The 57,671-nt window shown below is 42.3% G+C and carries 39 protein-coding genes, 3 tRNA genes, 2 rRNA genes and 2 pseudogenes (2 of these 46 cut by a window edge); 26 read left to right on the top strand and 20 right to left on the bottom strand.

Annotation, left to right across the window (positions count from 1 at the left end; translation table 11 throughout):
* The 5 genes from rsgA to F5613_RS11275 form a co-directional block, all read left to right on the top strand.
* Positions 1 to 53: the final stretch of a GTPase RsgA gene (rsgA, locus tag F5613_RS11295; RefSeq protein ID WP_179399825.1), read on the top strand. 1,054 nt of this gene lie to the left of the window's left edge; the window shows 53 of its 1,107 coding nt (coding positions 1,055-1,107); the start codon falls outside the window, past its left edge; it ends in the stop codon at positions 51 to 53.
* 3 nt (positions 54 to 56) lie between these two features.
* The gene (locus tag F5613_RS11290) at positions 57 to 1,919 is read left to right on the top strand and encodes a GTPase domain-containing protein (RefSeq protein WP_179399824.1); all 1,863 of its coding nucleotides are present in this window, start codon (positions 57 to 59) and stop codon (positions 1,917 to 1,919) included.
* Positions 1,920 to 1,996: 77 nt separating this feature from the next.
* Positions 1,997 to 3,214: an IS256 family transposase gene (locus F5613_RS11285; protein WP_179399823.1), complete on the top strand. Its 1,218-nt coding sequence runs from the start codon at positions 1,997 to 1,999 to the stop codon at positions 3,212 to 3,214.
* A gap of 436 nt (positions 3,215 to 3,650) precedes the next feature.
* A complete protein-coding gene (locus F5613_RS11280; RefSeq protein ID WP_179399822.1) occupies positions 3,651 to 4,640 on the top strand; it encodes a nucleoside hydrolase in 990 nt (329 codons plus the stop codon).
* Positions 4,641 to 4,685: 45 nt separating this feature from the next.
* On the top strand, positions 4,686 to 5,963 hold the full coding sequence (locus F5613_RS11275) for an acetylxylan esterase (protein ID WP_179399821.1): 1,278 nt from the start codon (positions 4,686 to 4,688) through the stop codon (positions 5,961 to 5,963).
* 75 nt (positions 5,964 to 6,038) lie between these two features.
* On the opposite strand, the gene F5613_RS11270 is transcribed toward F5613_RS11275, so the two are convergent.
* The 4 genes from F5613_RS11270 to F5613_RS11255 all read right to left on the bottom strand — a co-directional run bounded on the left by F5613_RS11270 (position 6,039) and on the right by F5613_RS11255 (position 11,703).
* Positions 6,039 to 6,569 (bottom strand): hypothetical protein, encoded by a 531-nt coding sequence (locus tag F5613_RS11270; protein WP_179399820.1) that lies wholly within the window; start codon positions 6,567 to 6,569, stop codon positions 6,039 to 6,041.
* 62 nt (positions 6,570 to 6,631) lie between these two features.
* On the bottom strand, positions 6,632 to 7,816 hold the full coding sequence (locus F5613_RS11265) for a 6-bladed beta-propeller (RefSeq protein ID WP_179399819.1): 1,185 nt from the start codon (positions 7,814 to 7,816) through the stop codon (positions 6,632 to 6,634).
* A 90-nt stretch (positions 7,817 to 7,906) separates the two neighbouring features.
* On the bottom strand, positions 7,907 to 10,297 hold the full coding sequence (locus F5613_RS11260; protein ID WP_179399818.1) for a TonB dependent receptor: 2,391 nt from the start codon (positions 10,295 to 10,297) through the stop codon (positions 7,907 to 7,909).
* 245 nt (positions 10,298 to 10,542) lie between these two features.
* Entirely contained in the window at positions 10,543 to 11,703 is a 1,161-nt protein-coding gene (locus F5613_RS11255; RefSeq protein ID WP_179398492.1) for an ISAs1 family transposase, read from the bottom strand.
* 952 nt (positions 11,704 to 12,655) lie between these two features.
* Between F5613_RS11255 and F5613_RS11250 the strand changes: the two genes are divergently transcribed.
* Positions 12,656 to 13,615, top strand: coding sequence for an SMP-30/gluconolactonase/LRE family protein (locus F5613_RS11250; RefSeq protein WP_179400024.1), 960 nt, complete (start codon positions 12,656 to 12,658; stop codon positions 13,613 to 13,615).
* A 103-nt stretch (positions 13,616 to 13,718) separates the two neighbouring features.
* On the top strand, positions 13,719 to 15,893 hold the full coding sequence (rnr, locus tag F5613_RS11245; protein WP_179399817.1) for a ribonuclease R: 2,175 nt from the start codon (positions 13,719 to 13,721) through the stop codon (positions 15,891 to 15,893).
* A gap of 100 nt (positions 15,894 to 15,993) precedes the next feature.
* On the opposite strand, the gene F5613_RS11240 is transcribed toward rnr, so the two are convergent.
* From F5613_RS11240 to F5613_RS11220, 5 genes are read right to left on the bottom strand one after another with little or no spacing between them, the layout of a single operon-like run.
* Positions 15,994 to 17,283 carry an MFS transporter gene (locus F5613_RS11240; RefSeq protein ID WP_139376559.1) on the bottom strand — a complete coding sequence of 430 codons (1,290 nt, stop codon included), beginning with the start codon at positions 17,281 to 17,283 and terminating at the stop codon, positions 15,994 to 15,996.
* A gap of 21 nt (positions 17,284 to 17,304) precedes the next feature.
* Complete coding sequence (locus tag F5613_RS11235) at positions 17,305 to 17,517, bottom strand: immunity 17 family protein (RefSeq protein WP_079682392.1); 213 nt, start codon at positions 17,515 to 17,517, stop codon at positions 17,305 to 17,307.
* Positions 17,518 to 17,521: 4 nt separating this feature from the next.
* Positions 17,522 to 17,941, bottom strand: coding sequence for a tRNA (adenosine(37)-N6)-threonylcarbamoyltransferase complex ATPase subunit type 1 TsaE (gene tsaE / locus F5613_RS11230; RefSeq protein ID WP_079682393.1), 420 nt, complete (start codon positions 17,939 to 17,941; stop codon positions 17,522 to 17,524).
* Positions 17,942 to 17,955: 14 nt separating this feature from the next.
* Complete coding sequence (gene porX, locus F5613_RS11225) at positions 17,956 to 19,509, bottom strand: T9SS response regulator signal transducer PorX (protein WP_179399816.1); 1,554 nt, start codon at positions 19,507 to 19,509, stop codon at positions 17,956 to 17,958.
* A 46-nt stretch (positions 19,510 to 19,555) separates the two neighbouring features.
* A complete protein-coding gene (locus F5613_RS11220; RefSeq protein ID WP_179399815.1) occupies positions 19,556 to 21,055 on the bottom strand; it encodes a potassium/proton antiporter in 1,500 nt (499 codons plus the stop codon).
* Positions 21,056 to 21,369: 314 nt separating this feature from the next.
* On the opposite strand from F5613_RS11220, the gene F5613_RS11215 reads away from it, so the two are divergent.
* Positions 21,370 to 22,446, top strand: coding sequence for an AI-2E family transporter (locus tag F5613_RS11215; protein ID WP_179399814.1), 1,077 nt, complete (start codon positions 21,370 to 21,372; stop codon positions 22,444 to 22,446).
* 41 nt (positions 22,447 to 22,487) lie between these two features.
* Here the strand turns inward: F5613_RS11215 and F5613_RS11210 are convergent.
* The 4 genes from F5613_RS11210 to F5613_RS11195 all read right to left on the bottom strand — a co-directional run bounded on the left by F5613_RS11210 (position 22,488) and on the right by F5613_RS11195 (position 27,225).
* Positions 22,488 to 22,569: transfer RNA gene (locus tag F5613_RS11210), tRNA-Leu, on the bottom strand.
* A gap of 75 nt (positions 22,570 to 22,644) precedes the next feature.
* On the bottom strand, positions 22,645 to 23,661 hold the full coding sequence (locus F5613_RS11205; RefSeq protein ID WP_179399813.1) for a S41 family peptidase: 1,017 nt from the start codon (positions 23,659 to 23,661) through the stop codon (positions 22,645 to 22,647).
* Positions 23,662 to 23,665: 4 nt separating this feature from the next.
* Entirely contained in the window at positions 23,666 to 24,517 is an 852-nt protein-coding gene (locus F5613_RS11200) for a DUF3316 domain-containing protein (protein ID WP_179399812.1), read from the bottom strand.
* A 5-nt stretch (positions 24,518 to 24,522) separates the two neighbouring features.
* Positions 24,523 to 27,225 carry a DNA gyrase/topoisomerase IV subunit A gene (locus tag F5613_RS11195; protein ID WP_179399811.1) on the bottom strand — a complete coding sequence of 901 codons (2,703 nt, stop codon included), beginning with the start codon at positions 27,223 to 27,225 and terminating at the stop codon, positions 24,523 to 24,525.
* Positions 27,226 to 27,332: 107 nt separating this feature from the next.
* Between F5613_RS11195 and F5613_RS11190 the strand changes: the two genes are divergently transcribed.
* The 3 genes from F5613_RS11190 to F5613_RS11180 all read left to right on the top strand — a co-directional run bounded on the left by F5613_RS11190 (position 27,333) and on the right by F5613_RS11180 (position 32,150).
* Positions 27,333 to 28,877: a glycine--tRNA ligase gene (locus F5613_RS11190; protein ID WP_179399810.1), complete on the top strand. Its 1,545-nt coding sequence runs from the start codon at positions 27,333 to 27,335 to the stop codon at positions 28,875 to 28,877.
* Entirely contained in the window at positions 28,874 to 29,377 is a 504-nt protein-coding gene (locus tag F5613_RS11185; protein ID WP_179399809.1) for an FKBP-type peptidyl-prolyl cis-trans isomerase, read from the top strand. The genes F5613_RS11190 and F5613_RS11185 overlap by 4 nt, the downstream gene beginning before the upstream one ends.
* A gap of 118 nt (positions 29,378 to 29,495) precedes the next feature.
* Positions 29,496 to 32,150, top strand: coding sequence for a transglutaminase domain-containing protein (locus F5613_RS11180; protein WP_179399808.1), 2,655 nt, complete (start codon positions 29,496 to 29,498; stop codon positions 32,148 to 32,150).
* Positions 32,151 to 32,169: 19 nt separating this feature from the next.
* Here F5613_RS11180 and F5613_RS11175 read toward each other — a convergent pair whose 3' ends face one another.
* A complete protein-coding gene (locus tag F5613_RS11175) occupies positions 32,170 to 32,472 on the bottom strand; it encodes a hypothetical protein (protein ID WP_179399807.1) in 303 nt (100 codons plus the stop codon).
* Between the two features lie 154 nt (positions 32,473 to 32,626).
* On the opposite strand from F5613_RS11175, the pseudogene ltrA (F5613_RS11170) reads away from it, so the two are divergent.
* The 8 genes and pseudogenes from ltrA (F5613_RS11170) to F5613_RS11135 all read left to right on the top strand — a co-directional run bounded on the left by ltrA (F5613_RS11170) (position 32,627) and on the right by F5613_RS11135 (position 41,374).
* Positions 32,627 to 34,033 (top strand): annotated as a pseudogene (gene ltrA, locus F5613_RS11170) (group II intron reverse transcriptase/maturase).
* Between the two features lie 206 nt (positions 34,034 to 34,239).
* Complete coding sequence (locus F5613_RS11165; RefSeq protein ID WP_179399806.1) at positions 34,240 to 35,559, top strand: TolC family protein; 1,320 nt, start codon at positions 34,240 to 34,242, stop codon at positions 35,557 to 35,559.
* A gap of 139 nt (positions 35,560 to 35,698) precedes the next feature.
* Positions 35,699 to 36,891, top strand: a pseudogene (locus F5613_RS11160) (efflux RND transporter periplasmic adaptor subunit).
* A gap of 30 nt (positions 36,892 to 36,921) precedes the next feature.
* The gene (locus F5613_RS11155; RefSeq protein ID WP_068186722.1) at positions 36,922 to 37,665 is read left to right on the top strand and encodes an ABC transporter ATP-binding protein; all 744 of its coding nucleotides are present in this window, start codon (positions 36,922 to 36,924) and stop codon (positions 37,663 to 37,665) included.
* 12 nt (positions 37,666 to 37,677) lie between these two features.
* Entirely contained in the window at positions 37,678 to 38,898 is a 1,221-nt protein-coding gene (locus F5613_RS11150; protein ID WP_179399805.1) for an ABC transporter permease, read from the top strand.
* 57 nt (positions 38,899 to 38,955) lie between these two features.
* Positions 38,956 to 40,017, top strand: a complete 1,062-nt coding sequence (locus F5613_RS11145; RefSeq protein ID WP_179400023.1) for a sensor histidine kinase — start codon at positions 38,956 to 38,958, stop codon at positions 40,015 to 40,017.
* Positions 40,014 to 40,775, top strand: a complete 762-nt coding sequence (locus F5613_RS11140) for a LytR/AlgR family response regulator transcription factor (protein WP_179399804.1) — start codon at positions 40,014 to 40,016, stop codon at positions 40,773 to 40,775. Before F5613_RS11145 ends, F5613_RS11140 begins: the two co-directional genes overlap by 4 nt.
* 65 nt (positions 40,776 to 40,840) lie before the next feature.
* Entirely contained in the window at positions 40,841 to 41,374 is a 534-nt protein-coding gene (locus F5613_RS11135; protein ID WP_179399803.1) for a 3'-5' exonuclease, read from the top strand.
* 1 nt (position 41,375) lies between these two features.
* Here F5613_RS11135 and F5613_RS11130 read toward each other — a convergent pair whose 3' ends face one another.
* Positions 41,376 to 42,545: a dicarboxylate/amino acid:cation symporter gene (locus tag F5613_RS11130; RefSeq protein ID WP_179399802.1), complete on the bottom strand. Its 1,170-nt coding sequence runs from the start codon at positions 42,543 to 42,545 to the stop codon at positions 41,376 to 41,378.
* Complete coding sequence (locus tag F5613_RS11125; RefSeq protein ID WP_179399801.1) at positions 42,532 to 44,007, bottom strand: Na+/H+ antiporter NhaC family protein; 1,476 nt, start codon at positions 44,005 to 44,007, stop codon at positions 42,532 to 42,534. The genes F5613_RS11130 and F5613_RS11125 overlap by 14 nt, the downstream gene beginning before the upstream one ends.
* A 151-nt stretch (positions 44,008 to 44,158) precedes the next feature.
* Here F5613_RS11125 and F5613_RS11120 point away from each other — a divergent pair, with 151 nt between their 5' ends.
* Entirely contained in the window at positions 44,159 to 45,655 is a 1,497-nt protein-coding gene (locus F5613_RS11120; protein ID WP_079682408.1) for an IMP dehydrogenase, read from the top strand.
* Between the two features lie 62 nt (positions 45,656 to 45,717).
* Here F5613_RS11120 and F5613_RS11115 read toward each other — a convergent pair whose 3' ends face one another.
* Positions 45,718 to 46,866 (bottom strand): DUF6051 family protein, encoded by a 1,149-nt coding sequence (locus F5613_RS11115; RefSeq protein WP_179399800.1) that lies wholly within the window; start codon positions 46,864 to 46,866, stop codon positions 45,718 to 45,720.
* Between the two features lie 208 nt (positions 46,867 to 47,074).
* Between F5613_RS11115 and F5613_RS11110 the strand changes: the two genes are divergently transcribed.
* Entirely contained in the window at positions 47,075 to 47,923 is an 849-nt protein-coding gene (locus tag F5613_RS11110; RefSeq protein ID WP_179399799.1) for a LytR/AlgR family response regulator transcription factor, read from the top strand.
* A 104-nt stretch (positions 47,924 to 48,027) separates the two neighbouring features.
* Here F5613_RS11110 and F5613_RS11105 read toward each other — a convergent pair whose 3' ends face one another.
* The 3 genes from F5613_RS11105 to F5613_RS11095 all read right to left on the bottom strand — a co-directional run bounded on the left by F5613_RS11105 (position 48,028) and on the right by F5613_RS11095 (position 52,114).
* A complete protein-coding gene (locus tag F5613_RS11105) occupies positions 48,028 to 50,085 on the bottom strand; it encodes an alpha-L-fucosidase (protein WP_179399798.1) in 2,058 nt (685 codons plus the stop codon).
* 221 nt (positions 50,086 to 50,306) lie between these two features.
* Positions 50,307 to 51,563, bottom strand: a complete 1,257-nt coding sequence (gene ltrA, locus F5613_RS11100) for a group II intron reverse transcriptase/maturase (RefSeq protein ID WP_179399435.1) — start codon at positions 51,561 to 51,563, stop codon at positions 50,307 to 50,309.
* A gap of 221 nt (positions 51,564 to 51,784) precedes the next feature.
* The gene (locus F5613_RS11095; protein ID WP_179399797.1) at positions 51,785 to 52,114 is read right to left on the bottom strand and encodes a hypothetical protein; all 330 of its coding nucleotides are present in this window, start codon (positions 52,112 to 52,114) and stop codon (positions 51,785 to 51,787) included.
* A 658-nt stretch (positions 52,115 to 52,772) separates the two neighbouring features.
* Here F5613_RS11095 and pncB point away from each other — a divergent pair.
* The 5 genes from pncB to F5613_RS11070 form a co-directional block, all read left to right on the top strand.
* Positions 52,773 to 53,945 carry a nicotinate phosphoribosyltransferase gene (gene pncB / locus F5613_RS11090; protein ID WP_179399796.1) on the top strand — a complete coding sequence of 391 codons (1,173 nt, stop codon included), beginning with the start codon at positions 52,773 to 52,775 and terminating at the stop codon, positions 53,943 to 53,945.
* Between the two features lie 588 nt (positions 53,946 to 54,533).
* A 16S ribosomal RNA gene (locus F5613_RS11085) occupies positions 54,534 to 56,060 on the top strand.
* Positions 56,061 to 56,275: 215 nt separating this feature from the next.
* A tRNA-Ile gene (locus F5613_RS11080) sits at positions 56,276 to 56,349 on the top strand.
* 15 nt (positions 56,350 to 56,364) lie between these two features.
* Positions 56,365 to 56,438: transfer RNA gene (locus tag F5613_RS11075), tRNA-Ala, on the top strand.
* Positions 56,439 to 56,577: 139 nt separating this feature from the next.
* Positions 56,578 to 57,671, top strand: a 23S ribosomal RNA gene (locus F5613_RS11070) (it continues 1,789 nt past the right edge of the window).
* The 16S and 23S rRNA genes sit together here with 2 tRNA genes alongside, the layout of an rRNA operon.

The raw sequence follows: 57,671 nt of genomic DNA, 5'->3' as shown, positions 1-57,671 counted from the left end.
CAATTTTTACTGAAGAGAATTTAAATCAATTAATTGAAAGTTATAAAAAATAGGCTATGTCAAACGAACAGATCCTGAATCGATTACATTTATTGTTAAACAATTCTTTCTTAAAGAATGAAAGCCAATTGCAAAACATATCTTCTTATAACTCGTGTAATTTTCAAACAAAATTAATTAAGGCTTTTGATTTAAAGTTATCGGAATCCGAAATCCCTGTAGAGAAGTTTAAAACAATAAGTGACATAATTACTTTTATTATTTTAGTTCAAAACAGAGTGTCAAATACAACGAATAAAGATAAACAAAATAATAATCTTAAAGTTGATAATGGATTATTTTCAGATTCATTAATCCAAACAGAAAAGCAGTTAAATGAAAAGATTCTGAAGTGGCTGCAATTATTATTTGGCAATTCTTTCATAAATAAAAATAGCCAATTGCGAAACATATCTTCTTATAACTCGTGTAATTTTCAAACAAAATTAATTAAGGCTTTTGATTTAAAGTTATCGGAATCTGAAATTCCTATAGAAAAATTCAAAACAATAAACGACATAATTACTTTTATTACTTTAGTTCATAACGGAGAATTCAATACAACGAATAACGATAATGATGCGAATAAAGTCAATTCAACAAGGGTGAATAGATCTTGTCCTGAGGAAAATACCCAGGTCAATGAGCAATTAAATATTATTGTGACGGGTAAATCAGGAGTGGGTAAAAGTTCATTTTTAAATTATCTTATTGGGGAAGATCTTTTTATGACTGGAGTTGGTGAGCCGGTTACGCAACAGTATTTTGAAAATAAAGAATATATTTCTCCTAATAATGGTGTAAAATATAACTTGATTGATACGAAAGGAATTGAACCAACAACTACTGAAGAGCATAGAGAAAAACTTTTAGAAAATATTAATGCAAATGATTCCTCGGATAATGTCTTTCAATGGATTCATGTTGTTTATTATTGTTTTTCTGCTTCGAATAAAAGAATAGAGCCATTTGAAATTAATTTTATTAAGGAATTAAAAAAAACGGTTTCTGTAGTAATACTTCTCACAAAAAAAGACTTAGTGTCTGAAACGGATTTGAATGCTATTAAAACTCAGGTTAAAAATGAGTTAGGTACCTCTATTCAAGTAATACCAGTATGTAGTGTTGAAAAGATTACTAGAAGAGGAAGTTCAATTCCATCAGGAAAGGATGACGTTCTGAAAGCTAGTTTTCTTGGCCTTTGGAGTAAGTTGTCTCGAGTTCTTCCGAGTAGAATTTGGGATTTTTTTATTGAAAAAGAAGTAATATTAGAGTTAGATTCATATTCTGAAGAATCTTCGGACGAATATTACGAAGATGAAACAAATGGCACCCTCTCATTTGCAAAATTAGCAGATCTTCCGAGTTTATCAGATCTTCAATTGATAGTTTTGAACGAGCGTGATTTATGTAAATTAAAGATAATTCTTAACGGAATTGCTGATTTGGTTACATATTTTAAAAATAATATTCAATATCGATCGAATGAGTATTGGGATAGTTGCCAAAAGCTTCAAAATCAAATATTTGAATTCTATAATAAAGTTAATAAAGAAAAACCCCAAAAATTATATAGTCATAAATCAGAGGATTCTATTCAAAAAATAATACTTGACTTTGAAGAAAGTATCGATATGGTATACAAACACATTAATTATGTAACGGATGAAATAGACAAAATTTCTGATTCGACAATAGATTGGATTTTCAGTTCAGATAATAGAAATGAAACGCGAGATGCATATAGAGAACTAACTTATTGTTTGAGTGATTTTTGTCGTGAAATAATAAATAATTTATCCGACTTTGAAAAAGTATATGAAGCAGAATTATATCAATTTGGACAGTGTTGTATTAGAAATGATGACTATGAATTATAGTTAATAAATTGTGTGAATTGAGCCTTTAAGTGGAGACCGTAATTTGAACTCTGTCCAAAAACAATTTACTTTGCATTATGGATAGAAACAGTCAAGAGTACCAGTTAATGCGAGACAAGGCATTAGCACAACTTCGCAGTGGTGAATCACTCACAGGAAAGGATGGCGCCTTTGGCCCCTTATTAAAAGAGTTTTTAGAAGCCGCTTTAGACGGAGAGATGTCCTCTCATCTGGATGAGTCAGAGCGTCAGATTGGCAATAAGCGTAATGGCCGAGGCAGTAAGCGCGTTAAAACGATGGCCGGGGAGATTGAGATAGTGACTCCCCAGGATCGCCACAGCAGTTTTAATCCGGAGATTCTCAAGAAACGGGAGACGATTTTGGCAGATAATATGTCCTCCAAAATTATCAGTTTGTATGGCATGGGGATGAGTCTGAGAGATATTTCCACTCATATAGAGGAAATGTACGATGTGGAGATTTCACACAATACCCTTAGCGAAATAATAGACCGGATCGTTCCCAAGGTAAAAGAATGGCAAAGTCGCCCTTTGGAGAATATGTACACCATTCTATGGTTGGATGCGATGCACTATAAAGTAAAAGATGGAGGCCGAACCGAAAGCAGAGCAGTGTATAATGTATTGGCCATCAACAAAGATGGCCGTAAGGAGCTTATAGGTATGTATGTTTCCGAAAGCGAGGGAGCTAACTTCTGGTTGAGTGTTCTGACCGATCTTAAAGCACGGGGGATGAAAGATGTTTTGATTGCTTGTATTGATAATCTAACGGGGTTCGCAGAGGCCATCAGCACAATTTTCCCTCATGTGATTATACAGAGTTGTATTGTTCACCAAATCCGGAACTCATTGAAATATGTTGCCTCAAAAGATCAGAAAGAGTTTATGTCTGATTTAAAGACAATCTATCAAGCCCCTACGCTTGATCTGGCGGAATTGAATTTTGATAAACTACAAGATAAATGGGGTAAGAAATATCCTGTAGTCATGGATTCATGGAAAAGGAATTGGGACAAGCTTACATCCTATTTTGCTTATGATGAACAGATTCGAAAACTAATTTACACCACTAATGCCGTAGAAGGCTTCCATCGTCAAGTTAGAAAAGTGACCAAGACAAAGGGCGTTTTCCCTAATGACATGGCCTTGATGAAGTTGATCTACCTGGCCGTTATAAATATCTCAAAAAAATGGACACAGCCTCTTCATAATTGGGCATTGACAGCCGGTCAATTGCGGATTAAGTTCGGTGATAGAATGCCATTGGATATATAATCCATTTTTCTTCCCGGTTTTTCAAACGCAAAGAAAAGGCTGTTCCCGGTAGTGAGCAAGGGTATATAAACGGCTCGTTCCTCACCGCCCTTGCACACTACCAATAACAGCCTTAAAAAGCATTTGTAAATCCAAAAAGAAAAATTATATTTGTAGTGATTTTCCTAGAATATGAACCAGACAGAGTTTAAATTACACTCCCTTTAAGTGTGATCAATAAGTAATCTATACCAAAATGGATTTACAAGGAAGCCATTCGGAAATCATTTCCGGAGGCTTTCTTTTTTTATTCCTAGGCCATTTTACATATAGTCGGTAGTTCTTTTCACTTCGCCGTTTATATATGTAACTTGTTATTTAGAAATAAATACTTGTTCAATAAATAAATCTTCTGTTACTTTGTGTAATCTAGAATATTATAAGGAATCACTGATATATGAAAAAAAGTATCTTTCTTATCCTATTATTGTGTTGCGTTGTGTGCCATGGAGAAAATAGACCGGTCAATTTGATTTTTGATACAGATATGGCTCCCGATTATGATGATGTGGGAGCTCTGGCTATGCTTCATGCGATGGCCGACCTGGGTGAGGTGAACATATTGGCAACCGTTTCATCTAATAAGTGTGAAACGGCAGTTCCTTGTATTGATGTTATAAATACTTATTTCGGACGTCCAGGTATTCCTCTGGGAGCTGTTAAAGGAGAGGCGCCTGACAGAACTACCTGGCATAAAGGTCTTAGGTGGACGGATGAGTTGCCTTCCAGATATCCTCACCGGATAAAATCTACTTCGGCTTCGGACAATGCGGTAAACGTATACAGGAAGGTCTTAAGTGGCATGCCCGATGGCAGTGTGACGATTGTAACAGTCGGATTCTTTACCAATCTTAAAAATCTGCTTCTCTCCGGGCCCGATCAGATAAGTCCGCTTACAGGAAGAGAACTTATAAAAGCTAAAGTAAAGCAATTGGTGTCCATGGCGGGTAAATTTCCCGAGGGGAAAGAGTTCAATGTAGAAGTAGATGCCAAGTCGTCTCAACAAGTATTCAGCGAATGGCCAACTCCCGTTCTCCTTAGCGGGTTTGAAATAGGCGAACAAATTCTTACAGGAAAACAATTGGCTGCATCAAGGCAGATCGGAAGCCCGGTAATTGATGCATTCGCCATGTGCCTGCCTCAAGACGACCCAAATGGACGAAACAGCTGGGATCAAACCGCTGTTTTAGTGGCAGTGAGAGGTGCAGGCGACTATTTTGATATTGAACGGGGTACAATGACAGTAATGGATGATGGAAGCAATCGATGGGAAAAGTGCGCCGAAGGTATGCATGCCAGATTGTTATTTAAAATGCCTAAAGAGCAGTTAACCGGAATCATCGAAGATATGATGATGCATAAACCGCTGTCCCAATTGAAACAATGAAGTTCTTTAAGATAATCTTATATTAAAACATAAATGAATAATTCTATGAAAAAGCTTTTAATTCCATTTCTCGTGTTGTTTTTATTGATGCCTTTCGGCATTGCACTGGCTCAGCCTGCACAGAAACTGATTAGTGTGGTTATATCTCCCGATCATTCCAACTGGGAATATAAAATTAAACAGGAGGCGAAATTTTCCGTGCAGGTTTTTAAAAGTCAGGTTCTTTTGGATAATGTGACGGTCGACTATGAACTGGGCCCGGAGGCATTTCCCTCTGTTAAGAAACAGAATGTGGTTCTGAAAGACGGTAAGACTGAACTGAAAGCCTCCTTGAAGGAGCCGGGCTTTCTTCGTTGCCGTGTGGTTGCAAAAGTAGATGGTAAAGAATACGAAGGATTGGCAACTGTAGCCTATGAAGCAGAAAAGATCCGCCCTACCACCCCCGATCCGAAAGACTTCGATCTTTTCTGGAGCAACTCGATTGATGAAGCACGTAAAACGCCGCTTGATCCTACCATGGTGTTGGTCCCCGAAAAGTGTACCTCTTCGCTTAATGTGTATCATGTAAGTTTTCAGAATGACATGAGAGGTTCACGTGTATACGGTATGCTTTCCGTTCCGGTGAAGCCCGGTAAATATCCGGCTGTTTTATTGGTACCGGGTGCAGGCATTCGTCCCTATGGAGGTTCCAATATGGGTGAAGATATAATCTCTCTTGAAATAGGTATCCACGGAATCCCGGTTAATTTACCTCAGGAGCTCTACAACAGTCTTGCTTCAGGTGCCTTGCGCAATTATAACGGGATTAACAAGAACGACCGCGACAATCACTATTACAAACGGGTGTATCTTGGATGCGTAAGAGCTGTAGACTTCATTTATTCGTTGCCTGAGTTTGATGGAGCAACGGTAGGAGTAACAGGTGGTAGTCAGGGAGGAGCCTTGTCCATCATTACAGCCGGACTGGATTCCCGAATCAAATTCCTGGCTGCATTCTATCCGGCACTAAGCGATTTTGCAGGATACCTGAACAACCGGGCAGGTGGTTGGCCACATTATTATAAGAATACCAAACCTCAGCCAAACGAAGTAGAAACACTTTCTTATTTTGATGTTGTGAATTTTGCCAGTAGAGTAAAAGCACTTGGATGGTACAGCTGGGGTTATAACGATGTGGTTTGCCCTCCCACATCTATGCATGCAGCTTATAATGTTATCAAAGCCCCCAAAGATCTTCATCTGTACCTTGAAACAGGCCATTGGACTTTCCCCGAACAGAATTCAGCCCGCATATCCTGGATCAGAAATCAGTGTAAAAAATAAATAGTAACAGATAGACATTAAAGGCCGGTTCAAATTTGATTGAGCCGGCCTTATCTGTTTTTCTTGTAGTTCGGATTATTGTTGAAGAGATTCCGCTTCTCCATACATTTCAAGCTTCTTAAGCCTTTTAACTAATTTGACAGTCTCTCTGTGGAAAAATAAATTATAACATCGTTTTACTAGTTCTGCATCATCTGTTAAATAAATTTCGACCCAATTTATCTCTTTGGGATTCCCTGGTCCATAATAATCTTTTACAGTTTTTTTATAAACGTATCCGATTAAATATACATACTCTTTTTTATCACCAGTCATTGAAACCCAAAGGCATGTTGAAGATTTATGGTCATTTACAAAAAGGCTTGGAGAGCAACCTTCCTGTATTTTATTGCGACCCTCTATTTGTTCAATCCAAGGGAACTTTTCAAATTCTAATATAAAATCCTCGAGTCTTATCTCTCCTTTTTCATCCAGTTTTTCATAATCATATCCTGCAAGCTGAACTTCCCATGTAAATTTGTCAACAATATTATTGGTCTTTGAGTTTTCAATGTTACAAGAGGTAATCATTAAAACTATTGTCAAAAAAGTTAATGTATATTTCATCGCTATATTTTTATAATGTATATCTATAAATCTTTTCTTCTATGAATCATTTGTTATACTGATCATTGTTCCCAGAAATTAGTCTGTTTCTTATGCTTAATCAGCATTATCACAGGGTTTGAATCCTCATTCAATGTTGCAGCAATTTTATTCAGTTTCCCTTTCAGCTCCCCATTATTATAGGATTCTATGAGCTGGTTCGCATCTAAAGCTTGCCAAGATTCGATTTCGTGATTTACAGGTCTTAACCAGTTCATGTATATCTCTTTTTTGATTGTATAGTCGCCATTATAAACTGTATAATTGAAAAATGCTTTTTCCTGCCTGTCGTACATGAAAAAAGTTCTAGAAAACCCTTTTCCTGTACTAAAATCAAATACATTTTTAATTGTTTCCATAAAATAATAACGGTCTGAAAAAAACCTTAATATAAGAAATACCTCCGGATTCATAGTTTGGATAGAAGGAGTTCTTACTAAAAGCGGATATAAACTATAATCTGGAGATAATGTATATACGGTATCGGATGAAGTTTCTGATAATATCCAATTGCCTTTGAAGGTTATAATTCTACGATAAGGCCCCGGGGTCTTTATATAAATATGTTCTTCATCTCTTGTTTGCTGTAATAGTAGTATTTTCTTTTTAAAGGGAATTTTGATTTCTTTGGTAATACTGCCATCCTTTTTTGAAATAAGAACAAATGGAATTTTTTCATTGTATTGGTCATAACAAATCAGATTACTCTTGTCATAATTAAATATGTCGTTATAAAATAAAATCCCGTTACCTTTTTTGTGTTGAAAACTCCGTTTAAAGTTTCCATATAAGTCATATACATGAATTTTTTGGAGAGAGATGTCGTTAATAAACATTTCTTCGTTCTCCTCATCTAAAGTAATATTAAAACAACTAATGTATTCTTCACCTCCTTGGCCTCTACGGTTTATTTTTCTTAATGCATTTCCGGTTCTGTCATAAACAAAAATATCCCCATCGTCTTGGTTGGTTACCAATATTGTCTTTTTGCCTATATCATGCACAACACCTCGATTAAGAAAGTCATCTTTTGTTTCCAAGGCAACATATTCCACATCCATAAAATCCTGAAGAATCAATTCCTTTTTGGACGAAGGAGCTTTCGTAATGTCAACAACGATTATATCATCGCTAATAGATTGTTTTTGCCCGCATCCAGCCAAGCCTGCGAGCAAAGCGATTACCAATACTAATGTTGCCTTTTTCATGTTTTTGGAGTTGTAATTAATAGATGATATTCAGAGAGTTAATAGATTTTCTTGGCACTCTTATGAGTGCTAAAGGCTAAGCCAATAAATCTATTTATCTTTGTATTCATAATATTTCTGAATACTTTGAACTTGTTTTGTTGTCACTTTTTTACCTCCATTGAAATTATATGTTATTCCGATTGATATACCTGTTTGGCTTGTGAGATACCTTTTCTTGGAAAGTACATCCGGGGTATCGATTATTATCTGTCTGTTACGGGCAAGAGCTGTAAAGTTAAGACTTGCCAGTAGCTTTTCTTTTAGCAGATATTTATACACTTTACCGTATAATCCATAGACCGCTTTATAGGTACGCTCTTGCGATTTGTAGGTCGGCTCTAAATATGCTGTTAAATTACCACCCCACCCAGAAAGGGTATTAAATGTATTTGTTAATAATACATAGGGTTTCCATGCAGCGGTATTGATTTCTAGTCCCTTATATCTCATCCACTCTAACCTTAAATTACCCTTTATACTCCACCACTGTGATATTTTAAATGTACGGTCTGTAGCAAAGCTATGTCCGTACATACGCCCGTTGTTTACAGGCATAGTATAAGTTACTAAAGGATTTTTCTCGTCGACGAATGTCTTGTAATACAATAAATCGTTTCCCGAAACAAATAAATAGTTTAGATTCCATTTGCTTTTATATGCCGTTCCAAGCATAATTATATGAAAATTGACCGGTTTAATATTTACATTACCCTTTGTGTATGAATTTTCATTATTATACACAATAACAGGAGTTATGGCATTATATGGTATCGGATCCATGTCTCGTTGATAATTTAGGTTAATGTATGTACCATCCTGAGGATTAATATTGTACATTAAGCTAAGAGAGGGGTAGAATCCAAAATAAGTACGTAAGTTTGTTTCGTATATCTTTTTTGAATGGTAACTTATTTTATTTTGTTGAATTCTATAGCCGGCTTTATATTTTATTTTCTTGCCAATTGCAGAGGAATACGACATATATCCTGCATACTTTATTCCTTCCAACATATAATTATCGCATAAATCAGTATCAGCAATCCATGCATTATTTATTAAATGTTGATAATCCAATTGTTGATCAGATTTATTCAGGCTGTAGTTTGCTCCAAAATCTAACTGACCTTTCTTCCCAATCATAATTGCAAATCTGGCGTCAACTTCATACATATCGGTTTTATTGTCTATATCATTTTGGGAGTATTTATTAGTTTCTGATTCACTATTAATTCCATATCTATAAATGCCGTTTTGTTGGATTTGATTTGAAAAATTTAGATAATCAGCAATAAGTTTGAAGTTGGATCCTTTAGAATCAATCTGCCAATTATAATTCAATGCCAATTGATATTGCCTGTTCTTTGTATCATTGTTAATATCCGAGCCAGTTGAATTCGTAGCAGTCTCGTTACTATTTTTTACGATAGAACTGGAGTGTTGAATTGGAGTTGCATCAGCAATACTTAATCTTCCATTAATGCCAATACTATGCATTTTATTCAGTTCATAGGATAGGCTTAACCTGTCAGAGAAGCTTTGCTTCCATCCTCTCTCCTGAGTTCTCATCGTTATATTCTGCTCCAACTGCTTATAGATTGAGCTGATTTCATACGTATCTGTCTGTTTGAAATCATTATAAGACAGATAATTATAGACACTTAGTCTCTTATACGCATAATTTACGGACGCATTTATATTATCTGAGTAATGCCCTTCGGTAAGAAGAAGAGCATAGTCGCCGGATACTGCTCCATAGTATCCTCCATTAACTAGCTTTTTGAGTTTAATATCTATAATTCCACCTGTACTTCCTGCATCTTCTTCGCTTCCTGAAAGATATATAATTTCAATTTTATCAATATTATCAGCCTGTATAGCATCCAGTTCTTTTCGATCTCTTAGCTTACGTCCATCTATATAAATTTGAGAGACGTCTCTTCCATTTAATTTTAAAACTCCTCTTTCGTTGGTGATCCCGGGCATTAGACCAAGAACTTCCGTTGTATTATTTCCTTTGACTATTGGATTCCCCTGCAATGAAACAATGTATCTGTCTGGTTTATGCTGAATTGCATTGGCGGTAACAATAACAGCCCCTAATTCATTGATATTCTCTTCTAAAACAATTGGAGATAAGGCCATATTGTCTTTAATTACAACGTCTACATGTTTACGTTTAAACAGCAAATGAGTTATTTGCAATGTATATCTGCCGGATGATAAATTGTTGATTTTAAATTTTCCATCCTCATTGGTGATACTACCTCCTATATAAGTTGAATCAATTGCAGATAACAGAGTTACCGTTGCGTAGTTAATGGACTGTCCACTGGTATCATGCAAACTACCTTCAATAGAATACCTGACATTTGAATCTGCCCAGATATATAGAGTTGAATGCAGCACTAAAACGAAAAGAATCAGTCGTTGTAGTTTCATGGTTTGCAAGGATTAAGTATGGATGTTTTTTTATTCATACATGCAGATTAACAAAAGTCCTTCAATATTTTTCTCAAATATATAATTAATTCTGTGGGGTTAGGTAATTAATCTATTAAAATTGGTTAATAAGCTGTTAAATAGATATCATACGGCAATGCTGCATTATATTGTAACTTCCTGTTAATCTATTAAGTCCGCTTCCTGTATACTTTAATTTTTTTGAATTAAGCAGGGCAGACGCATTAAAATTTCTCCACAGAAAGTATGCTTTGGAGAACGTCGTCAGACCATCCTGCTGATTTTCTTTTGCGAGCAATGCTACTTTTACTTTCATAGTGCTTTAACATAGATAAAGCTGTTTTAGAGACAAGCGAAAAGTTGACGGCAGCATTGTTCTTCTTTCTTCCGTAATCTTCATTAAACGAGACATCCAATTGCCAGTGTAAATTATTTTCCACAGACCAGTGTTTTCTGACAGAACTAGCGATTAATTCAGCATCTAAAGCTAATGAAGAAATATAGTATCTGGTTTCTTTTTGTTTACGAGGGCCTTTTTCGCCTGGAACGGTACGCTCTGTAATGACACAGGCAAATGTTTTCAAACCAGCCCATTGAGTGAAGTCTTTAGTATTTAACCAGTATAGGTTGTCACAGGCTATGCAAGTTCTTTTTTCCAAACGACCATGTCCAGTCTCGCTCTTCTCGTAAACGCTTACCCGGTTGGGCTTCTCAGCACTCCAAATGGTGAAAAAATGTTCTATTTCTTTGTATAAATGCATATGGTTGTTTTTCACAGCCAAAACGTAATCAGCTTCTTTGTCTATTATTTTAGATGCTATTGTCTTTTGACATCCCATAGCATCAATAGTGATTATACACTCTTTAATATCTAATGCTTCCAATAGTTCGGGGATAGCGGTAATTTCATTGGATTTTTCTTCTGTCTTGATTTGTCCAAGGCTTATTCCATTGTCTGCGGCCCAGGCACTTACCATGTGAAGTTTATATTTGGGACTCGATGGTTTTAAGTAGGTACCTCTGAATAATTTAGCCTCTTCAGACTCATATGCTCCGCATATTGTTTTGCCGTCGATAGCAACCACGCCTTTATACTTGCCACATATGGATTTAACCCATTCTCTGAATTGATTTTCAAAATATGAGGTATCCAAGACTGTGAAAAATCGGTTAAATGTATCATGTGAGGGTATTCCATTAAAAGAAGGGATCGTACGAGAGAAGAAATCAATTTTACAATGACCAAAGTCTTCTATTTCATTCCATGTCTCGGCCCCGCAAATAACGGCAGCTAACGTAATATAAATAATAGTTTCTGCAGAGTGAACCTTATTTCTGTCAAAACGATAATCTTCGATACTTGAAGCAAAAGCAAGCAATGTCATATTTTATGTATTTAAACTATTGATAATAAGGTAAATATACGATTTTTTACTGAGATATCAATGAGTTTAAGTGATTATTTTGAAGATTTATTATCTTTCTTTTCGTAGTTGTAATTACCGTTTTTGGGCTCTTTTTAGTAATGTCAATATGACTTCAAACTGAACTTAAATATTCTGATTAAAGTTTTAACTTAACAAAGTTGTCGTAGCAAAAAGATACATCCAATTTTTAGAGACGGTTATTATTTTTAAAGCAAATTTTATCACATACAATATGTACGATTAATATTAAATATGGCTATTTTAATCTTATTTTAAATTGACGATGTTTTGATACAATAAATTATGAACGTCAGATATGCTATGTTTAATATATTGAATATCTGCATTATATATATACACATTAAGTAATAATCCTTACTCTTTTAGCTCTAAAATAATATGCGTCTGCCCTGTTGAATTAAGGCAATTAATCGTTGGACCATGGTCCAACGATATCTCAACCTTGGTCCAACAATAAGTAGACCATGGTCCAACGAAAACTTGACCATGGTCCAACGATTAGTATCCGGCATGCAAAATACTAATTGTATACAGGAAAATGAGTAAAGATCGGTATTGAAATGCCTTAGAGTAAGTATAGAAGGAAAAAATGGTTATAATCTGATAAAATTACAACCTTCGGGATGGGAGGGGGCTGCCTTCGGGTTAATGAGAGATGACAGATACATGATAGATGAAAAAAGGGATCTGTCATTGCCGGAACCCCTGTAAATACAGGGAAAAACGACGAAAAATGAGAGATGACAGATGGTTTGCGCATAAATCGGTTTTATTTGATTGGAGCAATTATTTGAGGGGCATTGTGCATTATCTGTAAACCTATCTCTTTGTTGGAAAGAAAATTACTATTTTTGTTTTACTAAATGAATTAAATATGAAAACATCCGCTATGTTAGATTCGTTGACTTCGCTGGCTTTGGCCTTACCTGCCTTTTGTTTCTTGTTTCTTTCGTCTTGTTCCGGAAATACGCTCACAGAAAAGCCTGTTGTTGCCTTTGAAGCGAAAGCGACTACCGGCGAAGGCAGTATATGGCATCCGGAACGTAAGTCGCTTTTCTGGGTGGATATCGAGGGTAAGACCCTGTATGAATATTTACCCGGGTTGGAGACTTGCAATACCTGGACATTCGATCGGATGGTGTCTACCGTAGTGCCCGAAACGGATTCAACCGTGGTGGTTTCGTTACAGAATGAGATTGTACGTGTTAATTTGATTACAGGAGCTAACGAACATGTTGCCTCTATCGATGATGTGGCTGGTACGGTGCGGTGCAACGACGGGAAGTGTGATCCGGAAGGCCGTCTTTGGGTCGGTACCATGGGATTCGGAGCACCTAAAGGTGCCGGTAAGTTGTATACGGTTACACGGGATGGCGTTGTTACTGTGAAACTGGACAGCGTTACAATTTCGAATGGCATTGTGTGGACGGCCGATAAGCGGTTTATGTACTATAACGATACGCCAACGGGTAAGGTTGCCCGGTATAAGTATGATGCTTCCACCGGGAATATCGAGTTTGACGGGATTGCTGTTACACTGGCCGAAGGAACCGGCTCTCCGGACGGGATGACAATCGACCGCAACGGTAACCTCTGGGTGGCTCAGTGGGGTGGATATGGAGTGTATTGTTATAATCCGCAGACTGGCGAGTTGCTCAAAAAGATTGAATTGCCCGCTCCCAATGTAGCTTCGTGTGCTTTTGGAGGAGAAAATCTGGATATACTTTATATAACGACCGCCCGTGCCGGATTGTCGGAAAGCGACCTGGCCAAGTACCCGCAGAGCGGCAGCTTGTTTGTATGTAAACCCGGAGCAGTGGGGGTAAAAGCTACTAAATTCTCGAAGTAACGGTTTGTTTATCCAATTTAGGTGGCTCAACGATACTTTTTCGGATTTATTTGTTTACTTTGTATACAGGTAGCCTGCGCTGCCAATTTAAATGAAGAATAAGATGAGAAAGAAATCAGGAAAAAAAGACAAAAACGAAAAGACGGAGAATAAAGGTTCGGGAAAGCGAATGAAGAAACAGGCAATGGTGCAGGCTGTAATAGCGGCTTTCCAGGCATCTCCTAAAGAGTCTTTTAACTATAAGCAGATAAGTAAGATTCTGGGGCTGGAGGCTCAGGTCCAGAAATTGATGATTGTGGATATATTGTACGACCTTGCAGCCGACGATTTTATCTCTGAGATTGATCGTGGCCGCTATCGTTACAACGGAATCGGAACGGTTGCCGTAGGAACTTTTTCACGCAGAAGCAACGGCAAGAATTCATTCCTGCCCGAAGATGGCGGTACGCCGGTATTTGTAGCAGAACGTAATTCGGGCCATGCAATGACGGGCGACAAGGTGAAGGTTCAGCTGTTTGCCAAAAAGAAAGGAGCGGAGCAGGAGGCCGAAGTACTGGAAGTGCTGGAAAGTGTGGAGAAGACGTTTGTTGGAAAATTACAGGTGGCCAAAGGGTTTGCCTTTTTGGTTACGGAAAATAAAACATTGGCCAACGATATCTTTATCCCCAAAGATAAATTAAAGGGTGGAAAGAACGGCGACAAGGCCATTGTTCGTATTGTCGAATGGCCCGAGGGTGCTAAGAATCCACTGGGTGAAGTGGTTGATATTTTAGGGGTAGCCGGACAGAATGATGCGGAGATGCATGCTATCCTGGCGGAGTTCGGGTTGCCTTATAAATATCCGGAGAATGTAGAGAAGGCTGCCGAAGATATTTCGGGCGAGATAACGGAGAAGGATCTGGCCGAGAGGGAGGACTTCCGCGATGTGCTTACTTTTACGGTGGACCCTAAAGATGCGAAGGACTTTGATGATGCACTTTCGTATCGCAAATTGCCTTCCGGACTGATTGAGATAGGAGTACATATTGCCGATGTTACGCATTTTGTAAAACCGGACAGCATCATTGACAAAGAGGCGCTGAGCAGGGCTACAAGTGTTTATCTGGTAGACCGTACCATTCCTATGTTACCCGAACGGCTTAGTAACGGACTTTGTTCGCTTCGCCCCAATGAAGAGAAATTCTGCTTCTCGGTGGTGTTTGAAATGACTCCGGAGGCTGTTGTAAAGAATTCGCGCATTTGCCGTACGCTGATTAAAAGCGACCGGAGGTTTACCTACGAAGAGGCACAGGAGATTATAGAGAAAGGAACCGGCGAATGTGAAGAGGCTATTCTTGCCATGGATGGTTTGGCCAAGAAGTTACGGGCCAAACGGTTCAAGGATGGAGCTATTGCTTTTGAGCGTTACGAGGTGAAGTTCGAGATTGATGAGTATGGCAAGCCGTTGAGTGTCTACTTCAAGGAATCGAAAGATGCCAATAAGATGATTGAGGAGTTTATGTTGCTCGCAAACCGTACGGTTGCCGAGTTTGTAGGCAAAGTGCCTCAGGGGAAGACCAAGAAAACGTTCGTGTATCGTATCCACGATTTACCGGATCCCGATAAGATGGAGAATTTTGCCTCTTTTATTCGTCGTTTCGGTTATAAGCTGAAAACGGACGGAAGCAAGACGGATGTTTCCAAGGGTATTAACCATTTGCTGGATGAGGTACAGGGAAAACGCGAGGAGAACCTGATCGAGACAGTAGCGATACGTGCCATGGCTAAGGCTGTATATTCTACCGAGAATGTGGGGCACTACGGACTGGCGTTCGATTATTATACGCACTTTACCAGTCCCATACGCCGGTATCCGGATATGATGGTTCATCGCTTATTGGAGCGTTACCTGGCTGGCGGCCGGAGTGTGGTGAAAGCCAAATACGAGGATTTGTGCGAACATTGCTCCAGTATGGAGCAGGTGGCAGCCAATGCCGAAAGGGCTTCTACGAAATACAAACAGGTCGAGTTTATGAGTGATAAGCTGGGCATGGTATACGATGGTGTAATTTCGGGTGTTACCGAATGGGGACTGTACGTAGAACTGAATGAGAACAAGTGCGAGGGATTGGTGCCTATACGTGATCTGGATGATGATTATTACGAATTTGATGAAAAGAATTATTGCCTGATAGGAAGACGTAAGAAACGTCAGTATCGTTTGGGTGATCCGATTACGATCAAGGTGGCTCAGGCTAACCTGGAGAGAAAGCAACTCGACTTTGCGATGGTGGACTGATCCGGAAAGCTGATACTACAAAATAATGAGGGATGTCTTTAATTTAAGACATCCCTCACTGTTTTATGATTTGAGTAAAGTGGCTGGTATTTGCTTCGCCCTATTTTCTTGGAGCCAAAAATTTATGGTAAGCCATCAATCCGAAGATGGTAACCAGTCCGATTCCGGAGAATATGAGCCAAAGCATGTCCGGCTGGTTGAGCTCGTCTACATAATGTACATAGAGTTTAGCTCCCAGAATTCCACCGATACCGCTTCCTATCACTCCATATAGAAAAGAGTAGCCCAGATACAACGCTTTTTTATCTTCGGGGGCTATCAGACCTACATAGGAGATAAACTTGGGGTGAGCCACCATTTCGCCAATGCTGAAAATAAAGATTCCGGCAATAAATATCCACACACTGGTTGATATAGCCAGGCAAGCCATTCCGGCGGTAGCAATAAGCAATCCGGTTATCATAGTGGGTAGTGCCGGCGTATGCTTTACGATGGAAGATACTACCAGCTGCAACGAAATAATGGCAAAGGCATTGATCACGGTTACGTGCTCTGCATCGAATTTCCAGTCGGGATTCTCGGTAAAGAGACCCAGAAACCTATTTACGACCTGATTCACAGGAGTAACGTCTACATGTTCCGTAAGATACCATAATACGGTGTCGAACATCTGAAAATAGAGAATCCAGAATCCGCTGTATATTAGGATCATGGACATAAATCGGATGTCTTTAAGCACCAGGACCACATTCTTGAGCATATCGCTCACTTTCCCTGCAACAGCCGGACGGGCCGGTTCTTTGTACACGAAAAGGTTCAGAAAGAACAGCCAGCCGGTTCCCACCGCTGCCATAATAAATATGTAGTTCCAGGATATCGCCTTCAGATAAGGTACCAGCAACAGCGGGAAAATAAAGGCTCCCAGGTTGATGGACCAGTAGAAAATACCAAATCCGAGGGTGGAGTTGCTTTCGTTTGTTTCTCTGGCAATGGTGCCCGAAATGATGGGTTTGAAGCAGCCGGCTCCCACCACCATCAGCAGAAGACTTGCGAACACAAAGGTGTAGGTTGTGCTTAAGCTGGTAAGGAAATAGCCGGTAGACATCACGAGAAAAGCAAAGGTAAGCACCTTCTTATATCCGTATCTGTCGGCAATCGCCCCCGAAAGTATGGGCAGGATGTACAGAAGCGGTGTGATGGTGCTCTTTATAACACCCACACTCTCTTTCGAAAATCCTAATCCGCCCTGATCGATACCCAGTACCAGATAGACGGATAACACAGACATAACGCCGTAGTACGAGCCCCGCTCGAAGAGCTCCATGAGAATGACAGTCCAGAAGTTCCGACTAAACGAACGTATACCTCCGGTGTTTTTTGTTTCTTGCATGCTAATTATTTGATATGAATTTTACCAATAGAGTAAACCGCATACCCCACAGGCAATGAGTGCCAACCCAAGGAGTCCATAAAATATACGGGCTCCTTGACGGCCGAATAATTTAATGAACGTGGCAGCTCCACTGGTTTTGAAATACCAATCGATGTTCAGGATGGCTGCTGTAAGTGAAAACAGTCCCAATGCGATAAAGATTACCAGGATAAAATACTCTGAGGGGCCCATGGTCTTAGTTTATTTCTACGGTACGTGTACCGTCCGGGTTTTCTTTGATTGTAACCTCCACTACGTCGCCCGGCAACAGGTCTTCGATCTTCTCGGGCCATTCGATGAAACAAAGGGCGCCCGAATAGAAGTAATCTTCTGTTCCGATATCTTCGGCTTCGCTCAGTTTGTTGATGCGGTAGAAATCAAAGTGATAGATAAGCTCGCCGGTAGTTTCGGAACGGTATTCGTTGATGATAGCGAATGTGGGGCTGTTGATAACATCCTCAACGCCAAGTTCTTCACAGATGGCCTTGATGAAGGTTGTCTTACCTGCGCCCATCTGACCATGAAAGGCAAATACCGTACGATCGTCCATTGCCGCCAGAAAAGCCTTTGCCGATTCGCGGATAGAATCTAAACTGTTAATCTGAATAGTTGTCATCTTTTTTTATACTGTTATCTTTTGGGATCCAGCACAACGAAAGGTATTATCATCTCCTCGAGTGAGATACCTCCATGCTGAAAGGTGTTTTTATAATATGAAACGTAATAATTGTAATTATTCGGATATGCCATAAAACTATCGTTCATGGCGAAAATATATTTACTGCTGATGTTGGGAGAGGGGAGTCCCGCCTTTCCCGGATCATTAATTTCAAACACTTCGCGCGGATTATAGTTCAGCGTTTTTCCCACTTTATACCGTAAATTGGTAGTAGTATGTTTGTCGCCAATCACTTTTACCGCTTCGTTTACCCTGATTGTACCGTGGTCTGTAGTAAGAACTACCTTATAGCCCTTCTCTGCAATCCGTTTAAAAAGCTCGAGGGTGGAAGAGTGCTGGAACCAGGAGCGGGTAAGACTCCGGTAGGCTGCTTCGGTCTGCGCCAGTTCGCGGATGGTTTTACTTTCAGTACGGGCGTGCGAAAGCATGTCCACAAAATTGAGCACCACTACGTTCAGTTGGTTGTGAAGCAACTGGGGCAGGGAGGATATTAGCTTTTCGCCATGCTCGGAGTCGTACACCTTGGTATAGGAAAATGAATATTTTTTGCGGAACCGCTCTATCTGTGTCTGAATGAGCGGGGCTTCGTTCAGGTTTTTACCCTCTTCGCTGTCCTCGTCCACCCATAGTTCCGGAAACATCTTGGCTATCTGCTGAGGCATAAGTCCCGAAAATATGGCGTTACGCGCATATTGGGTTGCCGTGGGAAGGATGCTGTAATACAGGGATTCGTCGTAGGTGTAGTAATCGGCCAACAACTCTTTTACAACGCGCCATTGGTCCAGCCGGAAATTATCGATAAGGATAAAGAATAATTTCTCTTCATTGTCCAGCATCGGGAATACCCTTTGCTTGAATAGATCCGGACTCATTTCGGGCCGCTTGGCAGAATCCTGCATCCATCCCAGATAATTCTTTTTAATGAATTTACCGAAAGCCTGGTTGGCTTCCTGCTTTTGCATACGCAGCATGTCGGTCATCGGTCCCTGTCCGCTTTCCAACTCCAGTTCCCAATAAACCAGCTTCTTGTATACCTCCACCCAGTCGTTTGCCGTAAGCGAGTCGTTTATCTGCATGCCGATCCGGTTAAATTCCTGTTGATAACCAACCGTTGTGGTTTCGGAAATAATAACCTGCTGGTGCACATTCTTTTTTATTGAAAGAAGTAATTGGTTGGGGTTGACAGGCTTGATCAGGTAATCGGCAATTTTATTGCCGATTGCCTGGTTCATGATGCTTTCTTCTTCACTTTTGGTTACCATTACAACCGGTACGGATGGTGCAATCTCCTTGATGAATACCAGCGTCTCAAGCCCTGTAAGTCCGGGCATGTTCTCATCAAGGAAGATAATATCGAAGGTCTGCTCGCGACAATAATCAATGGCATCTTGTCCACTTACTACAGGTACGACTTCGTACCCTTTGTCTTGCAGGAACAGGATGTGAGGTTTTAATAGATCAATCTCATCATCTGCCCATAAGATTCTGTCTTTCTTTGCTGCCATTGTTAACCGTTATATTGTTGTCACAAATGTACGTAATTTGTCGGTATTAATTCTTTTTCATTGTGAAACCTTTTATACCCAATGATTCGTACGATTGGAGCAACGCTTCGTCGTTGTCCGATATCATCAGTAACTTATCGTTTTCGTGCAGTTCGGTATTACCCTTGGGTATGAAATATTTCCCATCTCTTTTAACCATAACCGCCAATGTGTGATCGGGCAGTTTGAGCTGCATCAGTTTGTTGCCGTGACTTAACACCTCTTTGGTGATGTCTATTTCGCTCATGGCCGACTTTATCTCTTCCGGCAGCTCAATGCCGAATTCGTCTTTCCTGTCCGGAGCGTCTGTGAGATGCAACCACCTGGCAACATGGGTTACAGTTGTTCCCTGTACCAAAAGTGAAAGGATGGTGATAAAGAATACCACGTTAAAAATAAGGTTGGCATTTTCGATGCCCGCTATCAATGGATAGGTGGCAAAGATGATGGGAACAGCTCCGCGTAATCCAACCCACGAAATGTAAAGCTTGGCTTTTGTGGTGAAATTCCGGAAAGGAAGCAGACAAAGAAATACGGTTATCGGTCGGGCGAAAATAATCATAAAAATACCAACCGTCAGTCCGATTCCAGCCACAGGAAGCAGTTCGTGGGGGTTAACCAGCAACCCCAGCGTGATAAACATTACGATCTGCCATAACCAGGTGAATCCGTCGAAGAAAGTTACAATACTCTTCTTGTGGATAATCTTCGTGTTTCCAACCACCAATCCGGCAATGTAGACAGCCAGATATCCGTTTCCTTTTAAGAGCGATGTGATTGAAAAGATGAAGAAAATGACTGCCAGCAAAAGTATCGGATACAGGGATTGATTCTCTACATTTACCTTATTAATGATCCATACCGATACTTTTCCTAAGATGTATCCTGCTATCAAACCTAATATTAGCTGAACGGCCAGCGAAATGGCTCCATCCAGAAAATTCATACCGTTACTCTGGATATAGGCAATCAGTATTATGGTAAGCATATAGGCCATCGGGTCGTTACTTCCGCTTTCCAGCTCGAGGGTGGGTCGAAGGCGTTGTTTGAGGTAAACCCCTTTGCTTCGCAGAATGGAAAAAACAGAAGCTGAGTCGGTCGACGACATAACAGCCGCCATTAGTAATGATTCTGCCAGTGTCAGTGTTTCGTAACCGGCAACCAGCCCTGTAAGCCAGAATATAAAATATCCCGTTATAGCGGTAGTTACCAATACCCCGAGCGTTGCCAATACAACTCCTTGCGATGCAATCGGTTTTATTTCGGATAGTTTTGTATCCATACCTCCCGAAAACAGGATGATACTAAGTGCAATCATCCCGATGAACTGGGCAATCTGCGGATTGCTGAACTGCAGACCCAGACCGTCGCTTCCAAAGAGCATCCCTATTCCCAAAAATAATAGCAGGGCGGGCAATCCGACTCTGAAGCCGGCTTTACCGGCCAGGATACTTACAAATAAAATGACTGAACAGATTAATAAAACTTCTTCGGCATTATGTAACATGGGCAATTCTTTAATTTATGATTTAAATGATAATTTGTATAAACCGGCTTTATCCGGCTAATTTTGATAGTTGGCTGTTAATATACCTATTATCAATGCGTATGTTACAAAAATAATAAAAAAAAGCGTTTTTTGTTGTAACTTAAGGTTTCAGTTTCCTTTTTTCTTGCTAATTTTAACAAATATAAAGATTGTTACACAGGAGTTTGGAGGGTGAATCTGATGTAATACTGTAAAATGTAATTCGGTTGCTGTTTATGTTATCCTTTGATGGAATAATCGTATTTTTACATGCATCAACAATAATTGATATTATGAGCTTTAAAGAACAATACTGGAAATATTCCCTGATTATAATTATTATTGCCCTGGGGATCGTGTTATTTATTGAATTTATTCCCTTCCTGGGCGGAATCTTAGGTGCTTTCACCATTTATATCCTGTTGAGAAAGCAGATGCTTTTTCTGGTTGTAAAGAAGGGATTCAAAAAAAACAGGGTGGCTCTTCTTTTATTGGCCGAGGCTGTTCTCTGTTTTCTGATTCCTTTGTTTTTTGTAGTGTGGTTGTTGGTAAATAAGCTTCAGCACCTGAATCTGGACACTGCTTCATTGTTACGTACTGCCGAGCATATTGCCGACCTGATCCGGATTAAGACGGGATACAATTTATTTGACAAGAAGAATATTGATATGGTGCTTGGACTGTTGCCTAATATCGGACAGGTGTTGGTGGGGAGTTTAAGTGGATTTGCCGTGAATATGGTGACGTTGCTTTTCGTCCTGTTCTTTATGTTGATAGGAGGGAAGGAGATGGAAAATTACGTGTATGATCTGTTGCCCTTCAATGACAGGGAAAAGCGGAATGTGCTGAACGAAATCAATGTAATAGTGAGATCCAATGCCATCGGTATTCCGTTATTGGGTATTATTCAAGGCCTAATTGCTCTTATTGCTTATCTTATATTCGGTGTTCCCAGTGCATTGCTTTTTTGTGTGCTTACCTGTGTGGCTACCATTATTCCTGTGGTTGGTACTGCATTGGTGTGGGTACCCCTCGTTATTTATCTATTCTTAACCGGCGAATGGGGTAATGCAATCGGTCTGCTGGCCTATTCGTTGATCATAATTACCAATATCGATAACCTGATTCGTTTTGTCTTGCAGAAAAAGATTGCGGATACTCATCCTTTGATAACAATTTTTGGGGTGATTATCGGTCTTTCCTTATTCGGATTTATGGGCATTATATTCGGGCCATTATTAATATCGGTGTTTATTCTTTGTGTCGATATTTTCAAAAAAGAGTATATTGAAGAGGGTGTTACTGCTGACAATGAGATTCTCCCTGATGAAGTTGTTCCGGGTGATGGTCAGGTTAAGGACGAAGAATAACAAAAAATCCCTGCAAGTAAACTTGCAAGGATTTCTGTTTGTGCGGCTGAAGGGACTCGAACCCCCACGACTCTCGTCACCAGATCCTAAGTCTGGCGCGGCTACCAATTACGCCACAGCCGCTCTTGATTGCGGTGCAAAGGTAATGCTTTTTTATAAAGAAACAAGTATTTGAGTTATTTTTATTCAATATATGATTTAAATTTTAATGTTCATCCGTTCGATAAGCTGCAATGCAGCTTCAATTAGGGTGTCTTTACCCCGTTGCATGTCTTCGGTAAGCATATTGACCTTCACGTCCGGATCGATTCCGAATTCGGTATGCTCCATAGCTGCATTTAACATCGGACTGGCAGAAAACCGGACACTCCATCCATTGGGAAGTTCCGAATTGAAAGGAAAACCACTTCCCCCCCCGGTGCGATCACCAAGAATGGTTGAGTGAGGCATCATCTTCATCTTGTTCACAAAATCGTTTGTTGCACTAAAGCAATGTCGGTTGGTGAGTACAACCACCGGACGCAGCCACCGTACACGTTCGGACGGGATGAGGGTAAGTTCGTAAGGTCTGGAGAAATCGTTGTGCCCGGTTCCTGTTTTATGTAAAATATAACCGGTTGTAATTTTATTATCAAGGAAGCGTGCAGCGATCCTGTCGGAATAGGTTAACGAACCTCCTCCGTTATCCCGAACGTCCAGAATAATTGCCTTGCAATCTTTGAAATACATTAAAATATAGTCCAGGTTGGTCTCCCCAACGGCATTGGAGAAGCTTCCGTAATAAATGTAGCCAACATCTTTGGAAAGTTTCTTGTATTTCATTCCACCCGCAATCATGTAATCGGTTCCGAGGTAGTTTTCCTGAATATCTTCCGAGAAATTAGCAGGATAGTCTTCATACCATTTCCAGTACCGGCTTACATCAAAGGAGGAGATAAGATTCGTGTGACCGTCTTTTAGTTCATTCAGCATTTCGCCAAGCAATTTGAATAGCTGATCTTGCTTCATGGTGTCGGTAACCTGCACGCTGTAACGGGCATACACATCGTTCCAATCTACATCCTTATATTCAAAGAAACAGTAGTGTTCGTCCATGATTTTCCAGAGAGCTTCGAAGTTTTCCCTCGGAGCAGAAGAGTACTCGTCGGCTTTCTCACACGAAAACAGCCAGAACGACACAAGGAGAAGCAGGCAATATGGTATGCTTTTTTTCATTATCTCAATAATAGGCACTGTTATAGCTGTTAGTCTTCTTAAGCTTTTTACCGCCAAAAGATACAAATTCTTTTACAAAACCGATAAGAAACGAATGAGATACGATGTGACTCTGTATCCCATTTACATCTGTATTGTAATAGGAATTGAGGTAGCCGGCCCGGATTGTGAAATTACCAACCGGAAAGTCGGCCGTAAGGTAATTGCGTATGCCGAATTTGTTGTGCAGTGAGCTGAATAGCACGACACCATCGTTATTTCCCAAATTGAATATTTCGTAATAAGATTGTCCGAAATGTGGAGAGAACATGACTCCGGATAGCGGGATTTCTACCTGATAACGTAAGGTTACCGGATACTCTTTCAGCTGAAGCCTATAGATAGCCATGGCCGAGAGATTCAGGTCAATCTCTGCCTTGGCAGAAGCCGGATTGTTTCCATTTCTTGTATTGTAAATAAAACCGAATAATCCTTTAAGAGAAGCACCGGTAAGTATCTTGAGATTTGGGTCGGGCAGGAAGTGGTAATGATATCCTAAGCTATAATCGGCAAACCCCGCAAAGGAGGAAGCTGTTTCGGCCGGATTACGGGTAAATGCAAGATCCAGATTGATAAACTGTTGCCGGGATACGTTGTAATTGGCCAGCCTTGTCATCTTCATCCTTTCATTAAGAATTCTCAGTCCCCATCCGGTGTACTTGAGGGGAGAAAGGTAGGAGTCTTTAATATTATACCCACCCGCACCCACAAGGGTTGCTTCATTGACGGACCATGGTTGTTCTCCTTTGTCTTCCTGGGCTGTAAGCGAAGACGAAAGATAAAGAGTTATGATCAGAAGGCTGACTATACGCTTCATAGGCTTTATTCATCAAATAGTTTCATCTGTCCCGTTATTTCATCCAGAATATCTGTATTGCTTTTATCGTCCAAATTTTCCTCATCCTCTTCAACCGTTTCACTTGTATCCTTGTTTTCCTGAGGGAAACGAACCGGTTCAAGTTCATTTACGGTTTCAACCTCGTAAGTTGAGATGCGTTTTCCTTTTGCTTTAAATCCTTTTACCGCAATAAATTCTTCGGCATCCAACACCAGGGTTTCCCTGAAGCTGTCGTGTCCGCCAAATATGACTTCGATGCGCGGATAGGTTTCATCGGTAAGAAGCAAGAGCCTGCTTTCTGTATTCTCGCCCAAAAAGTTTTGCTTACGCGAACTTGATTCCAGCTGGAACCGTTTCAGGTAATTGTACTTCTGGTCGGCATCCCACAGTGCGGCAGTCCACACCTTCGACGAGTCGAATTTTTCTATAATGAGGATATTATCTTCATAGTGATTGCTCAGGTCAAAATTGGTTGTGAAGAAGTCGCCATTCCGGCAAATTACCAGAATCAGGTCGTCGCTCAGGAACTCGCCCAAAGCCTCTCCTCTGCCGTCGTAGTTTAACCGGAGTACGTCTCTGTCGAACCAGACCTGCCTTCCCCCCAGAGTGGAGCTGCCTTTTTGCTTCAGTGTAATTTTATGCACCTCGGCTTTAGTGAGCAGATTACCCATGGAGGCACGTCCCTTGATTGCAATTGAACTGAAGTCTTTTTCGAATACAAGTAACTTCTGACGGGGTTTGGGTTTTAAGATAACCTTAACCGTTTCTGCTTCTCCATTGGGATTTGCACTAAAATACACAATCCTTGAGCCTGGAGTGCCTTTGGTTAGATCGTAGTCCTTGTCGCGCGTTACTCCGGTAACCGCAAATCTTTTGATGTAATGCGGAGCCGTTTTGCCATCCCGGTAAATTACGTTGTATATGGTGCGGTTGTCGTTCCGCTTAAATACATTCAGATAGAGAACGTTCTTTCCCACAAACATTTTGTCCGAAACCTTGACCACTTTGTAGGTTCCGTCGCGGAAGAAAATAATAATATCATCGATGTCGGAGCAATTGCATACGAATTCATCTTTCTTCAGACTCATTCCGATGAATCCCTCTTCCCTGTTAATGTATAATTTCTCGTTTGCCTCCACAACCTTGGAAGCCTCAATTGTGTCAAAATTGCGAATTTCGGTCATTCGGGGATAGTTCTTGCCGTATTTTTCTTTCAGCATGGCAAACCAATCCACCGTATATTGAACGATATTATTCAGGTGGTAATCTATTTTGTTGATTGCCTCTTTCGTCTGAGCGATAAAGGCTTCACTTTTGTCCGAATTGAATTTCAGGATACGGCCCATCTTGATCTCCATCAGCTTGAGAATGTCTTCGCGGGTAACTTCCCGAATAAACGATGGTTTGAACGGGGTTAGACGCATATCAATATGTGCTACAGCCTCGTCCATGTCTTTCGAATTCTCAAATTCCTTGTCCTTGTAAATCCGCTCTTCGATGAAGATTTTCTCCAGCGATGCAAAAAACAGAGCCTCTTCCTGCTCGGCTTTCTCAATTTCCAGTTCAGTTCGCAGCAAGTGGAGGGTGTCGTCTGCCGAATGGCGCAGGACTTCACTTACACCCAGGAAATGAGGTTTGTTGTCTCTGATTACGCAGCAATTGGGCGATATACTGATTTCACAGTCCGTAAATGCATACAGCGCATCAATCGTCTTATCCGAGGATACGCCCGGCGCAAGGTGAACGAGAATCTCCACATTACGGGCTGTATTATCGTCGACCTTCTTGATCTTTATTTTCCCCTTGTCGTTCGCTTTCAGGATTGACTCAATGATGGTAGACGTTGTTTTTCCATAGGGGATTTCGCTGATAACAAGCGTTTTATTATCAAGTTTGGAAATCTTGGCCCTCACCTTAACGGAACCTCCCCGTTCGCCATCGTTGTACTTGGATATATCGATAGATCCCCCCGTCTGAAAATCGGGATATAGGATAAATGGTCTGTCTTGCAGATAGGCTATACTGGCATCCAGCAGTTCGTTGAAGTTATGCGGCAGGATTTTTGATGCCAGACCTACAGCGATACCCTCCACTCCCTGAGCCAGCAGAAGTGGAAACTTGACCGGCAGGGTGATAGGTTCCTTATTGCGTCCGTCATACGATTGCTGCCAGTGAGTTGTTTTAGGATTGAAAACCGTTTCAAGAGCAAATTTGGATAAGCGGGCTTCAATGTAACGGGGCGCAGCAGCACCATCACCTGTAAGTATATTCCCCCAGTTTCCCTGGCAATCAATCAACAAATCTTTTTGTCCCAACTGTACGAGGGCATCACCAATGGATGCGTCTCCGTGCGGGTGGAACTGCATGGTGTGACCAACAATGTTTGCCACTTTATTGTAGCGGCCGTCGTCCAGACGCTTCATGGAGTGAAGGATCCGTCGTTGAACCGGCTTTAATCCGTCATTTATATGAGGTACAGCACGTTCCAATATCACATACGAAGCATAATCAAGGAACCAGTCCTGATACATGCCGGAAAGGTGATATGATACTCTTCCTTCTGTTTTTCCAGGTATTTTATATTCTGAATGGGTGGAGGTTTCCTGATTGTCGTTTTCGGTTAACTCCACTTCATTTTCCTTGTTGTCTTCGTTGTCGTTCAGCTCTGTAATATCTTCCGGTCTCATATATAATGCTAAATTTAGCTCATGCTTTGGCAAATATACGAACATAATCGAAAAAAATCACTTACTTTGCATGCTTTAAAGTTAGAATAATTTTTATACTGCGTAATATGGCACAAGAAGATGTATTTAAGAAGTTAGTTTCGCACTGTAAAGAATACGGATTCGTATTCCCGTCCTCAGAAATCTACGACGGCTTAGGGGCAGTGTACGATTATGGACAGATGGGAGTTGAACTTAAAAACAATCTGAAGAAATATTGGTGGGATAGCATGACCTTGCTGAACGACAACGTTGTGGGGATTGATTCTGCTATCTTTATGCATCCTACTATCTGGAAAGCTTCTGGCCATGTGGATGCCTTTAACGATCCTTTGATTGATAACAAGGATTCTAAAAAACGTTATCGCGCAGATGTTTTGATTGAAGATTATCTGGCTAAACTTGACGAGAAGATTGACAAAGAGGTTGCCAAAGCGGCCAAACGTTTCGGTGAATCGTTTGATGAGGCACAGTTCCGTGCTACAAATCCAAGGGTGCTTGAAAACCAGGCTAAAAGGGATGAAGTACATGCCCGCTTTGCAAAAGACCTGAACGATGCCAATTTTGAAGACCTTCGTGATCTTATCATCGAATGCGAAATAGTATGTCCTATATCAGGTACCAGAAACTGGACCGATGTACGTCAGTTCAATCTGATGTTTTCTACCGAAATGGGATCTACAGCCGACGGCGCCATGAAGGTGTACCTTCGTCCCGAAACTGCTCAGGGTATTTTTGTTAATTTCCTGAATGTGCAGAAAACCGGCCGTATGAAAATTCCGTTTGGTATTGCACAGATCGGTAAAGCATTCCGTAACGAAATTGTGGCTCGTCAGTTCATTTTCCGTATGCGTGAATTCGAGCAGATGGAGATGCAATTCTTTGTTCGTCCGGGAGAAGAGCTGGATTGGTTTGCCAAATGGAAGCAAGCCCGTCTGAACTGGCACAAAGCGTTGGGATTGGGTGATCAGAAGTACCGTTATCATGACCACGACAAGCTGGCTCACTATGCCAATGCCGCTACAGATATTGAATTTGAAATGCCTTTCGGATTCAAAGAGGTGGAAGGTATACACAGCCGTACAGATTTCGACTTAAGTCAGCATGAGAAATTTTCAGGCAAGAAAATGCAGTATTTCGATCCTGAATTGAATAAGAGCTATACACCGTATGTAATTGAAACCTCTATTGGGGTAGACCGCCTGTTCCTTAGTGTTCTGGCCGGTTCGTATTGTGAAGAGACTTTGGAAAATGGCGAAACCCGTGTGGTTCTGAAATTGCCAGCTCAGGTTGCTCCTGTTAAGCTTGCTGTAATGCCATTGGTAAAGAAAGATGGACTTCCTGAAAAGGCCAACGAAATCATAAACGATCTGAAGTTTGATTTCCGTTGTCAGTACGATGAAAAAGATTCCATCGGTAAACGTTACCGTCGTCAGGATGCCATAGGTACTCCTTTCTGTATTACGGTTGACCATGATACGTTGAACGATAATTGTGTAACAATCCGTTTCCGTGATACCATGTTGCAGGAACGTGTTCCTATCAATAAGCTGCACGATATTATTTCGGAAAAGGTTAATATGAAATCACTTTTCAAAAAAATAAACGAATGAAAAAATATTGGCACATACTTCTTGTGATGTTCTGCTTTGTCTTATCGGCTTCGTCATGTAGTGATGACAACGAAGAGGTTATTGATGAGGCCTGGAAGCTCAAGAACGAAGAGGCTTTTAATGCGAAGGCATTTGAGGCGGGCTATAACCGTATCGAATCTCAGGGAAAGGAAGGCAGTATCTACTATAAAGTTCTAAAAGCAGGAACTGGTAAACAGCCTTTGTACACAAGTACGGTGAAAGTGTACTACAAAGGATCGCTGGTTGATGGTACTAAGTTCGACCAAAAGCTATTTGAAGACGGCTCTCCTTTCACGACACTTGTTGCCGGACAGACTATCCTGGGATGGACGGTGGCTCTGCAACATATGCATGTGGGTGATAAATGGGAGGTTTGGATTCCGCAGGAATTAGGATACGGAAAAACTGGACAAGGAGAAATTCCGGCTTATTCGACATTGATTTTTGAAATGGAACTTGTTGAGATTTCAGCAATGTAACAGGAAGACAATTTTGTTATTACATATATGGAAGCCGCCACAAGAATTATATTGTGGCGGCTTCTGTTATTTCGGCTGTTTTTATTATTTTTGGCACTCATAATTATTTATTTAGACTATGCAAAAAATACAACTATTGTTACTGGTGGCAGTATTACTTCTGTCCGGATGTTCCGAAAAACACTTTATAACTGACGACGCCTACCGATCGCAGGTTGAAAAAGATTTTCAGGAAAAGCAAAGGCTATTGCCTGATGGAGATCTGTTTGCCGTTTTTAACGAATCATTGAGCTTGAAGGAAAAAGAGGCGCTAACATTCTTGTATGCTTACATGCCCATCGGAGACCTTACGGATTATGAGGGCGATCTGTACCTGCGAAGTGTACGTTCCACCTTTAAGGCTCAGCAGGAAATGCCCTGGGGCGATTCAATCCCCGAAGATATTTTTAGACATTTCGTACTCCCCATCCGTGTGAATAATGAAACGCTGGATGAAAGCCGGATTGTTTTCTATGATGAACTGAAAGACCGGGTGAAAAACCTTTCATTGCACGATGCAATCCTTGAAGTGAATCATTGGTGCCACGAAAAGGTAGTTTATACACCTTCGGATGCTAGAACTAGCTCTCCGATGGCTTCGGTAAAAACAGCCTACGGACGCTGTGGAGAAGAATCCACATTTACTGTAGCAGCCTTAAGAGCTGTGGGAATACCGGCCCGTCAGGTTTATACTCCCCGTTGGGCTCATACAGATGATAATCATGCCTGGGTTGAAGCGTGGGTGGATGGAAAATGGCATTTTATGGGTGCCTGCGAACCGGAACCGGTACTGGATCTCGGATGGTTTAACGGACCGGCTTACCGGGGAATGTTGATGCATACGAAAGCATTCGGACGTTACAATGGTCCGGAAGAGGTAATGAGCGTAACGGCCAACTATACCGAAATTAATGTGATAGACAACTATGCTCCTACGGCCAAAGCCTATGTGACTGTAGTTGATGCATCCGGAAGTCCGGTTGAAGGAGCCGATGTGGAATTTAAGATATACAATTACGCTGAATTTTATTCTGTCGCCACAAAAAAGACGGATAAAGAAGGAAAAAGCTTCTTGTCTTCTGGTAAAGGAGATTTGTTTGTGTGGGCATCGAAAGATAATAAGTTTGGATATGGAAAGGTTTCGATGGGAAAAGAGGAAAGTATTACAATTATACTTGATAAGACTCCCGGATATCAGACAACTTTCGAAATGGATATCGTTCCGCCGGTGGATGGCGCAATTCCTGCAACAGTAACGGAAGAACAGAAAGAAACGAATGCAAAACGTCTGCTTGATGAAGATAAGATCAGAAATACGTATGTGTCGACATTCTATTCCATCGAAAAGGCCGATTCACTGGCCAAAGCGTTGGGTGTAGATCCTCTTAAGACAGCCGATTATTTAGTGGGTAGCCGGGGTAACTGGAAAGAGATTGAGCAGTTCCTGATTGAAACCCCTCAGGAAAAGCGTGAGCTGGCTCTTGAACTACTGGGAGTTATTTCGGCGAAGGACCTAAGGGACACTCCTGCCGACGTATTGAAGGATCATCTGAACAATACGCCTGCTGATTCATCCTCATTATTTGCTACTTATATTATGAATCCCCGTGTGGCAAATGAATTTCTTACACCTTATAAGAAAGTTCTTGCTGCAGGATTTGAAAGTTCTTTCATTCAGTCAGTGAAAGAGAACCCTCAACTATTGGTGAAATGGGTAAGCGACAGCATCCGCCTGGCTGATGAATTGAATGCACAACGTATTCCAATCATGCCTTTAGGTGTATGGAAAGCCCGGGTAGCCGATACAGATTCCCGAAACGTATTTTTTGTTGCGATGGCCCGTTCGCTGGGGATACCGGCACAAATTGAACCTGTTGCAGGAAAAGTACAGTACTATCATCAGAATCAATGGATCGATGTAGATTTTACCGGTAATTTGCAGGATAATCCGAAACAGGGTAAAGTAACAGCTTCCTATAAAGCAATCAAATCATTACAGGATCCGCAGTACTATAGCCATTTTACCATTGCAAAGCTGGGAGCGGATGCCAAACTGCAGACTTTAAATTTCGAACGAAGCGGCAGCGCAGATATGGGAATGGGAAATTCATGGAGTGCTTTACTGAAAACGCCTCTCAATCTTGATGAAGGAAATTATATGTTGATTACAGGTACGCGTATGGCCAATGGATCTGTGCTTACAAATGTTACTTTTTTCTCTGTTGTTGCAGGAAAAACGACACAGATTGATCTTAAGATGAGGGAGAATACGGAAGAAGTACAGGTTATCGGCAGTATTAATGCAGAAGCTTCCTATCGTCCGGCAGATTCGGATAAAGAGCAGACAATCTTGTCAACAACCGGCCGGGGATACTTTGTGGTAGCTATTCTTGGGGCAAGACAGGAACCTACAAATCATGCTTTGCGTGACCTGGCCCAGTTTGCAAAGGAATATGAAGCATGGGGGCGTAGCATGGTTCTATTGTTCCCTAACGAACAGCAATTGAAAAATTTCGATGCCAAGGAATTCGGTACTTTACCCAAGACAATCACCTTTGGAGTCGATACAGATGCCAAGATTTCGAAAATGCTTGTAAATGCTATGAATCTGCCAAATGCAGATACGTTGCCTATATTTGTGATTGCCGATACATTCGGCCGGGTAGTTTTTGTTTCGCAGGGATATACGATTGGACTGGGAGAACAAATGCTGAAAGTTATACATAAATTGTAGTCAATAATTTGATGGAATGTTAGATAGAAGGTGGTCTCTTGGTGAGGCCACCTTTTTTATTGTTCGCCCAGCACGAACGTATTCTAACGGGTGTAAGTCCCCAACGCGCCCTAACAGCGGGAAGCGTCCAGCCAACGACAAGGGTGTTCATCGCGAGGTGTAATCTGAAGGAAGTCTTCGGCAAAGATCTGGCCTGACGAACAGAAACTTGATACCAAGGCTCACGAGTGTGGATTAGTTTGCAATACAAAACAAAGTCCGATAGCTGTTCGGAACACTTGGAGTAAATCAAGCAGGTATAAGATTGAAAGAATACGTCCATAACTGGGGAGATCTCACGGGCGAGGTCATCCGAGCAGTAACAACGAACCGTGAGAAGTCAGCAGAGGTCATAGTAACCGGGAAGGGAAAAAAACATCGACAACCTGGTGAAGGACTGAACTTTAATTAAACTGGAATTATTACATTATTACCAAATGGAAGAAACAATGCAGCAAACAACAGAATCTGTTGGCTGCCATCAGATGAATAGGACGGAATCCGAAGGGTATGATGGAGCGCAGACTTTTATGAGGATAATAGGTGAAAACCTAGTGGAAGTGCAGATAGGCACAACCAATTTGTTGGAACTTATCCTGAGTCCCGAAAACTTAAATCGATCTTATCGGCAAGTAATAGGGAATGACGGATCCGGAGGTGTCGATAAGATGGGAACGAGCGAACTGTTGCCATACCTAAACCTCCACAAAGACGAATTGATAGAGCAGCTACTAAAGGGTAAGTACCGGCCCAATCCGGTCCGTCGTGTCGATATCCCCAAGGACAACGGCAAGGCACGTCAACTCGGTATCCCTACGGTTGTTGACCGGTTCATCCAACAGGCTATAAGCCAAGTGTTGATACCGATATACGAACGAGAGTTCAATGACAACAGTTTTGGCTTCCGCCCAAACCGCAGCGCCCACGATGCGCTGAAGCGGGTGCAGGAATATGCAGACAATGGGTATCATTACTGCATAAACCTTGACTTGGAACGATTCTTCGATACAGTAAACCATAGCAAGCTGATAGAGGTGTTGTCACGGACAATCAAAGATGGACGGGTAATTTCACTTATCCATCACTATCTCAAAGCCGGCGTAATGGTTGCTCATAAGTATGAATCAACCGAGGAGGGAGTTCCTCAAGGGGGTCCGTTAAGCCCGATTCTAAGCAATATCTTGCTGAATGAGCTTGATAAAGAGTTGTCTCGCCGAGGTCATCCATTTGTACGCTACGCAGACGATTGTCTGATTTTGGTTAAAAGCAAGCGAGCCACAGAACGAGTACGAGACAGTATATCCACCTATTTAGAGAAGAAACTCTTCCTTAAAGTGAATATGGAAAAGACCATCATTGGAGATGTTCGAGGCATGAAATACCTTGGCTACTCATTCTACTGAAGGTCCAAAGGCAAGTGCGGTCTACGCACCCACCGTACAAGTCAAGAAAAGTTCAAACGCACGCTCAAACAAATAACCAAACGAAACAATGGAAAAGGTTATGCATGGCTAAAGCAACGATTGTCACAATACGTACGAGGCTGGCTAACTTACTACCGTTTAGCAGACATGAACCAATTTATCCAAAAGACGGATGGTTGGTATCGTCGCAGGCTAAGGACGTATATATGGAAGAGTTGGAAGAAAATCAGCACGAAGTCACATAATCTCCAGAAATGTGGTATAAACAAACATCAGGCTTGGCAATGGGCTAATACCCGTAAAGGATACTGGCACATAGCCAACAGCTGGGTGCTGCATCGGGCAATTACAGATGAGAGTCTAGACCGAGCAGGTTATCCACAAATAATGAGATTATATCGCCGTCTGCATCGTAATTAAAGAACCGCCGTATGCCGAACGGCATGTACGGTGGTGGGAGAGGTCGGAAAACAAAAGTAGGAAGAAAACTACTTTTGTTTTCCTCCTACTCGATTTGTCGGGATTAAAAGGTCGTTTGTCTATGAAATAGGGCGCTACTTATAATTTAATTGGTTGAGCTTTTTTGTTAAAGTAGTTTTGCTTCCGTAAGAAAATACAGAAGCAATATGAAACAATACATGCTTATTCTTTTATCCCTGTTGATTAGTGTTCCATTTGGAACACAGGCACAGGAGAAACCAACCCAATGGACACTCAAAGGCTGTCTTGATTATGCATTGGAGCATAATATTCAAGTAAAGAAAAGTAAGATCGCGCTTGAAGAGACTAAAGTGGATACCAAAACAGCCAAAGCCCAGCTTTTTCCGTCTCTTACAGCATCGGTAACACAGGGACTGGTTAATTATCCTTCAAATGAAGTGGCAACACATACCTCTTATTCGGGGAATTATACCCTGAATGCAAACCTGAAACTTTTTGATGGAGGCAAACGAACCACTGCGATCAAACAACAGCAGCTCCAAACCCAGATGCAGGAACTGGGTATTGAACAGAGTGAAGATGATATTGAGATTGCAATTACTCAAACCTATTTACAGGTTTTATATGCGTACGAAGCAGTCCGGATAAACGAGAATACGGTTGAAGTCTCGGCGGCGCAACGGGATCGTTCTGCCGAATTGCTGAAGGCCGGCTCAATTTCGCGTACAGACATGGCACAGATGGAATCGCAGCTTAGTACGGACAAATACCAGCTTGTTGTAGCCCAGACTAACCTGGAAAATTATAAACTGCAATTGAAGCAATTGCTGGAATTAAATATCAACGAGGAGATTTTTTTACAGATCCCCCAGTTAAGTTCGGAAGATGTACTTAGTCCCCTTCCCGATAAGCAGACTGTTTATCAAACCTCCCTGAGTGTGATGCCACAGATAAAAAGCAGCCGTATGAATATTTCCGTTGCCGAATTGGAAAAGAAAAAAGCCAAAGCAGGATACCTGCCGTCTTTATCCCTAAATGCCGGTTTAGGAACCGGTCATCTTTCCGGCACGGATTACTCCTTCGGAAGTCAGATGTGGAACAAATTCAACCAAAGTATAGGAGTTACATTGAGTATCCCTATTTTTTCCAACCGCGAAAATAAATCGGCAGTCGAAAAGGCCCAGTTGGCATACGAAAGCAGTCAGCTTGACTTCCTAAATGCTGAAAAGGAGCTGTTAAAGACTGTCGAGGGAGTCTACCTGGATGCAATTTCTTCTCAAAATCAGTATACCTCGGCGATTGAACGACTTAAATCTGTTGAAGAAAGTTATAAACTCACAGAGGAGCAGTTTTATCTGGGAATGAAAAATACATTGGAGCTGCTTACGGAAAAGACCAATTTACTTACAGCTCAGCAAGAAGTGTTGCAGAGCAAGTATATGTCTATACTGAGTATTCAGCTGTTGAACTTCTACCAGAAGAAACCGATTGATATAAATTATTAATTATTTCATTTCACTCTCTTTTTTGTTTGAAGTCTTTGTGAAAAGGCTTTTAAACAGGGGTAGCTGCAATATACTACCCCTTTTAAAAAAACTCAAAAGCAGACTGACCATATTAAAGAACAATATAATAGCAAGGCATATGAAGAATAAAAGGATCATAACAGGTGTAGGGATCGTAGCTGTTATTGCCATCGGTGCTTATTTCTTATTGCAAGGAGGAAAAACCAAAGACAGAATGACCCTGGAAACAGGGAAGGTAGTCCGGAATTCAATCAATACCATGGTTACGGCTACGGGTACTGTCGAGCCGATAACCGTAGTCGAAGTCGGAACACAGGTATCGGGTATTATCGATAAAATATATGTCGATTTTAACAGCCAGATAAAAAAAGGACAACTATTGGCTGAAATGGATAAAGTAACTTTACAAAGTGAACTTGCCAGTAAGCAATCAGCTTTGGCCAGCAGTAAGACTGAATATGAATATCAGCAGAAGAATTTTGCACGGAGCAAAACGTTATACGAAAAGAAGCTGATTAGCGATACCGACTATGAAACGGCTGTCTACAATTATGAAAAAGCAAAAAATACCTACGAAGGGAATAAAGCCGATCTAGTAAAAGTAAAACGGAATCTGGGTTATGCTACAATCACATCCCCATTGACGGTGTTGTTATATCTAGAGCGGTGGAAGAGGGGCAGACTGTTGCAGCTGGGTTCAGTACTCCAACGCTGTTTACGATTGCAAACGATTTGACACAAATGGAGGTGATTGCCAACGTAGATGAGGCGGATATAGGTCAGGTTGAGGAAGGACAACGTGTTTCATTTACTGTAGATGCCTATCCCAACGATGTTTTTGAAGGGCAGGTTACACAGGTCAGACTTGAGGCAACCACCACCTCAAACGTCGTTACCTACGAAGTGGTAATCAATGCTCCGAATCCCGATTTGAAGTTGAAACCCGGTCTTACTGCCAATATTACAATTTATACACTGGAACGTACAAATATTCTTACAGTTCCATCCAAGGCACTTCGCTTTGTTCCGGATGCGTCACTTCTTGAACCGTTGGGAATCACGCTTGCCGATAAATTGCCTGCTGTTACAGCCGGTAAGAAATTAGTCTGGCAGAAGAAGGGGATGGTGTTAACCCCCAGATTGGTAACAGTAGGAATCACGAATGGAAGTGTAACCGAGGTAACAGATGGTTTGAAGGAAGGCGAAGAGGTTGTTGTAAGTCTTACTTCCATGGCAGAAGCGACGGTAGCTCCGGCAGGAGAGAAGAGCCCGTTTATGCCTCAGCCTCCGGGTTCAAACAGAAAAAAGTAAGGGTTTGACTCTTTCTTAAATTTGAGTTGTATGAAAAAGGAAATAATAAGATTAGATAACATCAAGCGAGATTTTCAGGTAGGAGAGGAGACGGTTCATGCCCTTCGCGGAGTCTCATTTTCAATCTCGGAAGGCGAATTTGTAACGATCATGGGAACAAGCGGTTCCGGTAAATCGACACTGCTCAACATGCTTGGATGTTTAGATACCCCAACATCCGGCGACTATTACCTGGATGGTGTTTCGGTCCGGAAAATGGGCAAGAATGAAAGAGCTTCACTTCGAAACCGGAAAATCGGATTTGTATTTCAAAGTTACAATCTGTTGCCTAAAACAACTGCCATCGAGAATGTGGAATTGCCATTGATGTATAATCCGGCCTATTCGGCTGTTGCCAGGAAAAATAAATCTATCCAGGCACTGGAAGCTGTCGGCTTAGGCGACCGTTTGCATCATAAAAGCAATCAGATGTCGGGAGGCCAGATGCAACGGGTTGCCATTGCAAGGGCGTTGGTGAATGATCCGGTAATCATCTTAGCGGATGAGGCTACGGGAAATCTTGATACAAGGACATCCTACGAAATATTGGTGTTGTTTCAGGAACTTCACAAGATGGGGCGTACCATTATTTTTGTGACACACAATCCGGAGATAGCCCGATACTGTTCCAGAAACATTTTACTCCGGGACGGACATGTGGTAGAAGATCGCATCAATCCTACCATTCTTTCGGCCAGGGAGGCTTTGGATAAATTACCAAAAAATGAAGATTAAAGAAATTGCTTTATGAACTATACAAACCTGCTGAAGATTGCTCTCCGGGCATTGGCTAACAATAAAATGAGAGGGTTCCTTACCATGTTGGGTATTATTATCGGAGTAGCTTCGGTAATCACGATGCTTGCAATCGGTCAGGGATCCAAAAAAAGTATTCAGAGTCAGATATCGGAGATGGGATCCAATATGATCATGATTCAACCCGGGGCAGATATGCGTGGCGGTGTACGTCAGGATGCATCTGCCATGGAGACGTTGAAACTTGCAGATTATGAGGCTGTCAAAAATGAAACCCGCTATGTGAGTGCTGTCTCTCCTACGGTGAACAGCAGCGGACAACTTATTTACGGAGCCAAAAATTATCCATCCAGTGTATATGGGATCAATGAAGATTACCTGAGCATTCGTAAATATTCGATCGAAGAAGGTGATATGTTCAGCGAGCAAGATATATTGTCGTCGGCCAAGGTCTGTGTGATAGGTAAAACAATTGTCGACAACCTATTCACCGGAGGAGAGAGCCCTGTAGGCAAGGTGATCCGGTTTAATAAAATTCCGTTTAAAGTGGTTGGAGTTCTTAAGTCGAAAGGATACAACAGTATGGGAATGGACCAGGACAACCTGATGTTGGCTCCCTATACAACCGTTCAAAAGAGAGTCTTGGCAATTACGCACCTGCAAGGTATAACGGCGTCGGCATTGAAAGAAGAGTATACCGAACAAGCGATTGCGGAAATTGAAGATCTGCTCCGCCGCAATCATAAGTTACAATTGACGGACGACGACGATTTCAATATCCGGTCGCAGCAGGAGTTAAGCAGCATGCTTACTACTACGACCGACCTGATGACTGTTTTGCTGGCTTGTGTTGCAGGAATTTCGCTTTTAGTTGGAGGAATTGGGATTATGAATATTATGTATGTTTCGGTAACGGAGCGGACCAAGGAGATTGGACTTCGCATGAGTATCGGAGCCAAAGGACGTGATATTTTAGCTCAATTCCTGATCGAAGCCGTACTCATAAGTGTTACTGGTGGGCTCATCGGTGTTATTTTTGGCGTAGGATCTTCTCTGGTTGTCAATATTCTTTTCCGATTTCCCATATCCATACAGGCATGGTCGGTTGCTCTGTCTTTTCTGGTATGTACAATTACCGGTGTATTTTTTGGATGGTATCCGGCACGTAAAGCATCAGATCTTGATCCGATTGAGGCCATTCGATATGAGTAGATATAAGTATTGAATTTACGTATAAATTGTATCTTTGTGAAAAATAATGAAACTTTAATGAGCGAATTTGAGAGTAAAAGGCCGTTTCAGTGGCTAATTCACTGTGCAGCTTGGGGAGTTTTGTTCGGCCTGCCTTTTTTCTTTACCGGAAGAGAGGCGCAGCCTGTTACGCTGGAGAGTTATCTTCGGTTCGTGATCATCCCCTTTTCATTTATGATCGTTTACTATGTAAACTCATTGATGCTGATTGAAAAGTTTTTATTCACTAAGAAAGCATGGAAGTTTGCTGCATCCAATGTGGTGCTTATTGCTTCAGCCATGATTTTTGTGCATCTTATGATGCAATACCTCCCTAATCCTCATATCGGCAGACCTCGCCCCGAGAGAGAATGGCAGGATGCTTTTCTGTTTTTTCTCGGAAATGCCGTGCTTTATCTTTTGGTTGCCGGATTAAGTGTAGCAATTAAGATGACAAACAGCTGGTATAAGGTGCAGTCCGATAAAACAGCCCTGGAAAAAGAACGGGCAGAGGCCGAACTGAAAAACCTGAAAAGTCAGCTAAACCCCCATTTCCTTTTTAATACCCTCAATAACATCTATTCGCTTATCTCCTTCAGTCCGGAACGGGCACAGGGGGCCGTACACGAGTTGAGCAAATTGCTCCGATATGTTCTTTACGAGAACAACCAACACTTTGTTCCTTTGGAAAAGGAGCTTGATTTTTTGCGTAATTACATTGAGCTGATGCGTATCCGTCTGCCGGAGCAGGTGAAACTTGAAACCCGTATTGAATCGGGAGAAGCTTCTAGTGCGCTGATTGCGCCCTTGCTTTTCATTTCACTGATAGAAAATGCTTTCAAGCATGGGGTAAGTTATAGCAATCCCTCTTTCATCCATATTCAGATTATGGCAGCAGACCGATACAATCTGACCTGCGAAATAACCAACAGTTTCTTTCCAAAAAGTGACCAGGATAAAAGCGGATCCGGAATAGGTCTGAGTAATTTAAGAAAAAGACTGGAGTTGCTTTACCCTGGTAGGTATGTACTTGAATGCGGACAAGAAGGCAGTTTATTTCGGGCTGTATTGCGTTTAACACTTAAAGAGGAAAATGTATGAAACTTACCTGTTATGTGATAGACGACGAACCTCTGGCAGTAAGTCTGCTTGAAAGTTACGTAAAGAAGACTCCTTTTCTTGCATTGGAAGGAACGTTCAACAGTGCTATTCATGCGCTTACAGCCATCTCCGACCATCCGGTGGATATCCTTTTTTTAGATATACAGATGCCCGAACTTAATGGTCTGGAGTTCTCGCGGATCGTAGGCGGAGAGACACGTATTATCTTTACCACAGCCTTTGAACGATATGCTGCGGACAGCTACAAAGTGAATGCCCTCGACTATTTATTGAAGCCTATCAGTTACCCCGATTTTCTTACAGCGGCCAACAAAGCTTTGCAATGGTTCGAAATGACACGTAAGAATACCATTCAGGCAGACGGGACTGCAATTCCAGCTAAAGAGGAGATTGAGAGTATTTTTGTAAAGACAGAATACAAGTTGATACAGATAGCCCTTAATAAAATACTGTATATTGAGGGGCTAAAAGATTATGTAAAGATATATACGGAAGACGATAACCATCCCGTCCTGTCGCTGATGAGTATGAAGACAATGGAAGAGATGCTGCCCTCAAAGAATTTTATCAGGGTACACCGTTCCTACATTGTACAGGCACAGAAAATAAAAGTCATCGAACGGAACCGCATCGTTTTTGGAAAAGCATACATTCCTATTTCAGATAATTACAAACCCCGGTTCATGGAATTTTTGAGTCAGCGTTCCCTTCTTCCAAAAGGAAAAGATTCCCTTTAGCTATAGCTTGCACGTATAAATTCTTTCTATCTTTGTCTGAAATAAAAAAGCATTAAGAGGTATCAATGGAACGATTTGCAGCGATAGATTTTGAAACAGCCAATGGTCAGCGAAGCAGTGTCTGTAGCGTGGGGATTGTGTTGGTTGAAAACGGAGAGATTACAGATTCTATATACAGCCTGATTCGTCCTCGTCCCAATTTCTATACCCGGTGGACAACCGCTATCCATGGATTATCGTCGGCTGACACTCTTGATGCTGATGATTTTCCGGTTGTTTGGGAAGGTATTGCTCCGCAACTGGAAGGAATACCGCTTGTTGCCCATAACAGTCCGTTTGACGAAGGTTGTCTTAAGGCTGTACATTCTTTATACGGAATGAGTTACCCGGATTATACATTTTATTGTACCTGCAGACTATCCAGACGCCAATATCCCTCATTGGTAAATCACCAGCTTCACACCGTTTCGGCTCATTGCGGATATAACCTGGCGAACCATCACCATGCCCTAGCCGATGCCGAAGCATGTGCAAAGATTGCCTTAAAGCTTATGGAAGAAAAAGGGGTGTCCCGTTTGTGCGATTTGTTAATAAGATAGACTATCGCTTTTCTCCTGCAATTTTATCCATTATAACAGCGATGGCTCCATCTCCCGTTACGTTGCAGGCAGTACCGAAACTGTCCATGGCTATGTACAACGCAATCATCAATGCTTGTAATGTCTCATTAAAGCCAAGCATACTTTGAAGCAATCCTAATGCAGCCATGATTGCACCACCCGGTACGCCCGGTGCAGCTACCATGGTGATAGCCAACATTAGTATAAAAGCACCGATTTCAGTAAATTGGACTGGAAGTCCGCTCATGTACATTATTGCCATGGCGCAGGCAGTTATTTTCATGGTGCTACCAGACATATGAATGGTTGCGCAAAGGGGAACTGTAAATACGGCAATATTTTCGCGGACTCCATTTTTGATGGTCTGAGCCAAAGTGACAGGTATAGTTGCTGCCGACGATTGTGTACCTAATGCCGTAGCATAAGCCGGCAGCATAGTTTTCAACAGCTTGAAGGGATTCTTCTTTCCGATTGCACCGGCAATACAAAATTGAACAATCAGCAGTACGACGTGAAGCACAAAGATGAATGCAATAATCTTTACAAACATCGTAATGATACTGAATACCTGCCCACTAACAGTCATATTCAGGAATATACCAAAAATATGCAAAGGTAAAAGCGGAATTATAACCACCTCTATCAGCTTGGTGATAATCTCCCTGAAATCTCTAAAACCGTTTTTCAGCGTTGTCCCGTTGATGGCCGACAGTCCCAATCCGATGGTAAATGATAATAAAAGAGCCGTCATCACATCCATAAGCGGAGGCATGGCCACCTTGAAATAGGGAAGCAGCAGAAAGTTTTCCGGATTCTCAACAGCACTTAGGCTCGACGACACCGGAATAATGGAAGGGAAAACAGCCGCACTGCTGAAATAGGTGAAAAAGCCCGACATAATTGTGGATAAGTAGGCAATCAGTGCGGTAATAGCAAGCAATTTACCGGCACCTTTCCCCAAATCTCCTATGGCAGGAGTAACCAGACCTACGATAATCAGAGGGATGGTAAAACTCAAAAAGTTTCCAAAAAGCGAATTAAAGGTAACAAAGAACCGGGCGATGCCAGCCGGTAAAAACTGGCCGAATAGTACACCCGCAGCAATAGCGATTACAACTTTGGCAAGTAGTGTGATTTTAATTTTTTTCATCAGGTATGGATTTATGGCCTGTTTCGTGTATTCTTTTTATTTTGTAACCTGTTGAGGCAATGAATATACTTATCAGGGGACTTATCAGATTGAAAAAACAATAGGGAAGATAGGAGAGAGTAGCCACTCCCAGAATGGTTGCCTGGGTCATTCCGCAGGTGTTCCAGGGGATAAGTGGCGAAGTTACCGTAACAGCATCCTCGGTTGTGCGACTCAGTAACCGGCTTTCGTATCCTTTTTGCTTGTAGATATCTTTAAACATGTTTCCGGTTAAGATGATGGACATATACTGATCGGCTGTACAGATGTTGAAAAAGAGACCGGATGCCACCGTCGAGCCAACAGTCCCCACAGTCCGTTTCATAAATCGGAGGAACAAAGAGGTTATACTTTGCAACATTCCGCTGGCAGCCATAGCTCCACCAAAACACATGGCACAAATTATCAGCCAGATGGTTCCTAACATACCACTCATTCCACGGGTGGACACCAGGTCGTTCAGTTCCGCATTTCCTGTTTCAATCTGGGTACTTCCGTAAAACATGGTCATAAACCCTTTGAACATGGCGTTGGAACCTTCTGCATTATCTCCCGCAATTTCCAGCAAGATGTCAGGCTGGAAAATAAGTGCGAAAACACCGGCAAGTACGGATGATATAAATAAGGTGATCAAAGGCGGCACTTTCTTTGCGATCAATAACCCTGTTGCAACCGGTATAATTAGTAGCCATGGGGTAATCGTAAAGTTTTCTTTAAGTAACTCAGAGAATTGGCCCATCTGATTACTGGATGCGTCGGAATGAGAAATTCCTGCAATCGTAAATATTACTAATGAAATGGTGATTGATGGTATGGTTGTAATCATCATATAGCGGATATGAGTGAAGAGCGGAGTATCCGTAATGGACGAGGCTAGCACCGTAGTGTCCGAAAGGGGAGAAATCTTATCTCCAAAGTAAGCACCCGATATGATAGCTCCGGCAATCCATCCCTCGTCGTATCCCTGAGCCCTGCCGATCCCCAGCAGAGCGATACCGATGGTGGCAATGGTTGTCCACGAACTGCCGGTCATAACAGATACAATTGCACAAATAACACAGGTAGAAACCAAAAAGAAGGTAGGATGAATCAGCTTGGTGCCGTAATATATAAGTGTAGGCACCACCCCGCTTATCATCCAGCTTCCTGAAATGGAGCCGATGATCAACAGGATAAGCAATGCCGAGGCAACTCCGGTAATGTTGTTTACGATAGCTGTCTCTATAGTTTTCCAACGCACTTTACTCACGCTCATGGCAATAAGCGAACATACGGCGGTTGTGGCAAGCAGCGAAATCTGACTGCCTCCGTTCAGTGCATCACTCCCGAAAGTACGGATTGTTACAAATAGTAAGCTTACCAACACAAGGATGGGTACAAGTGAAATAATAGGTGATGGTAACTTTACCGGCTGATTCTCCATTCGTTGTTTTTTTGTAATAAAGTGCAAACTTAGGAAAAAATTGATTGCCAAAATTCACTTAAGCCCGATTTTGTAAGATATTATTAGGTTGTATTGGCAAAAATGCCTACTTTTACACAATTTTTTATTTCGAAAAAAAGACAGTAATCTTATGGCAATTTACTTAAACGATGTATCGAGAACTTTCGGGGAGTATTTACTTATTCCAGGTTTGACCACGAAGCAATGTGTACCATCCAATGTGTCTTTAAGAACACCTTTAGTTAAGTTCGCAAAAGGGGAGAAGTCGGCTATCGAGCTGAATATTCCATTGGTGTCGGCAATCATGCAATCGGTTTCCGGCCCCGAATTGGCTATTGAATTGGCTCGTAACGGAGGGCTTTCCTTTATCTTCGGTTCTCAACCAATTGTTTCTCAGGCGGAAATGGTTCGCAAAGTTAAGAAATTCAAGGCAGGTTTTGTGGTTAGTGATTCTAACCTTACTCCTGAAAATACGTTGGCAGATATTTTGTCATTGATTCAGAAAACGGAACATTCCACCATCGGTATTACAGACGATGGAACGCCTAACGGTAAATTGCTCGGTATGGTTACCAGCCGCGATTACCGTGTGGGAGTGGATAGTCCGGATAAGAAAGTAAAGGATCTGATGACTCCCTTTTCCAAACTTACAGTTGGGAATCTGGGCATAAGCCTTTCGGATGCCAATCAGATTATTTGGGATCATAAATTGAATACACTGCCTATTATCGACAAGGACCAGAATCTTTGTTACTTTGTATTCCGTAAGGACTATGATAGTCACAAGAACAATCCCCACGAATTATCCGATAATTCGGACAAGAAGTTATTGGTAGGAGCAGGAATCAACACCCGCGATTACAAAGAGCGCGTACCTGCACTTGTTGAAGCCGGAGTAGACGTTTTGTGTATCGACTCTTCAGACGGTTATTCGGAGTGGCAATATGAAACCCTTCGTTGGATAAAGGAAACATACGGTAATCAGGTCTTGGTTGGTGCAGGTAATGTGGTAGACCAGGAGGGATTCCAGTATTTGGTTGATGCCGGAGCCGACTTTGTTAAAGTTGGTATCGGTGGTGGTTCCATCTGTATCACACGTGAGCAGAAGGGAATTGGTCGCGGACAGGCAACCGCATTGATCGATGTGGCAAAAGCTCGTGATGCTCACTATGCTAAAACAGGAATGTATGTTCCTATTTGTAGCGACGGTGGTCTGGTGCACGATTATCACATGGTGCTAGCCCTGGCAATGGGAGCCGACTTTTTAATGATGGGCCGCTATTTTGCCCGTTTCGACGAATCACCCACAAAGAAATTACGTATCGGAAACAACTATGTAAAGGAATATTGGGGAGAAGGTTCCAACCGTGCACAAAACTGGCAACGTTACGACATGGGCGGATCCGAAAGTCTTAAGTTTGAAGAAGGAGTGGACAGCTATGTGCCTTACGCCGGTAAAATGAAAGACAACCTGAAACTTACATTGGGTAAAGTGAAGGCTACCATGTGCAGCTGCGGTACACTTTCTATTGAAGAGCTTCAGAAGAAAGCAAAAATCACGATGGTTTCATCTACAAGTATTGTAGAGGGTGGAGCACACGACGTTATTTTGAAAGAACAGAGCTGATAAGCATCCTATATTAGTAAGGCGGATTCCAAACGGAATCCGCCTTTTTTATCTGCCATCCTTTATAAGAAGGAGGCAACTCTGCCGAATAGATCCCGAAAACTGGAGTCCACCAATCCGGGTTCGATCTTTTTGTTGGAGGGGAAGGGTATCTGATGCGAATATTCGAAAGGGAAATCAAGTTCCTTTAATACCACATCGGCACACCGTTTGCCCAATGCCTGAATAATACCTTGTGTGGGCATTACGATGTCGTTTTTCAGTGATATGGCTCTGATACGGTTGCATGCTTTCTGGAAAAAAGACTCCCTGAAGTGTTGCATACTTTCCTGTTTTATCATCGCCTTGAAAGCCTCTTCCAGAAAATCCTCCTTGCATACGGAGGGTAGTTTGGACGGATCCAGAAAGTCGGATTGAAAATAGTTTTGCAGTTTAGCAAACGCTTCCTGATCCATGATGTCTTTGGAGTTTCCATTCATCTTGCAAAATATGGAGCCACCGCAAAACATAAACAGTTTCGTTTCGTCGAACAACTTTTCGGGATTAGACAGTAAAAGCACCTGCGATATGAGTGCTCCAATTGAATAGGCGAAGATGTTGATGGAGGCATCTTCTGCAAACAGGGGATGCTCGCCGTTTTTTATCTCCTTGGTAAGCTGCCACAAATTATAGATTGTCTCTCTTCCCGAAGCATAAAACCGCAACGGGCTATCCGAAATACGGCTGCTTAGGGCGGCATTGGCAAAAGTAGAATTGTTCAAATCTTCAATCATCTCTTTCCGGAGTTGTGCCCAGGGAAGTATGGCCCGGGGCTGATGCCACGACAACGGGGTCCGGTTCATATGAAATGCAATGGGAAAGAGAATCACTGCTTTTCCTGTATGCTCCGCCAGGTATTCTGCCCAGGTGAGGTACTTCTCCCAGCTTCGTTCATTCAATCCGTGAAGCAGCAAGATGGCATCTTTATGCTTTTCATTTCGTTTCGGAGCAAAAATCAGATAATTGAAATTTTTATTCTCTTCAATGCCATTGTCGGGTATTTTACTGAATCCGGGAGTTGGCATAATCTGTAAAAGGCACTCGATATCCTGTGCTCCCATCGTTTGACTAAAACGGTATGGCAGGATTTCAAGTTGTTTTTCTTCCAGCTCAACCTTATGTTCGTAAGAGAACAAGGCCTTAAGTTCTTGTGTGCGATTAATGACATTCATAGTTCGAAACAGTTCTTTGACTGCAAACAAACAACATCTTGTATTTAAAACAAAATCGAAGGTATTCGGGCAGCCTTCGAGGGGCAGAAACTCCTATTTAGGGACGAAATCGGGATATATGGGGTAAATACATCCTACTCTTAAATCCGATGGGAGTCGATAAAGGATAAATATTCGTACATTTGCTTTCAATAATCAGAGTATACAAATGGAGGTACTGAGCAACAAAATTCCCAAGTATGTTTATGAAAAGTCGAACATCATTCGGCTGATCCTGCTTACCGCCCTTTTTGCGCTGGTATTTATAAACATTTACAAACCGTTTAATTCGCCCAACTGGTACAATGTATCCGAGTTGAAATTTTTCATATTTTCCAGCTTAATTATCCTTACGGGTGTATTGGTGGTGGTACTTAGCCGTATCTGTATGTACTATTACGGACGAAAGCATTCCATATCCTACAGTGCCTACGGTGTATGGATTCTTACCGAGATATTCTTCATGTCTCTTTTCTATACAATATATACATTGGTGTTAAATCCGGGAAGAGACTGGATGGGGGTGTTCAAGGAATCGGCCATCAACACCAGTCTGGTTCTTTTGCTTCCTTACTCTGCCTTGCATTTGTACTTTTCTTATAAGGAGAAGGAACGTATGCTTCTGGTACTTGAAAAGAACAAGGAGGATAGTGCGGCAAAGCAGGCGGTATTTTCCTTTTACGATGAAAAGGGCGATTTTAAACTCTCGGTTAAACGCAACAACCTGCTGTATTTAGAGTCGGCCGACAATTATGTGTGTATCTGGTATCTTAACAAAGGTATCCTTTCCAAATTTATGCTGCGTAATTCACTAAAGGCGATCGAAGAGCTGATGTCCGACACGCATGTATTACGATGCCACCGTTCGTTTATGGTTAATTTTGAACAGGTAAAGGTGATCCGCCGGGAAAAGGATGGAATTTATCTTGAACTTGGAATCGATAAGGTTCCGGATATCCCGATTTCTAAAACGTATAGCGAGAAGGTGACGCATTGGTTTATGAGCTACTCTTCATAACAATAAAAAAGGAGTAAGTCCCAACCCGGGACTTACTCCTTTTCACAAATAGACCGAATCTTATAGTACTACGAAGTAACCAATAAATCCGAACCCTGTTATCCTTATTCGGCTGTAATAACAGAAAACTCGCCGATACCGGCACGTTTGCCGTTTTCAGTTATGGATGTAGCCACAAGCCGGATCTTTTTTCCTTTTACCGGTGTAAACTTTATTTCCTGTGCGATGGGGTTGTGCTTGATGTTTGAGAACTCACCTTCGGCAACCTTTACATTGTCAATATATAGTTGGTAGCTCGAAATATGCCCCCCGGCATCTCTCCCTTGATTGGGTACATAAACAAATCCGCTTATTGGTGCTTCGGTGTTCAACTCCACTTCCAGCTGTTGCTTGCCTTCCGGAAGGTAATAGGCTGTGTAACCGTTGCCATCCAGTATTACGGCTGTTTTTTCGTCCTTCGGCGTTACAATCTTAAGCCCACTGGCTGGAATGTCGAAGACAGCAGACGAAACCGGACTTTGTTTGTTGAAGGAGGCGTCGTATGCGATGGCCTTTACAGTTCCTTTCTTTGCAAATGCAAAGGGGGCGGTATAACGGGCAGACTTTGTTGTAGGCGTTGTTCCATCGGTTGTATAGTAAACATCCGATCCTTTATCGCCGGCGGTAATTGTTACCTCATCTTTTCCGTTACGGCTGATTGCCGGTTCGGTTACCAGGGCCGGTGCATGGAAAGCCTCTACGTTGTTTATACAAAGCGGACCGCGTGCATCGGTAAAATGGATACGTACTTTTTCTGCTTTAACAGTATGGAACCTTACAATACGTTTGTAGCCTACTGTTGTTGTAGAATCTACGGCCTCTACAGGTTTCCATTGTCCGTTGATTTCTGTTTCTATTGTGAAGCTGCGTACACGTTGTCCCAGCGGAATATATTCCTGAATCAACAGCCGGTTTACATTTTTAGGCTCATTCAGCTTGAAGGTAAGCGTTGCATCAGTTACCCCGTCTTCTGTAGCCCAGTAGGTGTCCCAATTTCCATCTGTTGCTTTAGATGCACTGTATTCTCTGCCGCGGGTGTTAGATGCTGTAACAGAAATTCCCTTTAGTAAGTTATCCTTAAGGTCGTTCTGAATTGTCTGATACCATTCCACAGCACGGGTTGAGTCGGCCGCAGTGATTTTTCCGGTAAGAGCTACCGGGAAGTTAAGCAGGAAGTTTGCATTATGTCCAACACTTCTGTAATATAAATCTACTAAATTGGCCAGCGAGCGGGTTTGATGATCTTCTCTTGCGTGGTAGAACCATCCCGGACGAATGGATACGTCGCATTCTCCTCCCATCCAGTGTTCGGCACCTTCCATGCCCCACTGACTTTCGCGGTAATGTTTTTGTTTACTGTAGTCGTACGAACTCCATTGAGTAGCACCAGCCCATCCTTCTTCGTTACCAATCCAGCGGATATCAGGAACTGTACCACCAAAAATCATGGCTGCAGGATGCAGTTTCTTTATAGTTTCGCGCGCTTCTTCGTATTTATAATAGGTATTGGCATCGATCGAACGGGTTTCGTTAGCACCGCCGTACCATCCGTTTCCTCCGTTGGCACCATCAAACCAATATTCAAAAATAGGACCATAATTTGTTAACAGCTCTTTCATCTGGGCATGGAAAGTCTCTACATATTCAGGTTTTCCGTAATTGGCATTGTTCCTGTCCCACGGAGAAAGATAAATTCCAAACTTCAATCCCTGACGTTTACAGGCTTCCGAAAGTTCTTTCACCATGTCTCCCTTTCCCTCTTTCCAGGGAGAGTTCTTTACGCTGTATTCTGTTGTTGCTGTTGGCCATAAGCAAAATCCGTCGTGGTGTTTCGCTGTTAAGATAACACCCTTAAGTCCGGCAGCCTTGACGGTAGATACCCACTGGTCGCAATCCAGTTGTGTGGGATTGAAGGTACTTGCCGGAGTGTTGCCAAAACCCCATTCCAGGTCATTGAATGTATTCAGTCCGAAATGGATAAATGCATATGTTTCAAGTTTGTGCCATTCTACTTGTTCGGGCGTTGGAACTGGATAGACAGCCTTGGGTGGCGGAACGTTTTTACAGGAGAGAAGAGTGGAAAGAACCAGTCCACCCAATAAAAGCGAATTAAGTTTGTTCATTTTGTCTTATGTATTTTAGTTTGGACATCCAAAGATAAGGTAAATTTTTAATATTAGTAGTAGGCCGGATCATTTCAACTCATGGCTTTCCTCTCATTCGTAGTAAAATGAATTAAAAGCGAAAACAGTCGAGTAGGCCTGAGCATTTCAGCTCAAGCCTCTCACAGAACCGTGCGTGACAGTCTCCCATCACACGGCTCTTCTTATTCAGTCTGATAAGATTACCATTTCTTGTTAGCTGTTGGAGTTACTCCCCACTGCCAGTGGTAAAAGAGTTTAGACTCTTTCCGGGAGATGTTTCCCAGCCAGTAGTAAGCCCGATAGGGTTTCCCCTTGAAGCGCTTGAACTTGGCTGTAACCCATCTGGCAAGATGTCTGTTTACTTCATCTAACAGGATTTTGAGTCGGGTAGGATAAAATTTACCATAATAAGTAATCCATCCCCGAAGCACCGGATTGATGCTTTTCGCCAGGGTTTCCAGCGATAGAAACAGTTGTTTCCTTGTTTTCCAGCTGCGCATCTTTTCACGGATGCGGTTGCAGGCCTTGTTGCTGATTGCCGGCAGAAAGCCTGTAAAGTTGATGCCATTTCTGCCTTTTGCCTTCCGTGGTCGGAAGGTGTAGCCAAGGAAATCGAAAGAGATTGTATCAAACTCTCCCTTTCTGCGGCTGTCTTTACAGTACACAATCTTTGTTTTGTCATCGTTCAACATCAGTTTACATTGAGCAAACCGTTGTTGAACAGCTACTTTCAGTGCTTCGGCCTGGGATTGGGTGGCGCAGTGACAGATGGTGTCGTCTGCATACCTTTCGAAGGGAATGTGCGGATAATACCTGCTCATCCACTTGTCGAAGGCGTAATGCAGGAACAAATTGGCCAGCACAGGTCCGATTACGGACCCTTGCGGGACCCCTTTGTCCCGGTCGATTTTACTTCCATCCTGCAGTTCGTAGGGAACTTTGAGCCACCGTTCGATGTAAAGCAGCACCCATACACAATCGGTGTGAAGTCTGACTGCTTTAATCAACAGTTCGTGGTCAATAGAATCGAAGAACTTGCTGATGTCCATATCCAATACCCAGTTGTACTTCCAGCACCGCTCGCGTGTTTTGGCGATGGCATCGTGTGCAGAGCGGTTGGGCCTGTAGGCATAAGAATCCTCGTGGAAACAGGGTTCAATCTGTGGCTCCAGCATCATCACTGCTGCCATCTGAGCAATCCTGTCTCCTACCGTAGGTATACCTAACGGACGTTTGTCTCCATTGGGTTTAGGTATTTCTACCAGTTTGACCGATGGAGGGAAGTAGCTTCCCGAACTCATGCGGTTCCAGATTTTGTAGAGATTGTCTTTGAGATTTTTCTCAAACTGCTCAATCGATACGCCGTCAATACCCGCACTTCCATGGTTTGCCTTGACTCGTTTGAAGGCATCCATGATTAAAAATTTAGAAATCTCATGCGACTTTGCGTCTTTCATTTGCATCCTCCTGTTTTAATAGTTGTACATTTACTACGCTTGAATAAGCTGTTCCCTTGGCTCCATTTCCATTACAGAAACTTCGTCGCTACTACGGAACAGTCCGCCCCTGCCTCCGGTCCTCGGTACGCTGGTTCTTGCAGGGCTTCTGCTTGAACTTCTCCCTTCACATCCCGGCGCAGGTTCCTGCGTTCCGTGAAAAAGCCTCTGTACAAGTCATGCTATCTTTGCACCGGATGCCACCCGGACCGTAAACAGGTTCCTTCCGGATTTATCCCGGGTCTGACAGAAAAGACCCGGTTCTGACATCGTCTGAACAGTTTTCGATGCTTCATCAATAATTCCCTTGCGGTCATCTCTTGTACAGTTACCTGACGATTTACATCGCCTTTTGGTGTATCGCTCACCACCTTGTCTCTTAAACAAAGCAGCATACACTGGTTTGCAACCATCTCCTGCAAGACGGTTACGAGGGGCCTGCCCTCATCTCTTTCACAGTTACAAACATTGCCGCCTGCAATGTTTTCACAGCACACTCTGTCATCTGTCATTTTTAAGCTCAAATCCCTTTACTGGAAAGGCTTCTGCAAATGACAGATGCCTGTGACAGATCCTTTTCATCTGTCATGAATCACAGCAAGCCTCCCGCAACATCTCCGCGCTACTGTCTTGTAAGATTTAGTAATCTGTTATTAGAGTTTAGTCCGCTTGTCTGGAAGTAAATCGCGATATATTTGATCGGGAGCGGCTGGACTTATGTATTCCAGTCGGCTTAGTATGTCCGTAAAATATTCGTGTACACAAACAACAACAAACCGTTAAGGGAACAAAGTTCTTTCAGCCTATGAATAAGTCCAAAGCCTTAATAGTAGTAATCGTTCGACATATGTCGTAATGCATTACCACATATGTCAAAAACAAATCCGACAATTGTCGAAATCCATTTCGACAATTGTCAAACGATTACTACACTTAAATGAAAAACTTTGTATATCGTTGTGAAATAATTAGTTGTCCTACTATTTTTCTCATTTTCCCATACGGATGATTACGACATATTAAATGATGAAATAATTGGATGTAAAAGCTTCGTAATTCTGATATGTGATTTTGTACGATACCTCCTTTTGAATTGCTTTGTTGTAAGATTGTTGCTGCGTCTGTCTTTTTTCATACATTTGTCATATTATAATATAATACGACACTCCTATGGCTATTATTCGAAGCATACTGGATACAGATTTATATAAGTTTACCACGAGTTATGCCTATTCCAAGCTTTTTCCCCGTGCTTTTGGAGAATTTGAGTTTGTAGATCGTAATAACCTTCATTTTCCGGCCGGCTTCGATAAGTTGGTACGCCGCGAGCTTGAAAGTATGGCCGATCTTTTCCTCACGAAGGAGGAAGAGCTCTTTTTAAAGAACAAGTTGCCTTACTTACCGCCTACATACATCGATTTTTTGAAAGGATATCGTTTCGACCCGGCAGAAGTGGAGGTGGAGATGACCGATGGAAAGCTGTCCATCCGCTCTTCCGGACTCCTTTACCGTATTACTTTCTGGGAAACACCTATCCTCGCCATTGTTTCAGAATTATATTTCAGGGAGATGGGTGTTACACCCGACGTGGAATATATGGAAAGGCGGCTGATCGAAAAAGCTACACTAATGAGGGGGCACGGCATTGTGTTTTCTCTTTTCGGAATGCGCCGCCGTTTTAGCTTCGGGGTGGAAGACCGTATCACGGAGTTGCTTAAACTACATTCGGGCAGTAATTTCTTTGGTACCAGCAATGTGTATCTGGCCTATAAACATAACCTGAACCCTTCGGGCACGCATCCTCATGAATGGGTACAGTTTCATGGATCTATTTATGGATACAAGATGGCCAATTACATGGCTATGGAAAATTGGATCAATGTTTACGATGGCGACTTAGGTACTGTCCTTACCGATACCTTCACCACGGATGTCTTTCTGCGTAACTTCAGCAAGAAACATGCGGCACTGTTTACCAGTCTTCGTCAGGATAGTGGCGACCCCTTTGCCTTTACCGATAAAGCCATACGCCGTTACGAAGAGCTTCGTATCAACCCGAAGCTTAAATATATTGTGTTTTCCGACAGTCTGGATGTGGAGAAGGCACTTAAAATTAAAAATTATTGCGGCGATAAAATTGGAGCCTCCTTCGGTATCGGGACCAATCTTACCAATGATGTGGGGAATGAAAACGTTCCGTTGAATATTGTTATGAAACTATTTCGATGCAAGATGACCGAAAAAGAGTCCTGGCAGCACTGTATAAAGTTGTCGGATGTGGATGGAAAGCACACCGGAAGCCCCGATGAAATTAAATTAGCCCTTCAAACCCTGGGAATCTGAATGTATTTTGTTTCAAGTTCTATTTCTCTTAATATATGTAATGTACGCGAGAGGAAATGGCTTCGAAACGGGATGTAGGGGGATTGAAAAAAAGTTTTGTGTGTAATGTGCGGGTATTCAGGAGATAAGGTGAAATGTGTTAAAATACTTATGAAAATAGTTTGCAAAAGGTTTGGAGTGTATGTTGTAAAGCACTACTTTTGCACCCGCATTCAAGAGAGAACGGCAGAGCAACATGATGAGGGAATTTAAATGAATAGCATAAGGTGAGGTTAGCGAGGCTAAGCAAAAATCCTGCAGCGACATTGGAATGGCCCGAAACTTTTTTTAAAAAACTTCCGAAAACATTTGGTAGTTTAAAATAAAAAGTCTTATCTTTGCACCCGCTTTCACACCGGATCAAAACGGTTGAAAATGCAACAAACAAGAGTTCTTTGAAAGATTTACATATCAACAAAAAGTAGTACAAGAATGAGAGGATCAGTGATGATTTTCTTGGACGTAAAGAATCAAAATTAATACCGTCAATTGTAAACTAATAAAGAAAGAGGGAATTCTGAGCAAGAGATATTAAGACAAACAAATTATACAACGAAGAGTTTGATCCTGGCTCAGGATGAACGCTAGCGACAGGCTTAACACATGCAAGTCGAGGGGCAGCATAAAAGTAGCAATACTTTGGTGGCGACCGGCGCACGGGTGAGTAACGCGTATGCAACCTACCTATCAGAGGGGAATAACCCGGCGAAAGTCGGACTAATACCGCATAAAACAGGGGCACCGCATGGTGATATTTGTTAAAGAAATTCGCTGATAGATGGGCATGCGTTCCATTAGGTAGTTGGTGAGGTAACGGCTCACCAAGCCGACGATGGATAGGGGAACTGAGAGGTTGGTCCCCCACACTGGTACTGAGACACGGACCAGACTCCTACGGGAGGCAGCAGTGAGGAATATTGGTCAATGGGCGAGAGCCTGAACCAGCCAAGTCGCGTGAAGGAAGAAGGATCTATGGTTCGTAAACTTCTTTTGCAGGGGAATAAAGTGCAGGACGTGTCCTGTTTTGTATGTACCCTGAGAATAAGGATCGGCTAACTCCGTGCCAGCAGCCGCGGTAATACGGAGGATCCGAGCGTTATCCGGATTTATTGGGTTTAAAGGGTGCGTAGGTGGTTTGATAAGTCAGCGGTGAAAGTTTGCAGCTTAACTGTAAAAATGCCGTTGAAACTGTCGGACTTGAGTGTAAATGAGGTAGGCGGAATGCGTGGTGTAGCGGTGAAATGCATAGATATCACGCAGAACTCCGATTGCGAAGGCAGCTTACTAAGCTACAACTGACACTGAAGCACGAAAGCGTGGGGATCAAACAGGATTAGATACCCTGGTAGTCCACGCAGTAAACGATGATTACTAGCTGTTTGCGATACACAGTAAGCGGCACAGCGAAAGCGTTAAGTAATCCACCTGGGGAGTACGCCGGCAACGGTGAAACTCAAAGGAATTGACGGGGGCCCGCACAAGCGGAGGAACATGTGGTTTAATTCGATGATACGCGAGGAACCTTACCCGGGTTTGAACGTAGGGAGACAGGGGTGGAAACATCCTTTTCAGCAATGACTGCCTACGAGGTGCTGCATGGTTGTCGTCAGCTCGTGCCGTGAGGTGTCGGCTTAAGTGCCATAACGAGCGCAACCCTTATTTCCAGTTACTAACAGGTGAAGCTGAGGACTCTGGAGAGACTGCCAGCGTAAGCTGTGAGGAAGGTGGGGATGACGTCAAATCAGCACGGCCCTTACATCCGGGGCGACACACGTGTTACAATGGTAAGGACAAAGGGCAGCTACCGGGCGACCGGATGCGAATCTCTAAACCTTATCTCAGTTCGGATCGGAGTCTGCAACTCGACTCCGTGAAGCTGGATTCGCTAGTAATCGCGCATCAGCCATGGCGCGGTGAATACGTTCCCGGGCCTTGTACACACCGCCCGTCAAGCCATGGGAGCCGGGGGTACCTGAAGTTCGTAACCGCAAGGATCGACCTAGGGTAAAACTGGTGACTGGGGCTAAGTCGTAACAAGGTAGCCGTACCGGAAGGTGCGGCTGGAACACCTCCTTTCTGGAGCCTGAGTTCCCTTTTACGGTTTGCAAGGTATTAAGGAAGGAACAATCTTTATGTTCCTTGTACTACTGCTGTTTGATATGATAAACAATATATGATCTTACAAAACTGGGAAACCAGAAGAGAAACAAGAGGCTGAAGCGCCGCCCGGATATCTACCCATAAAGGAAGATGAACAAAAGGAAAGAGCTTCAGGCAAAGGTAAGAAAGCCAGTCCTATAGCTCAGTTGGTTAGAGCGCTACACTGATAATGTAGAGGTCGGCAGTTCAACTCTGCCTGGGACTACGAACGAAAAAAGACGGGGGATTAGCTCAGCTGGCTAGAGCATCTGCCTTGCACGCAGAGGGTCAACGGTTCGAATCCGTTATTCTCCACAACAACCGGAGCCGCAAGGTAAAGGTAAGAAGATCTTTGACATGATGGACAACAAAGCAATAAAGTAACAAAAAAAGAGCAAGCTTTAAAGATATATCAATCCGACACATGCCTTATGGCAATATATGTGCACGGAAAGAGAAAGTAAGCAAGGGCAGACGGTGGATGCCTTGGCTCTCGGAGGCGAAGAAGGACGTGATAAGCTGCGATAAGCGCGGGGGATGTGCAAATAACAATTGATCCCGTGATTTCCGAATGGGGCAACCCGGCAGGTTGAAGGCCTGTCATTCCGTAAGGAAGGCAAACGTGGGGAACTGAAACATCTAAGTACCCATAGGAGAAGAAAACAAAAGTGATTCCCCAAGTAGTGGCGAGCGAACGGGGAACAGCCCAAACCTATGCTGTTGAGGCAGTATAGGGGTTGTAGGACTACGATGTGGCAAGACATTAGTAAAGTGGAACGTTTTGGAAAGAACGACGATATAGGGTGACAGTCCCGTACACGACTTACTGACGAAGCCTAGTAGTATCCTGAGTAGCGCGGGACACGAGAAATCCTGTGTGAAACTGCGGGGCCCATCCCGTAAGGCTAAATACTCCCGAGAGACCGATAGCGAACCAGTACTGTGAAGGAAAGGTGAAAAGAACCTCGAACAGAGGAGTGAAATAGACCCTGAAACCGTCTGCCTACAAGCGGTCGGAGCATCTATAAGATGTGACGGCGTGCCTTTTGCATAATGAACCTACGAGTTACTGTCATTGGCAAGGTTAAGGACTTCAGGTCCGGAGCCGAAGCGAAAGCGAGTCTTAATAGGGCGCTTAGTCAGTGGTAGTAGACGCGAAACCAAGTGATCTACCCTTGGTCAGGTTGAAGGTTAGGTAACACTAACTGGAGGACCGAATCGGTAAGCGTTGAAAAGCTTTCGAATGAACTGAGGGTAGGGGTGAAAGGCTAATCAAACTTGGAGATAGCTCGTACTCCCCGAAATGCATTTAGGTGCAGCCTTTGTTATTACTAGTATGAGGTAGAGCGACTGATTGGATGCGAGGGCTTCACCGCCTATCAAGTCCAGATAAACTCCGAATGCGTATTAGTTTAGACAAGGAGTGAGGGCATGGGTGCTAAGGTCCATGTCCGAGAGGAGAAGAATCCAGACCATCAGCTAAGGTCCCCAAATAACAGCTAAGTTGAATTAACGAAGTCAGATTGCAAAGACAGCTAGGATGTTGGC

It is taken from the genome of Macellibacteroides fermentans (assembly GCF_013409575.1).
Lineage (GTDB): Bacteria > Bacteroidota > Bacteroidia > Bacteroidales > Tannerellaceae > Macellibacteroides > Macellibacteroides fermentans.
Note: the sequence above shows the minus strand (reverse complement) of the source record. Positions and strands in the feature narration are given on the sequence as shown.

Coding starts and splice junctions, on each gene's coding strand:
- ltrA (WP_179399435.1), bottom strand. CDS start 51,563: ATGAAAGACGCAAAGTCGCATGAGATTTCTAAATTTTTAATCATGGAT.
- F5613_RS11215 (WP_179399814.1), top strand. CDS start 21,370: ATGAGCTTTAAAGAACAATACTGGAAATATTCCCTGATTATAATTATT.
- rnr (WP_179399817.1), top strand. CDS start 13,719: ATGAGAAAGAAATCAGGAAAAAAAGACAAAAACGAAAAGACGGAGAAT.
- F5613_RS11190 (WP_179399810.1), top strand. CDS start 27,333: ATGGCACAAGAAGATGTATTTAAGAAGTTAGTTTCGCACTGTAAAGAA.
- F5613_RS11205 (WP_179399813.1), bottom strand. CDS start 23,661: ATGAAAAAAAGCATACCATATTGCCTGCTTCTCCTTGTGTCGTTCTGG.
- F5613_RS11290 (WP_179399824.1), top strand. CDS start 57: ATGTCAAACGAACAGATCCTGAATCGATTACATTTATTGTTAAACAAT.
- F5613_RS11180 (WP_179399808.1), top strand. CDS start 29,496: ATGCAAAAAATACAACTATTGTTACTGGTGGCAGTATTACTTCTGTCC.
- F5613_RS11235 (WP_079682392.1), bottom strand. CDS start 17,517: ATGGGCCCCTCAGAGTATTTTATCCTGGTAATCTTTATCGCATTGGGA.
- F5613_RS11195 (WP_179399811.1), bottom strand. CDS start 27,225: ATGAGACCGGAAGATATTACAGAGCTGAACGACAACGAAGACAACAAG.
- F5613_RS11155 (WP_068186722.1), top strand. CDS start 36,922: ATGAAAAAGGAAATAATAAGATTAGATAACATCAAGCGAGATTTTCAG.
- tsaE (WP_079682393.1), bottom strand. CDS start 17,941: ATGACAACTATTCAGATTAACAGTTTAGATTCTATCCGCGAATCGGCA.
- F5613_RS11105 (WP_179399798.1), bottom strand. CDS start 50,085: ATGAACAAACTTAATTCGCTTTTATTGGGTGGACTGGTTCTTTCCACT.
- F5613_RS11140 (WP_179399804.1), top strand. CDS start 40,014: ATGAAACTTACCTGTTATGTGATAGACGACGAACCTCTGGCAGTAAGT.
- porX (WP_179399816.1), bottom strand. CDS start 19,509: ATGGCAGCAAAGAAAGACAGAATCTTATGGGCAGATGATGAGATTGAT.
- F5613_RS11110 (WP_179399799.1), top strand. CDS start 47,075: ATGGAGGTACTGAGCAACAAAATTCCCAAGTATGTTTATGAAAAGTCG.
- F5613_RS11270 (WP_179399820.1), bottom strand. CDS start 6,569: ATGAAATATACATTAACTTTTTTGACAATAGTTTTAATGATTACCTCT.
- F5613_RS11115 (WP_179399800.1), bottom strand. CDS start 46,866: ATGAATGTCATTAATCGCACACAAGAACTTAAGGCCTTGTTCTCTTAC.
- F5613_RS11150 (WP_179399805.1), top strand. CDS start 37,678: ATGAACTATACAAACCTGCTGAAGATTGCTCTCCGGGCATTGGCTAAC.
- F5613_RS11265 (WP_179399819.1), bottom strand. CDS start 7,816: ATGAAAAAGGCAACATTAGTATTGGTAATCGCTTTGCTCGCAGGCTTG.
- F5613_RS11095 (WP_179399797.1), bottom strand. CDS start 52,114: ATGACAGATGACAGAGTGTGCTGTGAAAACATTGCAGGCGGCAATGTT.
- F5613_RS11200 (WP_179399812.1), bottom strand. CDS start 24,517: ATGAAGCGTATAGTCAGCCTTCTGATCATAACTCTTTATCTTTCGTCT.
- F5613_RS11220 (WP_179399815.1), bottom strand. CDS start 21,055: ATGTTACATAATGCCGAAGAAGTTTTATTAATCTGTTCAGTCATTTTA.
- F5613_RS11185 (WP_179399809.1), top strand. CDS start 28,874: ATGAAAAAATATTGGCACATACTTCTTGTGATGTTCTGCTTTGTCTTA.
- F5613_RS11280 (WP_179399822.1), top strand. CDS start 3,651: ATGAAAAAAAGTATCTTTCTTATCCTATTATTGTGTTGCGTTGTGTGC.
- F5613_RS11285 (WP_179399823.1), top strand. CDS start 1,997: ATGGATAGAAACAGTCAAGAGTACCAGTTAATGCGAGACAAGGCATTA.
- F5613_RS11125 (WP_179399801.1), bottom strand. CDS start 44,007: ATGGAGAATCAGCCGGTAAAGTTACCATCACCTATTATTTCACTTGTA.
- F5613_RS11135 (WP_179399803.1), top strand. CDS start 40,841: ATGGAACGATTTGCAGCGATAGATTTTGAAACAGCCAATGGTCAGCGA.
- F5613_RS11250 (WP_179400024.1), top strand. CDS start 12,656: ATGTTAGATTCGTTGACTTCGCTGGCTTTGGCCTTACCTGCCTTTTGT.
- F5613_RS11165 (WP_179399806.1), top strand. CDS start 34,240: ATGAAACAATACATGCTTATTCTTTTATCCCTGTTGATTAGTGTTCCA.
- F5613_RS11145 (WP_179400023.1), top strand. CDS start 38,956: ATGAGCGAATTTGAGAGTAAAAGGCCGTTTCAGTGGCTAATTCACTGT.
- F5613_RS11175 (WP_179399807.1), bottom strand. CDS start 32,472: ATGGACGTATTCTTTCAATCTTATACCTGCTTGATTTACTCCAAGTGT.
- F5613_RS11240 (WP_139376559.1), bottom strand. CDS start 17,283: ATGCAAGAAACAAAAAACACCGGAGGTATACGTTCGTTTAGTCGGAAC.
- F5613_RS11260 (WP_179399818.1), bottom strand. CDS start 10,297: ATGAAACTACAACGACTGATTCTTTTCGTTTTAGTGCTGCATTCAACT.
- pncB (WP_179399796.1), top strand. CDS start 52,773: ATGGCTATTATTCGAAGCATACTGGATACAGATTTATATAAGTTTACC.
- F5613_RS11130 (WP_179399802.1), bottom strand. CDS start 42,545: ATGAAAAAAATTAAAATCACACTACTTGCCAAAGTTGTAATCGCTATT.
- F5613_RS11120 (WP_079682408.1), top strand. CDS start 44,159: ATGGCAATTTACTTAAACGATGTATCGAGAACTTTCGGGGAGTATTTA.
- F5613_RS11255 (WP_179398492.1), bottom strand. CDS start 11,703: ATGACATTGCTTGCTTTTGCTTCAAGTATCGAAGATTATCGTTTTGAC.
- F5613_RS11275 (WP_179399821.1), top strand. CDS start 4,686: ATGAAAAAGCTTTTAATTCCATTTCTCGTGTTGTTTTTATTGATGCCT.